Below are 57,671 nucleotides of genomic sequence, written 5' to 3'. Positions count from 1 at the left end.
GGAGAAAGCTTCGGGATACGAAAATCAAGGCTGGCACCCAATGAAACAGAGCTGCTTCAAGCCCTGTTTGCCGCAGCTGTTTCTCCGGATAGTACTTATTTATCGGGGATCAGCCACAAGGAAAAGAGCTGGTTTTATTATTTAACCGGCAAAGAAGACTCTCCGCCAGATGATTTTCCAGTCCGCTTTATCCATGCAGAGTTCAGTGAGAGGATTGAGGATAAGCCTGCTTTGTTAGAAGCAGTGGCAGGGTTTATGGAAGAAGCCCTGGTCATTTGGCTTTCTGATCAATCAGGAGTCATCATTGAGAAGGCTCCTTCGGGTTTGCTTGATATGGAATCCATTACAGCCCTCTCCTCCTCCCTATTAAGCGACTTCTTTATTGAACCTGCGTTTTTTATCGGGCAAATTCACGAGAGTAATTCCAGGCTCAGGGAAAAGTTCCAAGCCGAAAAAGACATGTTCAGGGAATTTCCAGGTAAGCTTCCTAAAGGGAAAGTGATTACCTTTTACGAAGCCTGTCCTCTTTTTATGACCGGACAGCGCTATCTTAGTTTACGGAATGCTATATCCGACCGGCTGCTGGATACATTGGATGAGGCAGAACTGGTTTCAACCTTAAAAGTATTCTTCACGTGCAATTTAAATGTGTCATCCGCCTCCAAAGCACTTTATATGCATCGGAACAGCCTGCAGTATCGAATCGATCGTTTCATTGAAAGAACCGGTATTGATATCAAATATTTCACGAATGCTTTAGCCGTTTATTTGCTGATCATTCACAGGGAGAATGCCCTCCCAGCGCCGGAATAGGCAAAGTGCACGAAAGCCCTTTCATTTTTTTGTGCAACTTGTCTATTTACGCATTCACCTCCTTTTCCTAGAATGAGAGCATAGATAAAACGCTTTCAAAACTTGCACAATAACAGGAGGAAGAGACATGGCAGAATTAGTATTGAATTCCATCCATAAAATTTACGACAATAAAGTAACCGCGGTTAGCGATTTTAACCTTCATATTCAAGATAAAGAATTTATCGTGTTCGTAGGTCCGTCAGGCTGCGGTAAATCTACGACACTTCGTATGATTGCAGGTCTTGAAGAAATCTCCAAAGGTGATTTTGTGATTGACGGCAAGCGCATGAATGATGTAGCACCGAAGGACCGCGATATCGCGATGGTTTTCCAAAACTACGCTCTTTACCCTCATATGAACGTATACGATAACATGGCATTCGGTTTAAAGCTTCGTAAATTCCCTAAGGATGAAATTGACCGCCGCGTAAAAGACGCAGCAAGAATCCTTGGTCTTGAACAGTACTTAGACCGTAAACCAAAAGCTCTTTCCGGCGGTCAGCGCCAGCGTGTTGCACTTGGCCGTGCAATCGTGCGCGACGCAAAGGTTTTCCTTATGGATGAGCCGCTTTCCAACCTTGATGCAAAGCTTCGTGTACAAATGCGCGCAGAAATTTCCAAGCTGCATCAGCGTCTTCAAACAACAACTATCTATGTAACGCATGACCAAACGGAAGCTATGACAATGGCAACGCGTCTTGTTGTTATGAAAGACGGTCTGATCCAGCAGGTTGGAGCTCCAAAAGAAGTGTACGAAAAGCCTGAAAACGTATTCGTTGGCGGGTTCATCGGATCTCCTGCAATGAACTTCCTGACAGGAAAACTTTCAGACGGCTTCTTTGAAATGAGCGGCGAAAAAGTAACCGTTCCTGAAGGTAAAATGAAATTCCTTCGCGAGCAAGGCTATGTCGGCAAAGAAATTATCATGGGAATTCGTCCTGAAGATATCCATGATGAGCCTGTATTCGTTGACGCTTCCATCGGATCTAAAATCGATGCAAAAATTGAAGTATCCGAGCTTATGGGTGCAGAAACCATGCTTTACTCTCAAGTAGCAGGACAGGAATTTATCGCACGTGTTGATTCCCGTACAGATATTGATCCGGGACAGGTTCTGCCACTTGCATTTGATATGAACAAAGTTCACTTCTTCGACAAAGATTCCGAATCCAGAATCCGTCCTGCAAGTGAAGCGAAGGCTGTATTGGTTTAATTTAAATCAAAAAGAAGCTGCCCCCACGGCAGCTTCTTTTTTTATTCAGACCGTGTTAAATGTGAAAACTTCACTTTTTAATTGGCTTTGTAAAAGCATGGTGTTGATTTTTAACACCTTTTGATTGGTTCGGAAAGCGAACGCCTGCTTGCTGCAATCAGCCGCCAAGATTAAAAGAGCTTTATTCTTAGATATTTATGATATGAGGGATACAGTAAGTGAAAGAAATTATTGGGTTAGCAGGGATTTTTCTAAAATGTTTGAGGCAGCCTCTGGAGAGTCTCACTCTTTTATAACCGCAATTTCCTCATGCAAGCAATTGCCACAGCTGTATTGGTGAACACACTCATGCTGTTCCAAGGAATGAAGAACCCCGTCATACAGCTTCATTGTATCAATATCCATATATGCACTATAATCATCCAGAAAATCTGTTGCCCTGCCATCGTCCGCCATGATTGTCCCGCAGTTTGGACAGAGAATCATTTTTTCCTCAAACCCGTTGCAAAGCGGGCACATGTCCATCTGAATCCAACTCCTTCACCATTCCTTCTGTTCGTATTTTTCACCCTTGTCAATTAAATATGTGCCTCTTTTTTTCACGTTGAATAAATTACCAATTTAAATCCGGATTAAAAATCCGAATTGGAAACATAATACGTATTGTAGCAAGCGCAATGGATCAAGCCGACAGAGGCAGGAGGTTCACTCGCTGATTCTCCGGCTGGTGCAAGCCCAGCTGATCCAACCAAAAAATTAATGTATAGGAGTTGACACACATGGCAAACAGCAACAGCTCAAACCAACTAGTAGTACCTGGTGCACAACAAGCTATCGATCAAATGAAATATGAGATCGCTACTGAGTTTGGAGTAAACCTAGGAGCAGAAACAACTGCACGCGCTAACGGTTCTGTAGGCGGAGAAATCACAAAACGTCTAGTACAAATGGCTCAACAGTCTTTTGGCGGAGCTCGTTAATTAAATAACTTGGATTCGAAGGGAGTTGCCTCGCGCATCTCCCTTCTTCTATTTTGGTGGAATAGCGGCAGACTATTCATGGCTGGAAATCCCGCATATCTCTTTTGTTTGGCGGTTCCCGCAGAGTCAAACCTCCATATAATGAAAAAAAGGGATGGAGGGAGCTTTGGAGAATGACTGCCGAGCTGGATTGGGGTTTAATTGGATTTATTCTTTTATTTTTTTTGCAGGAAACTGATTTGCCTTTTCGGCTATTTCTTTTTAAAAATCCGCAAAGTAAGGTATGATGAGGAAAAAGGGGGTGGCCATATGACCATCGCATTTTTGGGAAGTACGGGCCGGGTAGGCCTTGAACTTGCCTCCTTCCTCACTGAAGCCGGACAGCCCTTCAAAGCACTGGTCCGGTCTCCAGAAAAACTTCAGGCTATTGGGAACACTGAAATCATAGAAGGAAATGCTCGGAATGCAGAGGACGTGGAAAGAACCATTGCAGGATGCAAAACGATTATCAGCTGTCTGAATACAGATGGCAATGATACGTTATCCGTCAGCATGGAAATCATCCTGGACGCTGCAAGAAAACATGGCATTGAAAGAATGATTACCGTCGGAACCGCAGGGATCCTTCAGTCCAGAAATGATCCATCCCTGTACCGGTTTCAATCCAATGAATCGAAGCAGCGTTCAACGAGAGCCGCCGAAGAACATGCGAAGGTGTATGAAATGCTGAGGGAATCGGATTTAAACTGGACAATCGCATGCCCTACCTACTTACCGGATGGAAAGCTAACGGGAATCTACCGCTCTGAAGAAAATGTGCTTCCTGATGGCGGTACATCCATTTCCGTACAGGACACGGCTCATTTTGTGTTCCATGAATGGCAGAATCCGAAACATACCAAAAAACGTGTTGGGCTTGCTTATTAGAAAAGCGCCGCATCCTCCCGATGCAGCGCTTTTCTTATGCCTCATTCTTCCTTTTTTCCATCACATACTCGACATGATGCTCTCCCCATTCTCTCATCATCAAAATGAGCGGTTTCAGAGATTGGCCGAATTCAGTAAGAGAATACTCGACTTTTGGAGGAATTTCTTTATAGATTTCCCGGTGAACGATTCCATCTCTCTCCAGCTCTCTAAGCTGAAGGGTTAGCATGCGCTGTGTGATTTCCCCATTCAGACGTTTAAGTTCATTAAATCGTTTTTTGCCGTCGAGCAAATAGAAAAGTATAACCCCTTTCCATTTTCCTCCGATAATATCAAGCGTCGCTGCGACAGAACAAGAATACCCATATGCTTTAAAATCCGTCATTTTTCCCACTCCATCTTACAGTATAAAAATTGTTCCTATACCACATACATGTGCGTACTTACATTTATCATTCCAATTTATTATACTAAATCCAGCAGCAATTCAACAACAACAACAGGAGGATACATTGAAATGAACATTCAAGATAAAAAACAGGAAATCTTAAAGGCATTCCAGTTCCGGCATGCAGCTAAAACATTTCAGGTAGATAAGAAAATCCCTCAAGAGGATTTCCATTTCATCCTGGAAACCGCAAGACTGTCACCGTCTTCATTTGGGTATGAACCATGGAAAATACTTGTCGTTCAAAATAAAGAGATCCGAGAAAAACTAATGCCTTGTACGTGGGGTGGAAAAGGCCAGCTGCAGACTGCCAGCCATTTTATTCTGATCTTTTCAAGAAATGAGAAAGACATGCACCACGAATCTCCATATATCCAGCATATGATGGATGCAAACGGACTTCCCGAGGAATCCCAGAAAATCAGACGAAGTATTTTTAAAACGTTTCAGGAATCTGATTTTAAGCTCCTTGAATCGAGCCGCGCGATGTTTGACTGGTCATCCAAGCAATCGTATATTGCGCTCGCCAATATGATGACATCTGCAGCCCAAATCGGGATCGATTCCTGTCCGATTGAAGGATTTGATAAAGATAAAGTGGAACAAGTGCTCCGTGAGGAAGGAATTTTAACTGGCGATAACCTGGAATTGTCTGTCATGGCCGCTTTCGGTTACCGCGTCGATGAACCAAGAGCTAAAACGAGACAGTCTCTCGATACCCTTGTAAACTGGGTTTAATATCCATAGAAAAAAGCCCGCTGCTAAACGAGCGGGCTTTTTTTATCCTGCGAGGCTGCTGCCTGCATTTTGTTTTCCTTGCTGCAGCTTATACATTTGATAATATTTTCCTTCAAGCTTCATCAGCTCATCATGATTTCCTTTTTCCACGATTTGGCCGTGATCCAACACGAGAATTTGATCTGCATTTTTTATCGTTGAAAGCCTGTGCGCTATGATAAATGTCGTACGGCCTTTTTTCAGGACTTCCATAGCCTCCTGAATAATTGCTTCCGTTTCGGTATCAATGCTTGCAGTCGCTTCGTCCAAAATCAAAATTGCCGGATCAAACGCGAGAGCACGCGCGAATGAAATGAGCTGGCGCTGACCGGAAGATAAAGTACTGCCCTTTTCAATCACCGGCTCATCAAAACCTTTAGGCAGGTTCTTCAGCAGATTTTCCGCACCGACATCGGTTAGGGCCTTTTCAATTTGCTCTCGAGTGATTTCCTCATTTTCAAGATTTACGTTCGAAGAGATGGTCCCTGAAAACAGAAAAGGATCCTGGAGAACAATTCCCATATGCTTCCGAACTTCCTGTCTCGAAAGATCCTGAATGTTTACACCATCAATCGTAATTTTCCCCGTCCTGACATCATAGAAACGGAACAGCAGGTTCATAATTGAGCTTTTTCCGGAACCCGTGTGGCCAACTAGTGCGACGGTTTCCCCCTGCTTCGCTTCAAAATGGATATCCTTGAGTACATCATGATCCTCCGTATAGCCAAAGGAGACATGGTCAAATACTACATTTCCTTTATACCGCCTGTTATTGGCTTCTTCTACATCGATTCCTTTCTCATCAAGCAGACTGAAAACCCTGTTTGACGCGACACGTGCCTGTTCCAGCTGCGCAAACTGGTTGACGATTCCCGAAATCGGCTGGAACAAGCGGTTCAGGTAATCAACAAATGCATAAAGGACTCCAAGCGAAACCATGGAACCTGGATTCAGGGATGCTCCCCCAAAGTACCAAATAAGCGCAACAAAGGCCACATTTCGGATAAATCCAACCATGTTGTGAGAAAGAAGGGCATTGATGCTGAGGAGTTTGTTTTGATAATGGAAATGCTCTTCATTCAGCTTTTCAAACTCTTCTGTCGTCTCCTTTTGGCGGCGAAACGCCTGAATGATGGTCATGCCTTGAATCGATTCGTTCACCATTGCATTGATATCACTGACAAGAGTACGGATTTTCTCATTGTAATTTGATGAAAACTTCCGGTAAGCAATCGTCCATAAAACCAGAATCGGTAAAATGACCATGCAAATCAGTGCAAGTTTTGCTTCCAGCAGGAATAAAGCAATAAAAATACCGGTAATGTAGATAGCACTTGTAAAGAATGTTGCCAGAACCGCAACATACAGCTCTCTAATCGCTTCCGTATCATTGGTCACCCTTGCTACCACTTTCCCTGCAGGAAGGTTATCAAAATATTTGATTGGAAGCCGCTGGATGTGTTCGAAAATATCCTCTCTCATTCTTTGAATGATGCGGTTTGAGGTTACCTGCAGAAAGAATCGCTGGCCATAGTTAAAGAATGATGCAAGAACAAGGAGGCCCAAATAAAGACCCATCAGATAAATCAGACCGCTGACTTCTGGCTCGTAAAAGGCTAAAAGTTCATCCTTGCTCAGTTTACTTGCCGGATAAGAGGTCTCTCCATCACGGTTTTTTATTATTAGCTCTCCGTTTGCTGCTCTTCGTTCTCCGTCTTCCTTAACAGCCTCCGGAATAAAATAATAATTCAATTTGGTTTGCAGGACGTGAACCTGTTTCCCCTTTTGCTCCCCTTCTGTGAACCGGTCGCCCCGTTTATACGTTTTTCCTTTATAGGCTACTGTATCCTTTCCCCGGGACTCTGTCTCAAACCAGGGCTTTTCAATTCCGATAATATGATCATCAATCATTTTCTTGGCAATAATCGGACCTGTCAGCTCGGCACCAACGGCAACAGCCAGCATGAGCAGCGCAGCCAATAATGTTTTTTTGTACTTGAGGGCGTATTGAACTAAACGATTTCCTGTTTTCATGCGCCCACCCCGCCTTCATTTTGCGCCTCGACCTGCTGGCGCTCGTATTGAGTTTTATACCATCCATCTTCTTTCATAAGCTGCTGGTGCGTTCCTTCTTCAATGATTCTTCCATCTTCAAGAACGAGAATTCGGTCAGCATGTTCAACAGCCGAAAGACGGTGTGTTGTGATGAATGTCGTCTTTCCCTTCCGTTCACGGCGAATGTTTTCAATAATAGCCGTCTCGGTTTTCGCATCAACAGCAGATAAGGAATCATCCAATATCAAAATTTCAGGATTGGCGATCAAAGCCCGTGCGATTGAAATCCGCTGCTTTTGCCCGCCTGATAAAGCGACCCCTTTTTCCCCGACAAGGGTCTTCAGACCTTCAGGCAGCATCTCAATGTCTTTTCTGAAAAATGCTGAATCGATTGCGTGCTCCACATCTTCTTCGGTGCCGTCTTTCTTACCGAAAAGAATATTCTCACGCACGCTTCTTGAGAAAAGAATATGATCCTGAGGGACATATCCGATCCATTTCTGCAGCGATTCCATTGGAATTCGCTGAATAGGAACTCCGCTAATCAGAATTTCACCTTTTCCAAGCGGGTATTGTCTGAGAAGCTGCCGGATAATGGTTGTCTTCCCGCTGCCTGTTTTTCCGACAATCCCAATGGTTTCTCCTCTTCCGGCTTTGAAGGACATTCCTTTTAAATTAGTAACCGCTGACGAGGGATAAGTAAATGCTACGTTTCGAAATTCGATTGTATCCGGTGTATCCACTTGAATTGGATGCTCATGATTCTTCACATCAGCTTCATAAGCCAATGTTTCATTTACACGGTCCAGTGAAGCATTTCCCCGCTGCATGATATTGATCAGCTCGCCAATGGCAAACATCGGCCAGATCATCATACCGAGATAAACGTTGAAGGAAACCAATTCTCCAAGCGTCAGCTCCTGATTAAAAACAAGATATGCACCATAGCCAAGACCAATCATATAGCTCATTCCAACAAGAAGCTTTATAGTCGGATCAAAAAGAGCATCAATTTTTGCTACAGCCACGTTCTTCCGGTACACATCATCTGTCATTGAACTAAAGCGTTTTACATCTTCTTTTTCCTGAACGAAAGCCCTTAATACGCGGATTCCCTGAACGGACTCAAGTACTTTATCATTCAAATCTCCGAACGAATCCTGAGCCAGCATAAAGCGTTCATGAATTTTCTTTCCATAGATGTTCATCGCAATCGCCATAAGGGGGAGTGGAAGAACCGCTGCAATCGTAAGCTTCCAGCTGATTAATATGGCCATCGAAAAAAGAATGGTTAACATAAATAAACTGGAATCAACGAGCGTTAATATACCGAAGCCGGTCGTTAATGACACAGCCTTTAGATCATTGGTAGCACGGGCCATTAAGTCGCCCGTTCTGTTTTTCTCATAGAATCTTGGTGTCATTTTAATCAAGTGTCCCATAAACTTCGAACGGAGAATTTTCTCAATTAATTGCGCTCCGCCGAACAAATTGTACATCCAAAAGTACGTCATGGTATAAGTCACAGCACCGAGACCTAAAAATAAGAGGACGTATTTTACAAGAGACTCCGAGGAAAAACTCCCCGCTTTAATTTCATCAATAACTGTTCCTAACAGCTTTGGCGGAATAACCTCGAGGATATTGACCATCTGCAGCAGAACAATCGCAATGGTATAGCGAAGCCAATACTTTTTAAAAAACCACTTTAATTTGCTTAAAACCGAAAACATGTATTCATCTCCCTTGCTTTTGTTTTTAAAACTAGCCGCTATCTGGATCTCCTTTATTTAAAAGCAGTCTGGAAATAGTTTTACGGGTCATTGTGTTTCCTCCTAAATTCGTTTTATTTATCTTTAAAAGACCGTTTCCAGCCTAAAAAAGCAAAAAAAGGCACACCATGGAGGATATGCCTTTTCCAAATAAAAAGGCATGGAACCGCGTTTTACCGCGGACCATGCCCTAACTAATAACAGCTGAAGAGTTATCAAGCTGTATATACGTTAAAGGAGGACCGCGCCTGATTGACGAACAGAAACAAACTTAACCATATCAATTCCCTTCATGACGCGTCCCTCCTTTCCAATTATTGTTTAATGTCTTTGTAAAGATATCATTTGTGACAGCTTTTTGTCAATTGTAAATTTTCAGAACAAAAGCGGAGGCGGCTTGTTCAGGCCTGAAGGACGGTGGAACTCCCGACCGAGCGGCGCTTTTTGCCGCGACCGAGGGAGTGAAGCGTCCGAAGGCCTAGCCGCCGGAGCTAGACGGAGTACGCGCGCTACACTAATAAAAGGAAGTTCTGCTAAAGGCGCGACGTCCTGTCGCAACGCAGAACTGACCTGCCTCCTGCAGGCCTCCGACAAGCATAAGACGATCAGCCGGAGAAAGGCAGTTTTCCCTTTCGCAGGATGAGCGGCTTATGACCTCGAGGGGCTAGAGCCAGGAGCTGGACGGAGTACAAGCGCTAATCCTCTTCTGCTAACGGGTTTTGGAGGCTTGGTTAGGCCTGAGAGACGGTGGAACTCCCGACCGAGGGGCGCTGACTTAAGGAAGTTCTGCTAAAAGCGCGACGTCCTGTCGCAACGCAGAACTGACCTGCCTCCTGCAGGCCTCCGACTGAGGGAATGAAGGCGGTTTATGATGGGGTGAGTATTCCTGTGCAAACAAGGCCTTTTTACCCATTTTCACCTTTTTCTGTTTCATTTCTTAATCAAAGAGGTAATAGAAATACAACATTAAAAAAAGAAAAGAAATCATAAAACAGGAGGGACTAGAAATGGAAAAAGCTACATATTTTGTTGGTTCTTCATTGAACATGGAACAGGCAATTGAATTGAACCAGCTTGCGAAAACACTTAATACTGACATATATATCAATGCAGACGAAAGGTCTAAAGTCGATGTATCCAAACTCCCATCTCTTGTCGCATTTTTGCTGACAGCTTCACATAACAAACAGCTTCAAATTATCTGTGATCGGGATAAATATGCTCAAGTAAGCGAAAAACTTGCTGAGCTGTTTGAGAAAGAAAATACTGCACTTTTATCACCTCTTCATTAATTAGCATAATCAACTCAGCAATGGGTACATTAAATTATAAAGTGCAAAGGAGAATGAACATGCTGCGTACAATTTTGATGGTTATTGGAGCAATCGTTGTTATCGCTTGGATTATCAATATGCTGTAAGAACAAGAACCTGCCGAGCAGGTTTTTTTTATTTGGTTTTTGACCTTATTACCGGCAAAAAAATATAATAATGCCCTGCAGGTTGTCTGCAGGGCATTTCTATTATTAATTGTTTTTAAATTGCTCTTCCCACTTCTTCTTCTCTTCTTTAAATTTTTCTTTCATTTTCTTCTCTATTTCTTTATTTTTTTGATGACCGGGATTCTTTTCCTCGCCAGGTGCTCCTTTTTTATCTTTGTTTCCTTTTTCTTCTTTCTCATTAGGCACACTTGCCGGCGGCGGAACAGATACCGGTTTTTGATAAAGAGGCAAATTAAAGCTTTGTTTCTCTTCATTTTTTAAAGCTCGTTCCATAATCTTCTTATATAGCGGAGCGGCTGTTTTACTGCTCGTCGTATCCAATATGTTATCGGCGTCCGTTTTATCATAGCCGATCCACAGGGCTCCCGCTAAATTAGGGGTAAAGCCTGCAAACCATTGATCCTTCGTGCCATCTCCACCATTTGGATCCTGTGTAGAACCGGTTTTTCCTGCCAGCTCCCAGCCTTCTATTTTCGCGTTTTTCCCAGTTCCTTCGTTAACGGTTCCGAGCATTAGCTGAGTAATTTTATCAGCAACTTCAGGAGTGGTCGCTTTGGATTTGGCTCCTTCCCATTCACCTGCTGTTTTTCCTTCTGAATCTACAATCTTTGTTATCGCATGGGATTCGTTACGGACTCCTTTGTTCGGATAGGCGGAAAATGCTTCGGCCATCTGCAATGGAGATACTCCTTCATTCAGGCCGCCAAGAGCGAGACCATACTGCCTGTCCTTATCGGTAACAGGAATCCCGAACCGTTTTGCTGAATCAAGTCCTGCATCTATGCCCACCTCACTGAGTGTATAGACAGCTGGAACATTGTAGGACTTGATAAAGGCGTCATATAAGGATACGGTTCCTCTGTATTGTCCATCAATATTTTTCGGTGTATATCCGCCAAAGTCCATTTCCTCATCCTTAAGCGGAGAATCCAGTGTATAACCTTTTTCAAGCGCCGGCGTGTAAGCAGCAATCGGCTTCATAATCGAACCCGGCTGTCTTTTAAGCTGAGTAGCACGATTAAACTGACGGAATGAATGCTCTCCCCGGCCGCCGATTAAGGCCTGAATCCCTCCAGTTTTCGGATCAATCAGAACCGATCCTGCCTGAACTTGCTGATCCGTTTTGCTCTTCGGAAAAAGAGTGTCATCCTTAAAGATTTCTTCAAGGCCTGTCTGCATATCCTGGTTCAATTCCGTATGGATTTTGTAACCGCCCGCAAGGAGTTTTTCCTGGGAAATTCCATACCGCTGGCTTGCCTCTGCGATAATTTGATCCACGTAGGAAGGATATTTCCCTTTAAGTGGATCTGTCTTCTTTTCCTTTAAAACGAGCTCTTCACTGCGCGCCTTATCTGCATCGGCCTTAGAGAGAAACTTTTGATCCTCCATCAAGCCAATTACTACGTTGCGCCGCTCAATAGCTTTGTCATAGTTTTTAACTGGAGAATAATTTGTCGGGGCTTTTATTAAGCCCACCAAAATAGCTGATTCACTATTTGATAAATCTTTAGGTTCTTTTCCAAAATAGGTTTGTGCAGCACTTTTTAGTCCCCAAGCCCCTTCGCCGAAATAAACCTGATTGGCGTAGAGCTCCAGGATGTTTTCTTTCGAATACTTCTGCTCAATTTTCTTGGCTAGAAAGTATTCATCAAATTTTCTCGTAAAGGTTTGATCCTGCGTCAGGAACGTATTTTTAGCCAGCTGCTGGGTAATCGTGCTTCCGCCTTCCACGACGCCACCTGCAGCAATATTTTTAAAGGCCGCTCTGACAATTCCTAAATAATCAATGCCGCTGTGTTTATAATAGTCACGATCCTCGGTCGCAACGAGAGCGTGCTCAAAGCTTTTCGGCATTTCCTCGTAATCCATCCATTCAATCTTTGAGGATGTAAGTTTACTTGCCAGCTTGCCATTCTGGTCATATATTGCTGTTGGCTGGGTAACTGACTTTTCCAGCTTGCTCACATCCGCTTTGGCAATTAAAGCCTGATGGAGAATGAGACCTGCCAACACTACTGCCAGCACGGCAATGATCGATATTTTAAATATAAATTTTTTCGTCATAAAATCCCCGCCATCTAATGGAAATTGGGCATGCTGTCTTCCCTTTATACATTACCCTAACAAAAACATAACGATAAATCATACGATATGCAGGACCATTTCATAGGGGTAGATGTCATGAGGATTAATATTTACCAAAAAGGGTATTGAATGTAAAATACTTTAAACTTATAAAAAGGATGTGGGGAAGTTGAATACAATTCGTCACCTGCTCGTAGCTTTCAATGGAACAGCAGACAGCAAGGAAGCGCTCTCAACCGGAATCAGCCTAAGCAAGCAGCTTAATGCTCAATTGTCCGTTCTCCATGTATATGAAAATGAAAATAAGCCAGCCATCACAGCCTCATCCACTCAGCCGCTTTACGCCAACCGAATGAGCGGTGATGGCATGACGAACTATCCAATGCCTCCAGTAGTCGATGCACGGGATGAAGCCTACCATGAAGATCAATACATGAATGACGGGACGAACCGTGTAACAGCGGAAGCCCAAGCCATGCTTCAGCAAAATAATATTCCGGGTGAAGTCAAAGTTATGGACGGCAATCCATCCGACACGATCCTTTCTTTTGCAGAGGAAATTGGTGCAGACATGATTGTCGTAGGACAGCGCAACATTTCAGGCTTCAAAAAATTGATTACAAGCAGTGTAAGCGAAAAAGTAACAAAGGAATCGGTCATCCCGGTTTTGATTGCGAAGTAAATAGTAGTGAAAAGCTGCTCTTTTAGGGGGCAGCTTTTTCTATGTATTAAAATTAATCTCTCTATGGGGAGTCTTGGATAGGGAGGGCTCACCTCCGGTTAACGGACACTTCTCACTGAATATCGTCCACTCGCTCATTTATCGGACTTTCACTCTCACATATCGGTCACTCGCGGCTCGTTATCGGACGCTCACGTTCAGTTATCGGACACTTACCGCTGAATATCGCCCACTCGCTCATTTATCGGACATTCACTCTCAGATATCGGTCACTCGCGGCTCGTTATCGGACGCTCACGTTCAGATATCGGACTCTTCCCAGCAGTTATCGCCCACACGCTCATTTATCGGACTTTTACTCACAGATATCGGTCACTCACTGCTCGTTATCGGACTCTCGCGTTCAGATATCGGACTCTTCCCAGCAGTTATCGCCCACTCGTTCATTTATCGGACTTTCACTCACAGATATCGGTCACTCACTGCTCGTTATCGGACGCTCACGTTCAGTTATCGGACTCTTCCCATCAGTTATCGCCCACTCACTCATTTATCGGACTTTCACTCTCAGATATCGGTCACTCGCGGCTCGTTTTCGGACGCTCAGGTTCAGATATCGGTCACTTCTCACTGGATATCGCCCACTCACTCATTTATCGGACTTTCACTCTCACAAATCGGACGCTTGCTGCTCGTTATCGGACGCTCACGTTCAGTTATCGGACACTTACCGCTGAATATCGACCACTCGCTCATTTATCGGACTTTCATTCTCAGATATCGGTCACTCGCGGCTCGTTATCGGACGCTCACGTTCAGATATCGGACTCTTCCCATCAGTTATCGCCCACTCGCTCATTTATCGGACTTTTACTCACAGATATTGGTCACTCACTGCTCGTTATCGGACTCTCAGTTTCAGTTATCGGACACTTACCGCTGAATATCGACCACTCGCTCATTTATCGGACATTCACTCTCAGATATCGGTCACTCGCTGCTCGTCATCGGACGATCACGTTCAGATATCGGAGACTTCCCATTAGATATCGCCCACTCGCTCATTTATCGGACTTTCACTCTCACATATCGGTCACTCACTGCTCGTTATCGGACGCTAACGTTCAGATATCGGACACTTCCCATCGGATATCGCCCACTCGCTCATTTATCGGACCATCACCCCGGTTACCGTCCGCTCCCCTCTTACTTCAAACCTGGAACCATCCGTACCAAATTCTCATTTTTCATACTATTTCCCTATCCATTGACATATATTGATTGCTTGGTATAATACTTTTACACACAAAAGCGTAGAAGCGTTTAAGTGAAAAAGAAGGAGTGCAGCAATTATGGATTTTGATTTTATTCGATTTAGAACTTCATTATTAATTTTAGCCGCTATGCTGGGGACGATTTTCACGTGTCTCTTCTATATAAAAACAGAGCCGCACCTTCCTTTAATTCTTTGCCTGATTTTTCTTGCCCTATTTGGAAAAGCGAAGGGCCAAAAATGGAGCTCGCTTGAAAAAGGGATGGTCAGCGGGATTCAGTACGGGATTCAACCGATTATTATTTTGGCTTTAATCGGCATGCTGATCGCTGCCTGGATGTTCAGCGGAACAATTCCAACGGTCATACACTTTTCTCTGTCTGTGATTCAGCCTCAGTTCCTTCTAATTACGGGCCTGATCAGCTGTATGATTGTTTCCATGCTCGTCGGAAGCAGTTTTACCACGGTCAGTACGGTAGGAGTTGCTCTGATGGGAATTGCGGCAGCTGCCGGGATTCCATTAGAGTGGGCTGCCGGCGCCGTTATTTGCGGAGCCTGTTTCGGGGATAAGATGTCGCCTATGTCTGATACAACAAACTTTGCGGCTGGAGTGGCTGAAATTTCGATTATTGAGCATATCCGCCATATGATGAAAACGACTATACCGGCTATTTTGCTGACAGCCGTTATTTTCTTCATAATGGGACGGTCGATCACCATAGATCCTGCTGGAGCCGGTGAAATGAAAGAAATTATGAAGGCTATTTCCGGTGCAGTCAGCACAGGATGGTTTACCTTGCTTTCACCTGTTATCGTCGTTGCGCTGGCTATGCTCAAAAAACCAATCATTCCAACACTGATTATCGGACTGGCAACAGCCGGTTTTACAGGTATTTTAGCCGGCAATGGCGACTTCGCCCAGTTTATGAGCATCCTTCAAAATGGAACCAAATTCGAAGTGGCGAACGAACAGGCAGCATCGATTTTAAACCGCGGCGGACTTCAATCCATGATGTGGTCCATCTCACTCATCATGATTGCATTTGCTCTCGGCGGTTTAATGGAAAAACTCGGTGTGATCCAGTCCTTAATGAACGGTCTAATTAAAAAAGTGAAGTCCCGCGGACAGCTGATTGCTTCGACCGCCGCGTCCTCCATCAGTGTCAATTTTTCAACAGGAGAGCAGTACATGTCTATTCTGATTCCCGGTCAATCACTTAAACCGATGTACGGGAAACTGGGGATACCGAATAGGTACCTGTCAAGAACGCTGGAAGATGCAGGAACACTCGTGAACCCGCTTGTCCCTTGGGGTGTCAGCGGAGCGTTCTTTGCACAGTCACTAGGTGTTGATGTGGTTCACTACATTCCGTTTGCATTCTTTTTGTACCTGTCTCCTATTTTTTCAATTTTGTACGGGTTTCTTCCAAATAAAAAAGCCGATTCGATCAATTTGGCCGCTTAATCGAAAAAGAAGCATGCCGTTTGGCTGCTTCTTTTTAAATGGACAGTCTGTTACTCTGTTGTCTGGCTCCTTTATTTACTTTTCAAATTTCAAGACTTTCCATCCTTTTACATTACGCTATACAATAATTTGGATGGAAAAATAAAATCAGAGGTGCTATGTGATTAACCTGCAAGAAGTATTAAAACTTGATTTCGCTAACTTAGAAACGTTCACAACACGAAAAGAAACTGCATGGGGCTCGCTGTTTTTGAATGAAAATGAGCCGAACTATTATGATGCTAATCATGCACACATCAGCAAGGAGTGTCTGGACCCGGCGCTTTTGGCAGATGAAGTTATACGCTTTTATCAATCCAGGAACATCATCCCAAGATTTTATCTGTATCAGCTTGAAAACCAGCTATCTTTAATTACGGAACTGAAAGCAAAAGGGTTTCAATATGAAGAGTTGATCAGCCCTGTTCAATTATGGACGGGACATGTTACTGAAAAAGTGAAGGGACGGCATGTAACGATTGAAAAAGTAAATCAAGGCAATTTGAGCGAAGCCCTTCAAATTCAGGGCAGCATAAAGGAATTCGGCGGGAAGGAAGTCATTGAAAAGATATTCAAAAAACAATTCAGTCATCCCTCCTTTACCCATTATCTTCTTCGTTATGATGGAAAAGCGTGCGGGGCTGCCTGTATGTTTGAAGAAAAAAATCAGGCCCGTGTAGAAAGTGTCGCCACGCTTCAGTCATTCAGAGGAAAAGGATTGATTGGTGATTTACTATCCTTTATTCAAGAAGAAGCTGTGAGAAAACATATCGATAAACTTTGGGTACTTCCAATCAATGAAAGGGTTGAAAATGTTTATAGCCGCTATGGCTTTGAGACCATTGCCGCAATGAAAACGGGGCATGCATTCTTAGGAGGAAAGAATATAAAAGAGATTCAAAGTTAGGAGGATCAAAAAAAGGAGGCTGTTTAAAAAAGCCTCCTGAAAGGATATGTTTGAACACCACCCCCGGACGCTGTGTGAGCACTCCGGGGATTTCGTTTTTTAAATAGGTATACTCAAGGCTGATCGGAGTGGAAGGTGCGAGACTCTGTGCTGAGAGCAGCTGGACAGCCTCTTTTTTTAGTTTTAATAAACATCCTTTCTCGTAAAAAAGAAAAAGGAAACGACCAGTGCCGCAGCGGCCCAAATTGTCAGTACCGTCATCGAAAATCCAAGCGTCATACCGTTGATCGGCGGCGCCATGCCGCTAATATAATCGGTCAGCCTTAAGTTCACCATAAAAAGGTATTTGGCTGAATCCCATGCTGATACCATATTAGCAAGGATGGCTCCCGCTATAAGAAGGGAGAGCATGACACCCATGACGGAGGCGGTACTTTTCATCACGGAGGAAAGGGCAAAGGTGAGCGTGCCGACAACCACCGCAACAAACCAGACAAGACCGAAGTCCATGAGGAGGTACTGCCAAAGGCTCATCATTTGTACCTGACTCGTATCAAGCTGGCCGCCGTTTACCGTAAATCCGGTTAACACAGGTAAATTCCACCCGGTATAGCCTAAGGCGACTCCTGAAACGAGATACGTTAAGAATCCAACAGACAGGACAATAAACGAGATGGATAAAAGAAGCGTAATATATTTGCTTAAAAGGATTTTCCACCTTTTAACCGGCCTAGTCAGCAGCAGCTTGATTGTTCCGTTTGTATGCTCCGATGAAACGATGTCACTTGCAATGACCATCACCATCAGGGGCAAAAGCAAATCAATCGAATTTTCAGCGAATATTTTCATAAAGGTCGGAGCACCTGGGGCTGATGGATTGGTATCATGGTCCAGGTAATACTGCTGCTGATTGACCCGGATTTGCATAAATTCTTTCCACTCACCCGAAATGCCGCCTGAGCTCAGCCTGTTTTGCGTATTAATAATCTCCTGCTGCACCTGAGTCCGCCAGTCTTCAGTTCCCGCTTCTTTGACTGATTCTTCATGTTTCTTTACTTGGGCATATGTAAACAGCGCCGCCAGTACGGCAATGATGCCCATAATAATAAACAGCCTCTTTTTGCGGACAATCTTAATCATTTCGTTGTAGACCAGATTAATCAATGGTTTCACCTTCTGTCAGTTCAATGAAGAGGTCTTCCAGTGTTGGAAGCTTTATTTCGATTCCTTTTACACTTACACCTTCGTTGACGAGCTTTTGATTCCAAACGGCGATCTGACTTTCGTCATTTGCAGTTATAAGCGTTCCGTCCTTCTCTGCAAGAATCGCCGTTTCCTGTCCGAGCAGCTCCTTCGCTTTTGAAAGGGGCTCAGCATGCCAGATTACTCGCTCTTTTTCTGTCAGCAAGGCCGTAACGGTGTCAACACGGAGAACCTTTCCTTTCGACATAATGGCTACCCGGTCGCACATTAATTGGATTTCACTGAGCAGATGGGAAGAAACAAGAACGGTTAATCCCTCCTTCTCTGCAAGATACCGGATAAATTCGCGCATTTCCCGAATTCCCATCGGATCTAGACCGTTTGTCGGTTCATCTAAGATGAGAACTTTGGGACGGCTAAGGAGCGCCTGGGCAATCCCAAGTCTTTGCCTCATCCCGAGCGAATACGTACTGACCCGGTCATCAATGCGGTGCTCGAGCCGGACAAGATGGACAACTTCATCAATCCGCTCCTTTTTCAAACCCGGAATCATCCGTTTGAAATACTCAAGATTTTCCCGCCCGCTTAAATACGTATAAAGCTCCGGATTTTCAACGATGCAGCCGATATTCCGGATGGCTTTTGTATACTGCTTTTCCAAGTCATATCCGCATATGGTGATCTTGCCTGATGTCGGTTTAATCAACCCGACCAGCATACGGATAGTCGTCGTTTTACCAGCTCCGTTCGGACCTAAAAATCCGAATACTTCCCCTTTTTGAAGCTCAAAACTTAGCCCTTTAATAATTTCCTTTTTTTTGATCCTTTTCTTTAGACCCGTTACAGAGAGCGTCACATTTTCTGTCATTTTTTCTTCCCCTCCTCACTGAAGATGATGAGCGAGGACAGCCGCTCTCCTATTAGCTTATACCCCTCTTCATTAGGATGAAATTTATCACTGTACAGATAGTCATTCACGTTCTGTTCAAACAAATCAAAGGTTGGCACCAAAATGGTTTTCTTATATTTTGCCGCTTCATTAGCGGTATAAAAATTCCACTCTCGGACAATGCCGGAGGTTACTGAGCGATTGGAAAGATCATTAAACGGGTTATAAAGCCCAATGTAAAAGATCGTCGCATCAGGATTGATGGTACGGATTTGCTTAAAAATTCCCCCAAGTCTTTTGATGAAAGCCGTTCTTGTCTGTTCAACCGTCTTGGTCGAAAGGTCGTTCATCACCTGTCCGCCCGCAAAAAGATCATTTCCCCCGATGGTCATTACAATGGCATCGGCCTTACTGATTTGGCGCTGTATTTCTGCCTGCTTCAGCTGCTTGTCCAGCCCGGACGATGTCTGTCCGCTGATAGATAAATTAGAGAGCTGGAACTTCTGCTCTGACTTGCCTCGCAGATGATCCATTAAATACCCGACATATCCTTTCCCGCTTCCGTCGCCAATCCCTCTTGTAAGAGAATCGCCAAGCCCAACGACAAGATACTCACCATCCTGCTTGACCGGCTTTGGATCAGATGTTTTGGTGATCATTTTTGCAGGAGGATCAGGCTGCTGAAAAAATTGGCTGTTCACCGTGTATCCTAAACCGCCTATCCACAATATGCTTGCGGCTAATGAAATTCCCGCTATCAGTTTTACACTTTTCATTTCAATGGTTTGCACCTTTCAGTGAGATTCTTTTATTGTACCTTAAATCTTTGGAAAAGCTTACAACTGCACTTTCATCAATGTGCTGCTCATAATAAAACCCGGGAATGCGTATTGAACAGCATTCCCGGGTTTTAAATGGTATTACTGCTTATAAAACGCCGTCCTTTTTCCGGTCGGGAAGCAAATCCCGGAACGCTTTTTGAATCGACAGGGTGACCGGTCCCGGCTTTCCTTTGCTGTAGGATTTGCCGTCAATTTTTACAATCGGCATAACTTCGATCGTTGTAGAGGAGATAAAGGCTTCCTCATACTGATCGAGTTCGGATGCCTGAATTTCTCTTTCCACTGTATTTACCCCGGCATTTCTGCATGCTTCCAATATTTTAAGGCGTGTGATCCCGTTCAAAATGAAGTGATTGGAGGGATGCGTATAAACCGTTCCATCCTTAACTGCATAAAAATTTGTTGAGCTTCCTTCTGTGACAATACCGTCCCGCACAAAAATGGTTTCAAATTTTCCTGCGTCCGCAGCTTCCTGTTTCGCCATCACATTCCACAGAAGATTCAGGCTTTTAATGTCGCATCGTTTCCAGCGCATATCCTCCGCTGTGATGACCTCAACGCCGGTTTTTTGAAGCTCTTCCGGACGTTTCGATGGAATCGGATAGGCTACCAGCTGAGCTGGAATATCTGATCCGGGAAAAAGATGATTTCTTGGGCTGACCCCTCTTGTCACCTGCATATAGATTCCGCCGTCCCATACCTGATTCACTGACACCAATTCTCTTATTCTGTCTTTAAGCTCCGTCAAACTGTAAGGAAGAGAGATTTTGATTTCACCTGCACTTCTTTCGAGTCTCTGAAGGTGTTCATCCATTGTAAAAATTTCTCCCTCATACACGCGGATCACTTCGTATACACCGTCTCCAAACTGATACCCTCTGTCTTCAATATCTACTTTTGCCTGCCCTCTATCAATCAGTTTCGTATTCATCAGGATTTTCATTGTGCACCTCTAACGTTTAGGATTTGTTCTTATCATTACAAACGGTGGGCCGCGCTGTTGTCAAGCACATCCGAATAAATAAAAAAGAATATTTTTGACGGTAAATAGTTGAAATCTGCATTCTTGTCCTATAATATGTATCTATACTAAACACAAGATATAGAATACAAACAAAAAACAAACTACTATATATTGATTATATTCCACAGCAAACGGTGCTAAGATTAGCTTAAAAGGGAATCCGGTGAGATACCGGAACTGTCCCCGCAACTGTAAGTGTGACGAAATGGGCATACCACTGTACGGCTTCGTACGGGAAGGGCTCAAAGTAGGAGGAAGCACAAGTCAGGAGACCTGCCGATGCTGGATATGTTTCGCTTTTCCCGGGGATTGGGAAGATGAAACGGTGGAAATAAAAGATCCTCTTTTATTCTATCGTTTGATCCGCTCAATTGCCAAGAGCGGATTTTTTATTTTCCCTTGGAGGAGGATGGCTATGACAACCGATACGATGACGATGATTACCAATGAAAAAGGCATAAAAGGGCCGTTTGACGAACATGACTTTACTCAATGGATTCAGGAAGCCGGGACGGACTTCCCCCACCTTGATTTGCATCACTTTACAGAGAGATTAAAAGAATTGATTGCATCCAGAGATACATATACAGAAAAACAAATAAAAAACCTAAGCATATTAGAAGGCTTGGCCAATATATCCGAGCTTGAGCCGGATTGGACATACTTCTGTGCCCGTCTGTATTTGGATCAGCTCTATGCTGAAGCGGCCAAAAGCAGGGGCTATGAAAAAAGAGAGCAGTACGGATCATTTCTTGAATTAGTCGATAAGCTTCATAGCATCGGCATTTACGGAGATCTGATTCCGCAAGTCTATAGCCCAAAAGAAATCAGCGAGCTGGGCGAGATAATCGATCCGGACCGCGATCTGCTCTTCACCTATATTGGACTCCGGACACTTGCTGACCGCTACATTGCCCGCGACTACAGCAAAAATGTGATGGAGCTTCCTCAGGAACGGTTTATGATCATTGCAATGACCCTGATGGCAAAAGAGCCGGCGGAGCACAGGATCCACCTCGTAAAAGAAGCATACTGGGCGCTGAGCAATCTTTATATGACGGTTGCGACTCCTACTCTATCAAATGCAGGGAAATCCGTCGGTCAGCTGTCCAGCTGCTTTATCGATACAATTGACGACAGTTTGCAGGGGATTTTTGACAGCAACACAGACATTGCGAATCTTTCGAAAAGCGGCGGCGGCATCGGTGTCTATCTTGGGAAAATCCGCAGCCGCGGCAGTGATATCCGCGGATTCAAAGGCGTTTCCTCCGGTGTGCTTCCGTGGATGAAGCAGCTCAACAATACGGCGGTCAGCGTGGATCAGCTTGGCCAAAGAAAAGGCGCGATTGCGGTTTACCTGGATGTATGGCACAAGGACATTTTCTCATTCCTTGATTCAAAACTGAACAATGGAGATGAGCGTCTCCGCACCCATGACTTGTTCACGGGCGTCTGTCTGCCGGATCTTTTCATGGAACAGGTCGAGGAACGCGGTGACTGGTATTTATTCGACCCGCATGAGGTAAGAAAAACACTCGGCTACAGCCTGGAGGATTTTTTTGACGAGAAAAAAGGCAGCGGCAGCTTCCGGGAAAAATATTGGGAATGTGTCCGCCACTCTGATTTGGCGAAGGAAATCATTCCGGCGATCGATATTATGAAACGCATTATGATCAGCCAGCTGGAATCCGGAACACCGTTTATGTTCTACCGGGATGAAGTGAACCGGATGAATGCCAATGCACATGCTGGAATGGTATATTGTACCAATCTTTGTACAGAAATCACCCAAAACCAAAGCGCTACCACGATGGATGAACAATATACAGAGGATGGAAAAATCATTACGGTGAAAACACCCGGGGATTTTGTTGTCTGCAATCTCTCTTCCATCAGCCTTGCTAAAGCAGTTAGAGAGGATGTGCTTGAACGCCTTGTCCCGATCCAGGTTCGAATGCTTGATAACGTTATCGATTTAAACGAAATACCCGTTCTGCAGGCGAAGCTCACCAATTCGAAATACCGCGCAATCGGACTCGGAACCTTTGGCTGGCATCACCTTCTAGCTCTTGAAGGGATTAAGTGGGAAAGTGAGGAAGCGGTACAGTACGCCGATAAGCTATATGAGAAAATTTCCTTTTTGACCATTCAGGCGAGCTCGGAGCTGGCGAAGGAAAAAGGATCTTATCCGGCATTTGAAGGGTCCGGCTGGGAAACAGGCACTTATTTTGAGAACCGAGGCTACCGTTCTGAAGAATGGCAGGAACTGCAGCAGCAAATCGCTGAAAACGGCATGCGGAACGGCTATCTGATGGCCGTCGCACCAAATGCATCCACCTCCATCATTGCCGGCAGCACAGCAAGTATTGATCCGATTTTTCAAAAGGTTTATTCGGAAGAAAAGAAAGACTACAAGATTCCGGTGACGGCCCCTGATTTGAGCCCGGAAACGACCTGGTATTATAAATCCGCCTATTTCACGGATCAGCATTGGAGCATTGAACAGAATGCGGCGAGACAGCGCCATATCGATCAATCGATCTCATTTAACTTTTACGTTTTGAATACGATCAAAGCAAAAGAATTGCTTGCTCTTCACATGGGTGCCTGGAATGCAGGACTTAAAACAACGTATTATGTCCGCTCCACTTCCAGCCTGATTGAAGACTGCGATTCATGCGCGAGCTAGGAGGAAAAACAGATGACAGATATTGCCCTGTCGCAGCGGACCATTATGGATCCGGATGCGCCGAATCGTTCCACTGCCCTGATCAACGGCCGGAGCTCCAACATTTTGAACTGGGATGATGTCGCCTATCCGTGGGCGTATTCCAAATATAAAAAAATGCTATCGAACTTCTGGACACCGTTTGAAATCAATATGTCTCAGGATGTTAAGCAATTTAAAGACCTCGATGAGTATGAAAAGGACGCCTTCCTGAAAATCATTGGGCTTCTCGCCCTGCTCGACAGCATTCAAACCGATTATGCAGGAAAAGTCGCTGACTACATCACAGACTCCAGCATTAACGCGCTCATGATTATGCTTGCCCAGCAGGAGGTCATTCACAATCATTCCTACTCATATGTACTCTCCAGCATCGTTCCGAAAAACAAGCAGGAGGAAGTATTCGAGTATTGGCGGAGCGAGGAAATACTAAGAGAACGGAATGACTTTGTCACTAACGGCTATAAGGCTTTTGCAGAAAACGCAAATGTTGAAAACCTGCTTAAGTCGCTTGTTTATGACGTCATTCTCGAAGGCCTGTTTTTCTACTCAGGATTCGCCTTCTTTTATAACCTCGCCCGCAATCAGAAAATGGTCGCGACGAGCACGATGATTAACTACATCAACCGCGATGAACAAATTCACGTCGATTTATTCGTGAAAATTTTCAGAGAGGTGCTTGTACAATATCCGGAATATGATACACCGGATTTGAAAGTGTTCGTGGAAAGGACCATTGTAGAAGCCGCCGAGCTTGAAATCGAATGGGGCCGCCATATAATAGGTAATAAAATTGAAGGCATCAGCATGAAAGACGTCGAGGATTATATTAAGTTTTATGCCAACGTCCGCTCCAATCAGCTCGGCTATGACCGTCCGTTTGAAGGATATAGGACAAATCCGCTCAAGTGGATCAAAGCATACGAAGAAGTCGACCTCGGCAAATCCGATTTCTTTGAGCAGAAATCACGGCAGTATACGAAAGTAAATAATGTGGATAATGGATTTGATGATTTGTAAAATGTCTCAAAGGCTTGGTTTGTACTTAATTTGAGTGGATAAATGTGCAGCCGCGGGGTCAGTCACGCGATGCTTCACCGCAGAACGGGACAGAGACATCTCCTCTCAAACCTTGCCCATCAACGGTTTGCAGAGTTCGTGCCGGAGCTTTATTTCGGTAATAGAGTGCGGGACTGGCACCGGGTCAGTCACGCGATGCTTCACCGCAGAACGGGACAGAGACATCTCCTCTCAAACCCTTGCCCATCAACGGTTTGCAGAGCTCGTGCCGGAGCTTTATTTCGGTAATAGAGTGCGGGACTGGCACCTCAAAAGGAGCTGCTGCTGAAATATCTTTTTCAGCAGCAGCTCCTTATTTCATTCCGGTTCCCCTTCTTCCTCCCCGTCATTCTTTTGCTCCTTCAGCCATTTCAGCCATTCAGGCTGCAACTGATCCGGACTGTCGCTGAAGACCTCTGTAACATCCCTTTCCTCCTGATGGGAAAGGATATCATGAATATCATTTCCATTGCCAAGGATGTTGCCAAATCCCTGATTATGCTTTTTACTGCTTTTAAAATCTGTCGGAAAGTTATTGCCGAAGTTAACGGCAGACGCATCCTCTACGGCTCCAATATGAATGTCTCCGATGGTGAAGTTCGCAGAAAGCGGTTTTCCATCATCTTCCTGAAGTTCCTTCTGCGGTTTACCGATTTGATAGGGTATGTTCTTTCCATTGATTCGAATATATATCTCTTCTTTAGACTGATTTTCGGGTTTGACATGCCGGGCAGTATTTGCGGAGTAAGGAAACGTATTTCCTATATTCATCGTCCCGCTCAGCTGCTTCACATCTACATTGTCTAAATGGTAGGTTAATTCTTGAATGTTCATTGACTCAATGTGTTCAATATGAAAAGTTTGGTGCACGCGGCTCTGAGTATTTTTAACCGTTCTCTCTATCGCTTCCAATCTTTTCTCGATTCGCTGAAGAAGTTCTAACCAGGCCTTTTCATCCGATGCCATTCCGTTTCATCCCTTTTGCACGTTCCGCCCAGCTGCGTCATATTATAAAATGAGCCTGGCGGACTGACATTTTGTATTGAGGGAGGAAATATGAGAATTAACCTACATTCCCCTGAAATCAATTTTAAAGACTTGAATGTGCATGAAATTGCAGATAATGCAGGTATATTCATAGGAAGAAACCTGCAGATTAATTGGACTTCATCGCTAGACAGCCATCATTCCGGCTTCGGCACCATATCTGGCAATGACAATGAAATTTTTCATAATTCACACCTTGTTCTTCACGATCATTTGAAAAAATCACCAGAAAAGGTGTATCAGCAAGTCACCAAAGGAAAACGGGCCCTTTAGTTCTGTTTCTTATTAGAGTCTTCTGCTTTCTTCTCCTGCGTTTCATCCAACGTAACATTATTAAATATTTTATTGGAATTTCCGCTCACTCTTCCAAACCCTTCATAAACCCTCGATTTATTTTTCCATTTATACTGGAGGTTCTGGCCATAAAACAAACCAGAGCTATTTTGAATCAGCTTGACTGTCACTGATTGAAAATCTATCTTTGGCATTGAAAGAGCCCCTTTCTTATGCTTGTCCACGGACCATTGCTCTACTTATTAGATATATATAAGATGCAACGCTAAAGTATGACCTCAATCCAAAAGAAAACCATCCGGAAAAGATGGTCTTCGGATTAACTTTGATAGACAGGCTGATCATTCGATTCCTGGTTTTGAGTAAAATCGGAATCCATCACATCGTCATCATGCACAATATTCACGTTGTTGATTGAAACGTTATTTTCCCCAATGATTTTCCCGAATCCTGCATTGCTCTTCATACTGACGGTCCAATCATATTGGGAATTGGTTCCCGTAAAAACACCCGAATTCGAGGACAGTGCAGAGATATTTATATTGGTAAATTGAATGGTTAAATTTTTCATACTATTTCTTAAAATTGAGCGGTCGGCTGCGGATTAATATTTTCCGGCTGCGAAATCGCCATATCGAATAAATCCTGATCATTGATAATGTTCGTACACCCGATCGCGCAAGAATTCACGTAATTCCCGTTCCCTGAATTAAATTTCCCCTGGGCATTCCAGTCAGGCTGGCTATTCTGTCCAGAAGAAATAATGGAATTTGCCGCCATGCTTACTACGTTAATCTGATTAAAAACGACGGAAACTGGCACAATCCAATCCTCCGTTTCTCTCCTGCAATTTACCTTACTATATGTATGGATGCTGGGTAGTGTGAATGGACTTGCATTAAAAGAAAATGGAAAGTCAGATTTAATCGTCGACAAATTCTGATAACTTTAAAGTATAATAACTACTATAATCCTTTTTTTCTCTATAAGAAAACAGGCTGAATGGAATGTATTTTAAGAATTCAGCTAAAGAACTGAATAGGGAAGGTAGCCAAGATGAATATAATTAAGGATTTTTTGCTGCAGCTAACACTTATTTCCATACCTATTTTCATTTATTTTACTCTTGTCACGGAGAAGGTACAGAGCCATAAAAACAGAAAGGTCATCATGGCTGTTTTGTGGGGTATTTCAATACTGTTATGCATGTCCTTCCCAGTGAGTTTTGGTCAAAATGCCCGTTTGGATCTGAGGATTATCCCTCTGCTATTCGGAATATTATACGGCGGGTTTTGGCCAGGCGTCTTTCTGTCAGCCCTTATCATCCTGTATCGCCTTTATTTTGGAATTAGTATAGGATTTTATACGACTGTTATTGTCTTATCCATATCACTGCCTGTTCTACTATATTTTCAAAAGTCCTTTGCACGTTCGAATAAAGATGGACGAGTTAAAATGGCTGTAGGGCTATCTTTTTTCTATATTTCCACAGGGATTTCCATTTTCGGATTGTTAAAGGGATTTTCCATAGACTATCTCAAAGTACAGATGATTCATCTAATCTTTGTATTAGCCATCACATGGTTCTTTACGATGTTAAATGAATCTATTAGAGAAATACAGAAGCTGCGGTCAGACATGCAAAACTCAGAAAAATTCCGGGTGATAGGTGAGCTGGCTAGTGTATTTGCTCATGAAATCAGAAATCCGATGCAAGTAACCAGAGGCTTCCTTCAGCTGCTAAACGACCCTGAAATGCCAAACAAAAAAAAGGAATACCTTCAAATTTCTATTGAAGAATTAGATCGTGCAAATGAAATTATTGATGATTTTTTATCTTTCGGTAAACCAACTGTAAATCATAGCCAGAGAATCAACGCAGGTAATCAGCTGCAGAGGGCGGTCAGCATCATGCAAAGCTACTCCCTAAACTATAATGTTGAATTTAAAACGAATATTCAGGAGAACTGCTGGATTTATGCCAATCCTCAAAAATTGAACCAATCACTGATTAATATTTTCAAAAATGCGATAGAGTCTATGCCGGGTGGCGGGATTGTCTGGATTACATGTGCTTCTACTGAAGACGGGAATATTATGATTACCATTAAGGACCAGGGAATTGGTATGACAAAAAACCAGATGGAGCGGCTCGGATCTCCGTTTTATTCCTTAAAAGAAAGCGGAACAGGATTAGGAATGATGGTAAGTTTTCAAATAGTCCGTTCTTTTCAAGGGAAAATACAAGTTAACAGTGAAAAGGATAAGGGGACGGAATTTATTATTCTTATCCCCCGGGTAGCTTAATTGAAAAGGTTCTAAGCAAATTTCATGTCACTCATCAGCAAAATAACGATACTAAATTTTCCTCCCTTATCAATTTAGCGGTCCCTTTCAGGAACCCTTAGATATCTAAAGGCTGATCGGTTTTAAAATGTCTTCCATTTAAGTGATGTCTCCAACCAAATTCAGACAGAAGGTGCTTTAATGATTCGTGTATACGCTGCTTTAGGAGGCCTCAGTTTAATCTGGGGACTCTCCTTTGTTTTTATTAAACAATTGGTCGGACCTGCCGGCATGTGGGGAACAGTTTTTTTACGATGTGCAACGGGAGCATTATTGCTGCTCCCGATTTTGCTTGCAAAAAGAGATAGGATTCCGCGCAGCATTCCGTGGATTCCGCTTCTGACCATTGGCGTTCTTAACACTGGTCTTCCATGGGGATTAATCGCGCTCAGTGAAACGGTCATTTCGAGCAGCTCCGCATCCATTCTGAACGCCACCACTCCGTTATGGACGGGTCTGATCGGACTCCTGTTTTTCTCGGCTGTTTTAGCTGCAAGACAGTGGATCGGGCTGTTTATGGGACTGATCGGTATCCTGATTTTCATCGACTTTGACGTTGTAAAGCTTGCTCAGGAAAATTTCACGGGTGTAGGCACGATGCTGATTGCGACTTTGTGCTATGGAACCTCAGCCCAGCTGACGAGAAAATACCTGGGCAACAGCGGAGTGCTATTTACGACTGCCGTCTCACTGATCGTCGGTGCAATGGTTGGACTGATTGGCATGCTTTTCTCACAGCCCATTGAACTTTCGGCTCTCGCCAATGGACCAGTTATCCTTGCCATTATAGGCCTCGGGTGTTTTGGATCAGGAATTGCCCAGCTTCTTTTTTATTACATTACAAAAGAAGGCGGACCGGAAATTGCCGTTTCGGTCACCTTCCTTATTCCCGTTACCGCCCTGCTGTGGGGAGCCTTTCTGCTGCAGGAAAAAATCAGCTCTCATGCCATATGGGGACTATTGGTTATTTTAGCGGGGGTTTATCTGGCGACCCGGAAAAAGAAAGCGGCAGTTTCGATTAGTGAATCTGCGTAAGGAATGGAGAAAGAGTTCGTTGAAGATGTAATGGAGTTCTTATTTTTCGGCGCGTGGTTTATCAATAATGGCTGGCATTCTCGGCTTATCTATTATCGGTGTATTGATTAGCCGCTGGTATGCGGACAAAAAAATAAAATCCCATAAAAAATAGACCGGGGTCACTTCATTACCCCGGTCCTCTTCGATTATTTCCACCAGCCATCAAACATCGTAGCCGGCAGCTGGCGCTTATGCTCTGTAATCATATAGCGCTTTTCAATCTTTTCAGCCACTTCACTTGATACTTCCTTGCCTTCCAGGTAATCATCCAGCTCATCATACGTAATTCCAAGCTCGGTTTCATCTGCCTGCTGAGGCTTATCATCGAGAAGATCGGCAGTTGGAGCTTTCATGTACAGGCTTTCCGGACAGCCAAGCTCTTTAAGAAGAGCTTTTCCCTGTCTTTTTGTTAAGCCGGTAAGTGGCAGGATATCCGCTCCGCCGTCTCCGTATTTTGTAAAGAATCCTGTTACCGCTTCAGCGGCGTGGTCTGTTCCCGTTACAAGCAAACCGTGCTGTCCGCCAAATGCATATTGCGCGGTCATCCGGATTCGTGCTTTTACATTTCCTTTATGGTAATCCGCGAGCTTCACCTCATCGGATTCGTTGTATGTTTCCGTAAACCCGTCCACCGCAGCTGCGATATTGTAAGTTACAATTTTGTCCGGCTTCATAAATTCAAAGACAAGCTTGGCATCGTGCTCGTCATGCTGAACTTTATACGGCAGCCGTACGGCAAGGAACGAGGCATCATAGCCTTCCTCGCGAAGCTCTTCTACTGCCATTTGATTCAGTTTGCCTGCAAGCGTTGAGTCCTGCCCAAGACTGATCCCAAGAACAAATCCTTTTGTGTTCGTCTTTTTCACGTATTCCTTCAAAAAGTCGACGCGTTTTCGGATTTCCTGTGCCGAGTCAATTTGAGGCTGTACATTTAACTCTTTCATAATCTGCTTTTGCATGCTCACGTTATAGTCCTCCTTAAAATTGCTATTGATATAACCCATGATTTTTCACGTAATCATAGCACGCATCGGGAAGCAGGTAGCGCGGCTCCCCGCCCTTTGCAAGCTCTTCCCGGATATATGTGCTGCTGATTTCCATTGCAAGTCCCTTATCAATTAAATGAAACCTCGTTCCATCATCATAATTGCGAAGCAGGGGCGAACGGGAAATCGTCTTTAACATATCTATACCATTTCGGGCCATGACGATAAACTTATTATTCGCAATCAGTTCGTCAGAATACTTCCATTTCCCCTCCGCAATGTCTTCCAGGAGGTCGGCACCCATGATGAATGACACTTCATCACCGGGGAAAAGGGAATGAAAATGCTGCATCGTATGATACGTGTAAACATTCCAGCTATCCTGATTCATTTCATAGTCATCCAGGATGAATTTTTCATTGTTTTTCAGGGCCATCTCAAGCATAGCAATCCGGTGTTCATCGGTGGTGTTCAGACTCTTATCCTTTCTTTTGCTGGAGCAGGGAAGAAAAATGACCCGGTCCAGCTTGCAGCGATGTGCTACTGTGCTTGCTGTCCATAAATGAACGTTTGTGACCGGGTCGAACGAGCTGCCGTAAATCCCGATTTTCGCCATGCACTTTTCACCCTTTTCTTATTTTTTCAACCTTCTCCTTAACCTCGCGGATATTTCTCATTTTGTTTTCCCAGCATTTTTCACTGAGATCGACCGGATAATCCTCAGGATTCAGCTTTCTTCTGTACTCATCCCAAAGCTCCTCAAGATTACTTTTCACCTTGCTTTGAATATCCTTAATTGATGGAAGATCATAGATAAGTTTTCCGTCTTTGAATATATCTTTATGGAGATCACGCGCTTCAAAATCCGTCACGAATTTACTGATGTACGTATGAACCGGATGGAACATTTTCAGTCGCTCTTCTTCGTTCGGGTTTTCTTCTTCAAGCGCAATATAATCGCCTTCTGATTTATGGTTATTCGTATTGATAATTCTGTAGAGGCGTTTCATGCCTGGCGTTGTGACTTTTTCAGGATTCCCGCTGATTTTAATGGTATCCTCCATAACGCCATCTTTGCCTTCAATGCTGACAAGCTTGTATACGGCACCCAATGCCGGCTGATCATAGGCTGTGATAAGCTTCGTGCCGATTCCCCATGTATCAATCCGGGCTCCCTGCGACTTTAAATTCATAATCGTGTCTTCATCCAAATCATTGGATGCGATAATATGAGTTTCTGTAAATCCTGCATCGTCCAGCATCTTTCTCGCTTTTTTAGACAGGTACGCCATATCCCCGCTATCGAGGCGAATTCCGACAAAATTAATTTTATCACCAAGCTCCTGTGCCACTCTAATCGCATTGGGAACACCGGACTTCAGCGTATCGTATGTATCAACTAAGAAGACGCAGTCCTTGTGGCGGCGGGCGTATTTATGGAAAGCTGTATATTCGTCACGGTATGCCTGAACAAGCGCATGGGCATGGGTTCCGGCCGCAGGAATTCCGAATAGCTTCGCCGCCCGAACGTTGGAGGTTGCTTCGAGTCCGCCGATAAAGGCAGCCCGCGTTCCCCAGAGAGCAGCGTCCAATTCGTGCGCCCGTCTTGAACCAAATTCCATCACCGTCTGATCACCGACAGCCTGCTTTATCCTGCACGCCTTCGTTGCAATCAGCGTCTGGAAGTTTACGATATTCAGCAAAGCTGTTTCAACGATCTGTGCTTCGGCAAGGGGAGCTTCAACCCGAATCATCGGCTCGCCTCCGAAAACAAGCTCTCCTTCTTCCATTGAACGGACGGAACCGGTGAATCGCATATCTTTCAGGTAAGCCAGAAAATCTCCCTGGTACCCAAGTTCCCTTAAAAACTCCAAGTCACTTTCTGAGAAACGAAATCCATTTAAATACTGAATAACCCTCTCAAGTCCTGCAAAGACTGCATATCCATTGCCAAACGGCAGTTTTCTGAAAAATAATTCAAAAACAGCCTTGTTATTATGAACACCGTCTTCCCAGTAAGTTTCCGCCATATTTATTTGATAAAGGTCCGTATGAAGGGCCAGGCTGTCATCTTTATATTTGTCGTGCATCTGGTAGATCTCCTCTCCATCCAACTACTGGATTTCCGCATTTAAGCTGCCTTTGAAATGCCTCAGCGCCCATTTATGGCCATCCTCGTCAAAACTAGCTGCTGCCTTCTCGTGAACCGTAAGCTTAAATCCTTTATTATAGGCATCTACTGCCGTGTGGAGAACACAAATGTCTGTGCACACTCCAATCAGGTGAAGCTCGGTAATTCCTCTCTCTCTGAGAAGGATTTCCAAATTTGTTCCTGCAAATGCGCTGTACCTTGTTTTATCCATCCAAAAAACATGGCCGAGATGCTGATTTTGTTCATATAGATCCTGAAGCGCTCCGTAAAGCTCTCTTCCTAAGGTTCCCTCAATATTATGAGGAGGGTAAAGAGCTGTCTCCGGATGAAATGGATCATTCATTTTATGAAAGTCCACTGCGAAAACAACCGCATCTCCAGACTCAATAAAATCTTTCGTTACCCTCACGATTTCTGATTCAATTACCTGACCCGGCTTGCCGCATGTCAGTGCTCCGTTATCCGCAACAAAATCATTTGTGTAATCAATCACAATCAATCCCCTGGTCATGCCCATACCCCCTGTTTACTTAGTAGCGTGCCGTATAGATTGGCTTTATGATATCCATTTCTACAAAACGGTACAGCTTAGCAGGCTTTTTTGAGGTTCTGGCTGTTGTCTTCCCCTCTGCTTCCTGTATAAAAGGAAGTGTCTTTATTTTCCTGGCAAATGACTGCTCGCTTTTAATGGCGGGGTCATCGGTTACCGTTAGAAGCACCGCCTGCAGCTCCGAATAGGTAAATTCCTCAGGCAAAAAATTCTTGGCTGCTGTCGTCTGGAGCAGATCTGATCGGATCTCGCGAATGGCATCGGAAATTAACTGCTCATGATCAAATGCAAGCTGAATGGACTTCAAATCCTCCAAGCGGAAAAGCTGAACATCCTCCGCATCATCACTCGCCTTTCGTCCTTTCAGCACATCCTCCGGAACTATCGCATAATGGGCATTGGATAAAATCCATCCGCGCGGATCCCTTCCCGGCCGGTCATATACACCGTAATGCTTCATATGAATGCCTCTTACCCCGGTTTCCTCTAAAAGCTCCCGATGTGCGGCTTCAAGCGCGGTTTCATCCGGCTGAACAAATCCTCCCGGAAGCGCCCATTTGCCCCCTTCAATATTCGGGGTGCCCTCTGCAGTGATTTCTGTCCTCTGGATCAGCATTAGCATCATGCTTACAATGGGCGGCTTATGCTCCCGCTTTTCTGAATGAATCGTAAATACGGCGATGTCTGACGTGTATCCATCAGGTGTCCGATACTTGCCGGAATCATATTTTTTTAAGGCTTGTTGATTTATATCACTCACTTATTCACCAGCTTTTTAATTAACATTTTGTTAATTGTATTATATGAAGTTTGGGAAGTCAACTAAGATGGAAGCTGGATATTCAGATTTTTTCTTTCCGTCTCTTATATTTTCATTACAATTAAAAAGCAGCCACCGGCTGCTTTTCACTCTTCTACTTATTTTCCCCAAGCGATGCGACCAGTCCATTCAGGTTTGCGGTGAGCTCTCCCAGGGATTCCATGATGGTACCAAGATATTGAACCGCTTCTGATTGGCTTTCCATGCTGGTGATCATTTCACCGCTCGCCTTTTTGCTTAAGTGCAGGGCAGATGACATGCTGGAAATGGAATCGCTTACTTCGGTAATGGTCTGAAGGAAGCGGGATACTTCCTCTGCCACCCGGTCTGTGCCGGCAGCAACTTCATTGGAAGCGGCGTTGATTTGTTCAAAGGCTGCGGCAGTCGTTTCGACTTTGAGCAAACCTTCCTGGACAACCGCGGTGCCGGTTTTCATTTCTTCCGTAACTTGATGAATATCGTTTTGGATGGCTTCAATAAGATAACTGATTTTTTCGGTGGAATCGTTTGACTTCCCTGCAAGCTTCCGGACCTCATCCGCCACCACAGCAAATCCTTTTCCTGCTTCTCCTGCCCGGGCAGCTTCAATCGCAGCATTCAATGCCAGCAGATTGGTCTGATCCGCGATGGAAGCTATTTCTGAAACTATGCCCCCAATCTGCTTGGATTGACCTTGAAGAGCCTGGATGGAGCGGGCCAGCGTACCAAACGTTTCATAAATGTTTTCCATTTGACGCTCTGTATCTTCAAGCGATCCTTTCCCTGCATTCACTAGTTTATTAGCGTTAAAGGACAATTCCCGTATTCCGGCAGCCGCACTTGAGATTTTCACTGCGCCATTTTGCATATCGAGCATTTTTTCTTCACTCTGCTTTGCCTCTGCCACTTGGTTTACCGTACCCGCTGCTACTTCTGAGGCGGAATCTTGAATTTGCCGGGTTACTAAGCCAGTTAATTCACCATGCTCATTCAGCCTGTCCACATTATCACCAATGCGGTGAGCGGTAGAAGCCAGTTCCTTTGTGAGGCGCTCCAAGGATTGCATTTGCCATTCATTTTTCTGCAAGAGCTCACTGGTGTATTTATTTTTCGAGTAGATTTGCCATGAAATCCCCCCTGATGTGAGAACGAGATAGAACGCATGGATGAAAAACATAAACCATGTATAATCGTGATCACCAAAAAACAAATCTGTAAAGGCAAACATAGCAATCAGGTGAGGAATGGCAAAAAGAACAGTCATTACCGAAATCAATCTTATACTGTCATAATAGGCAGCCAGCGCTACGACCAGAAAGATCGAAAAATGGTACACAACCATCCCTTCTCCGGAAACGATCATAGCGATGCTGGAAAAATTTAGCGTCAGTACTATAAAGAGCGGGATGAGCCGATGGCTTGTATCTTGGTTATAAAAGAAAACAGCGACACTCAATAAAAGAACCGGCAGGATGATCGCAGCGATCAGAATCAGTGAATGGCTGCCTGAATGCTCCATATGCATGTGCATTGGAAAAAGGCGATGGATAACTTGTATACCGCAGGCTACGGCAATGCACACTGCGGAGACCCACAGCATAAGCCTGTTCTTCGATGCGTTCAATGATATTCCTCCTAAGCAAGTAGCAAATTCCTAACATCTATTACTGAATATATCGGAACAAAGACCTATATCTGAAATCACAATGTGCTGGAATTCCGTTTATTTTTCGACAAAACGAGGACAGCCCCCCTAATGGAGCTGTCCCTTTATTATTTTAATAATCTTTTTACTAATTTAAGACCGTTCTTTGCTGAAGGATATCGGAAGGAAAAGTCAAATCTTGTCGTCTGCTTCAGCACGCTCTTAGCATGGGAAAAGGTTTCAAAGCTGTATTTCCCATGATAGCTTCCCATCCCGCTTTCACCGACTCCTCCAAATGGGAGATAGGGAGTCGCGATGTGCATAAGGGTATCGTTGATGCATCCTCCGCCAAAAGAAATACGGTTTGTCACTTCTGCTTCTGTCTCTTTGCTTTCTGTAAATAGATAGAGAGCGAGCGGCTTTGGACGGGAATTCACGAATTCGATCGCTTCATCCAGAGTGTCATATTCCATCACTGGAAAAATCGGTCCGAAAATTTCTTCCGTCATTACAGGTGAATTGGGATCCACTTGATCGAGCAGTGTTGGCGCAATCCGGTGAGTCCCATCATCTCGTGTTCCTCCAAAAAGGATTCTTCCATCATTAAGATAACGAGTGAGTCTGCTGTAATGGCGATCATTCACAATTTTTGAATACCGGCTGCTTTCCAAAGGGTTATCTCCATAAAACTCATTTATTGCTTCCTTCATTGCGTCAATCAATTCTTGTTTTACTTTCTTTTGAACAAGCAGATAATCCGGAGCAATACACGTTTGACCGGCGTTCGTAAATTTACCGAATACAATCCGTTTAGCTGCAAGTTTGATATTCACTTGCTCATCTACAATCGTTGGACTTTTTCCGCCTAATTCAAGTGTGACGGGGGTAAGGTGCTTAGCTGCTGCTTCCATCACAACTTTTCCGACTGGGACGCTTCCTGTGAAAAAGATGTAATCAAATGGCAGTTCCAGGAGGGCTTGGCTCGCTGCTACCCCCCCTTCAACTGTTGCAATATAAGCGGAAGTGTATTGTTCCTGAAGAATCTTCTTGATCAGTGACGAAACGTTCGGCGTCAGCTCTGAAGGCTTAATGACCGCTGTGTTTCCAGCTGCGATTGCTCCGACTAGAGGAGATAAGGCAAGCTGAAAAGGGTAGTTCCACGGTGCAATAATAAGCACTGCACCATAAGGCTCATGAATGACATACCCTCTAGACCCAGTATGTGTCAGTGCCGTACTCACCTTTCTTGGCTTAGCCCAATTTCTTAATCTCTTCATCGTAAAATTAATCTCTTCATATAGAATACCGATTTCTGTTGAGTAAGCTTCAAGCTCTGATTTATTTAAGTCCAGAGCGAGGGCCTTAACAATATCCTGCTCGTGTTTCTTTACTCCATCTTTAAGCTTCTTTAACTGCTCCAAGCGGAATGAAATATTTTTTGTTTGTTGAGTGGCAAAATACGTTTGCTGCTCTTTGAGGATTTGCTTTATTTCATCAGGCTTTGTGTCAATCATGATGTCCCATCTCCTTTGATGATAGATAACCTTCTTTTTTAAACCATAACAATGTTCGCTCAAGTGTCTCATCGAGTGTATTCGAGGGCGAATAGCCAAGCTCCCTCTCAGCCTTGCCCCCATCAAGAAATTGCCCTAATCCCATAATCGCAACCGCCGTTTTTGAAAGCTTCGGGCTCGGCCCGCCGAACATTGACTGTTTTACAGATACTAAAGAAGCGATGATTTTGGCAGCGTTAAGAGGGAGAATTCTTTTAGGTGGAACCACACCGGCGAGAGAAGCAATTTTAGGAACGAGTTCACTCATGGAAATATTCGTCCCGGTGATTAAATAGCGCTCTCCAATTCTGCCTTTCTCAGCAGCCAGCACCAGTCCCCTTCCTGCATCCCCTGCATAAACAACATTCCGGTTTCCTTCTAAATAAGCAGGAAGGGATTCATTTGCAACTTCAACTATAATCTGCCCAGTTGAAGGACCATAGTCATATTCACCAAGGCACATTGCAGGGATTCCAATTACAATCGGCAATATAGAGGAGGCTCTTTCTCTCGCTATTTTATCCATCTCATATTTCACCTGCAGATAGGCATTTTTTTGTGCAGGCGGGTTCGTGTAAATAAGCGTCTCTGTCCCCAGGGCTCCATCAGAATTTTTAGGGAGAGCGATGGACCCTCCGGTATAAACAATCTTATTCAGCTGTGAATTAGCTTCACATGCCGATAAAAAAGTATTCATTTGGAGCCGGGCTAGCCTCACATCTTCTTTAAGCGGAAGCGGCTTAACCGGATAATAGGCTGCACAATGAATAATGGCATCCAAGCCTGAAAAAGCTTTCTCCATTGCTGCTTGATCATACAAATCTGCTTCTGCTGATTCAAAAGCCAGATCTTTTAGAACGGAAAGATTTGAATTTTTTCTATGAATCACTCTCAACTCATGTCCCCGCTCCAATACAGCCACAGCTGTGTGGTGACCGATCATGCCTGTAGCTCCAAGTACTCCTATTTTCATTTGCCTGCTTCCTTTCTGTTCTGTTGTTCAAACGTTTAAATATATAAACATTTTATACAGAGTAAGATCATTTATTTAAAGATCGCACTCTTCTTCTATTTTGGATATCAGCTGTTTCAACAGGTCTACAGACTGATCGAGAGATAATGAATAATAACGCTGAGTCCCTTTTTGTTCAATCGCTACAAGCTGGTTATCCCTAAGAACCTTTAAGTGGTGGGAGATAGCAGGACGGGAAAGATGGGATTGCTCAGCAATTTGATTTACGGTTAAGGTATCATGCTTTGCCAGCAGCAAAATGATATCCTGTCTGGCTGCATCGCCAAGTGCCTGAAAAATGGGCGTGCACGATCGAAAAATCTCTAAAACGGGTTCTGACATGATCATCAGCCTTTCCTAATGCAATTACCCTTATTATACACCATTATGAATTGCCCGCCATTTTCCGTTAATTTTTGCCCTGCACGCTCCTCACAATAGATGTGATCATTTTTCTCGGCATGAAACGGACCGATCCAGCCAGAATTTTATTTTGAAGACCCGGAACGATGACTGTTTTCCCTTTCATCCACCCATCAAATCCTGCTTGTGCAGCTTGATCTGCCCGCATGACACCATTATTGAAAAGCTTGGATTTGCCGAGGTCAGCTCTTTCCGAAAAACCGGTATCGGTCGGACCCGGGCAGAGTGCAGACACACGGATATTTGTATCCTTGAGCTCATTTTCAAGAGCTTCTGTGAACGAAAGGACGTATGCTTTGGTTGCATAATAAACAGCCATTAGCGGACCAGGCTGGAAGGCTGCGGTTGAAGCGATGTTTAGGATGCCTCCCTCATTGCGCTCTGTCATATCCGGCAGAAACAGTTTGGTCAGATGTGTCAGGGACCGGATATTTAAGTCAATCATATTCAATTCAGCATCGAGATCTGTTTCTAGAAATTCTCCAAACAAACCAAACCCAGCGTTATTGATCAGATAGGATACCTTTAGTTTTTTTATTTTCAATTCTTCTGCCATTTTCGTTATTTCCTCAGGTTTTGATAAGTCTGCCTGATGGATTACAACTGAAATACCGTGCTTACTCTCAAGCTCGGCCTTCAGCTCCAGCAGTTTCTTCTCATTTCTGGCTGCTAGAATCAGTGAATAGCCCTTCCCTGCTGCAATTTTAGCGAGTTCCATTCCAATTCCGCCTGAAGCACCTGTTATGAGAACATAACCCGTTGATTTCATAAACGATTCCTCCTAATGATTGTTTGTTTAAAAACTTAAACATTTAAACTTATAAACTCAATATATCTGCTTTCCAGTCAGCCGTCAATAAAATTACGAAATATCTGCTCATCCATATTTTGGACTTCATACATGAAGCGCATTCATTCCGCTTCATTACATAATAGTCGATAAATTGTTACTTTCCTGTAACAAAACAGCTTCCAATTTTCGTTACACTACTATAAGAATACATAGCTACACGTCATGGGAGAGGGTCATGTGGAAAAAAGACAGCCGACGCCGAAGTATTTATGGATGAAAGCAAGTGTACTCGCAGTAATGGGCCTGGTTCTCGTGTCGCTTTGGATGGAAACAGATTTGCACAAACCGGTTAAAGCAAAGGTGAATAGCCAGGAAATAGGAACGCTAAAGCATGGGGGAAAGGAAGAATTCATGAAGGCGGATCCGCCGGAATCAATGATTCCAAAACCCCTGGAGCAAAAGAAGGAAGTCAAGGAAAAAACGGTATTTTTAACGTTTGACGACGGTCCATCATATGCCACCGATGACATTCTGGATGTTCTAGGCAAATATGAGGTACCGGCCACATTCTTCATGCTTGAGCCCAATATGGTTAAGCATGCGGAAGAGGTTAAACGCATTGTCCAAACAGGGAATGCTGCAGGACTTCACGGTGTCTCGCACAAGCCGAAGGTCTTTTATGCCAATCCTGAATCCGTCGTAGGGGAAATGAGCAAATCAAGGGATACACTCAAAAAATTAACAGGGATCACAACGAGCCTTGTCCGCACCCCTTATGGCAGCGTACCAAACCTTACACAGCCAGAACAGCAGGCTCTTCATGCTGCGGGCTTCCAATATTGGGACTGGAATGTCGACAGCTTTGACTGGAAGTTCAAAAAACCTGACTACGTAACAGATGTTCTGAATCAGGTAGAAGAACACCATCACGATTTTCCAGACCAGCCAATCGTAATCTTAATGCATGATCGACTTCCTTCACCGGAAGCTCTTAGTCAGCTGCTTCCTGAGCTGAAAAAACGCGGTTACTCATTTGATGTCATTTCAGAGGATATGGAACCTGTTCATTTGAAATGAATGCTGGTTTCGCATTTTGGATTTTTTAGTAATCAGCCAGAAGGAAAAAATGCCCGGGATGTGGAATCCCGGGCATTTTTGGGTTATAGATGATACGGAAGATTGTGTCATCAATCTCAGGAGTCTCCTTCAATCAGCCAGAATCTTCGTGTTTCATTTTCTCCTCAGCCTGTTCAAGAGTTTCCCCTATAGAAGCGTGGATTACAAGGTCAAACACATGGTCCATTCGAGTCGGTTCACGATTGATAAGCACCATTTTTTTATTACCGCGATACCGGAAGTCCTTCGGAATCTGATTGACTGGATAGACTTCAAGCGAGGTTCCCATTACAAGAAGGAGCTCGGAACGGTCAACCGTGTGATAGATCTCTTCCATGTGTTGAACCGTGTCTCCAAAAAGAACAACGTCAGGCTTCAGGATAAAATCACAGCGTCTTCCATTGCCTATCAGTGCGCTGCACCTTGGCACTTCTTCTTCATGAATATAATCCAATCCATAGCTGGTTTTGCATTTCGGGCATTCTGCGGACTGTATAGAGCCATGCATGTTATATACATGACGGCTCCCAGCTTTTTGGTGAAGACCATCTACATTTTGGGTAAAAATATGAACTTCCTTCCCCATACTCTCTAATTCTCTTAAAAACGAATGACCTTTATTCGGCTGGTGCCCAGTACTTAGTTTCGTTTGAAAAATATCTTTGAAATATCTCCAGAAGGATTTAGGATTCCGTTCAAAATAGGAACGGCTCATTACCTCCGTCCGTGAAAGATCTTCTGTCCACAATCCTTGAGATGAACGAAAATCAGGTATTCCTGATTCTGTACTGACACCTGCACCTGTCATCACCGATATGACGTTTGCTTCAGACAGCCAAGTGGCTAATTGGTTAATGGTATGGTTCAAAATGAAAACCTGCCTCTTATACTGTGTCATTTCCTAAACTTAGTTACTACCGTAAATGAGAATTCCTCCCGGATTATGAGTATTGCTTTTCCTTCGTTTGCTCTTCCCCGTTTCCGGCTTGCTCAACATAAATCGTCTGGCTTGGAAAAGCAAAACGCACGCCTTCCTCTTCCAATATACTCATAATTCTCAAGTTAATGTCCTGCTTTATTTTCAAGTGCTCTCCATATTGGGTTGTTTTTGTAAAGCAGTTTATCAAAATGTCCAGGCTGCTTGCACTGAAGCTGTCAAAGCTGACTTGGATGGACTCATCATCGATTCCGTCATGTTCCTGAAGCATGTGATCGATTCTCTTTACACTTAAGCTCATTTGCTTTTGGTTCGTATGATAGGTAACCCCTACTTTAAAGTTGATTTGTCTTTTCCCCATTTTGGTCCAGTTTGTAATTGGTTCATTCGCCAAAGTGGAATTGGGCACAGTTACAAGCGCCTGCGGGAATGTCCTGATTTTCGTGCTGCGGAAGGTGATGTCTTCTACGACACCTTCCACACTCGGAGCTTTTATCCAGTCCCCGATTGTAAAGGGCTTTTCCGTAATGATCACGATTCCTCCAAGGAAATTGCCGATTGTATCCTTGGCCGCAAGCGCAAAGGCAAGACCGCCGAGACCGAGACCTGCAACGAAACCATTCACATCGTAATCAAATTCCTGAGCCACAATGCTAAAGCTCAATGCTACAATGACGAAACGCAATAGCTTAGAGAGGAACGGCACTAAAATATCATCAATACCAAGATCAAACCTTGAATTTACTTTATTGAAAAACAAGGAAGATGAACCAGTCAAATTGTACAGTCCCCATGCAAGAACGATGACAATGGCAGATCGGTACACCTCATGAACAATTTGCATGCTGTCATTAAAAAATGGCGAGTAGATAATAGCCAAGTAAATACCGACGGACACAAACAGCCATCTAAATGGCTTTTCAAACGATAGCAGAACATGTGTAAAAAATTCGGTTGGTGTTCTCCTGCTTATTCTCATAATCAGATGAAAGATATATTTCGTAAAAAGCTTTCTAAGAACTAAAAACAAAACAAGGATGCCTAAACTAATTCCAAGCTTCGTCAAATTTTCGTATGTAAACCAAGATAACAGCACTGCTTTTTCTCTCCTTTAGATTGATTAAAAAAGAATTATACTATATATTCGTTCCAAAAACGGGAATAATGTCCCCTTTTTCATTTATATACCTTTATGAAAAAATGTTAAACGGCAATAAGGGGGGTTTTCCATTCCAAGGCTTTGAGGCACGGGCCAAGAACTGGTTGCACCTGTAAAAAGATCTCCCGAAGAATGAAAAAAGCTGCCAGATTCGGGGCTGGCAGCTTAAAGCATGAACGGGATTCTAAGTAAAGTTTTGTGAAAAGGCAGTTCGGCTTTGATTCATGGAATTGGGATTATTTCTTTTCCTTTGAGCTATTCTGGTCAACGAGGGTGGCTTTATACATTTCTTCATTAGTCTCAACTTTGATACGCTCCTCCACTCTAATTCTTCCCTTTCCCATTGTCTCGCCTCCTTTTACACATCATAAATTTATCAGAATATTTAGTAAATATATCGGATTGCCTAATTTCAGTCAAAATTTTTACATTTTTCGATGTACCTCCGTTTGTCCCACTTGAGAGAACATGCAGAAAACAATAGAAACACAGCGAATTCCCTCTATTTTTAGCGCTCCATTTTCTTTTAAAAAGGGGCCTTTGTTTCTAGGAAAATAGACAAGCGAAGGAAAAAGTTATTTGAAAACCTTCTTAAAGCTGTAGCTGGCTTTATCAAAACCCATTTTCTCCTCATAAAAGCGATGAGCCCCTTTTCTATGAAGTGCGGAAGAAAGGGCTATTCCATCATAGCCACCTTTTTGCGCTTCCTCTTCCACATGGGAAAGCAGTTTTTCGCCATATCCCAGAGAGCGGTGAGCTTCATCCGTTACAAGATCAGAAACCCAGATAAACCTCCCGTAATACAGGGTGATCATTGGCTGATATCCAATATAGGCAATAGGCTGACTATCCTTAAGGAGCACTTTAATCCGGTAGTTTTCCTGTTCAGCTGCAAGCGCCGCAAGCTCAAGGAAATCACCTTCAGTCAAGTGTGGTCTTAGCTGCGAAATCACCGGAAATCCTTTCTTCCAGTCCTTCTCACCAACTAGTTCTATAATTTTTTCCATTTGTCATTCCTCCTTGTGTTAGGATAAAAATAACAAATTACTGGCATGGTGCGGAGAGCCAGTTTTATATTTTTTCAAGGTGCCAGTTCAGGAGGCTAAAATGGAAACAATTTTTTTCAAGAAAGGGATTCCCCTCTTTGTCCAGCTTTACGAACAAATAAAACAGAAAATTACAGACGGCAGTCTTCCAGCTGAGTCGAAGCTCCCATCGAAGAGGAAGCTTTCCGTTCAGATGAATATAAGTGTAAACACGGTAGAAGCGGCTTACGGCCAGCTTGAAGCAGAAGGATATATTGAAGCAAGACCGCGAAGAGGATGGTACGTCCTTCGATTTGAAGACATGCTTTCAGAAACTCCACTCCCTTGTAAAGTTGGTTTAGAAGAAACGGAAAACCAAGACCTAATCGACTTTAGCCAAACCATTGACACTTTTAAATTCCCTTACGCGCCCTGGAAAAAGTGTTCGATAGAGGCTCTTTATAAAGATGAACTTTTCCATACAGGCCATCCTTTTGGTGAGAAAGAACTGAGGGAGGAAATCGCCGCTTACCTAAAAAGGGCCAGAGGGGTCCGCTGTCATTTGAACCAGGTGATCATCGGTGCGGGAACCCAAATTTTATTGGAAAAGGCTGCCGGAATATTGGGAGCTGAGTTCTTCGCCATTGAAGATCCCGGCTATCATCGGACAAGGGATTCATTGAAAGATTACAGCGTGGAGCCCATTCCGCTGGATGAATCAGGAATAGATATCGAAAGGCTAAAATCTTCACATGCTTCAGTTGTATACGTCACACCCTCCCACCAATTCCCATATGGAACAGTTATGCCTGTTAAAAGGCGTCTGGAGCTGCTGGAATGGGCGGCAGAGGAGAATAACCGGTGGATCATAGAAGATGATTATGATGGGGAATTCCGTTATGAAGGACGTCCGATTCCGTCCCTGCAAAGTCTAAGCCAAAACGATGATGTTCTTTACTTTGGAACCTTTTCTAAATCGTTCATGCCCTCACTCAGAATCAGTTATATGATTTTACCGGAAAAACTAATGCATTCCGCCCGGCCCAAGCTTTTGGAATTTAAACAAACCGTGTCCCGAACGCATCAGCATGCACTTTCCCTTTTCATGGCCCGCGGCTTTTGGGAGCAGCACTTAAATCGAATGAGAACCCATTATCGTAAAAAACACAAACTGCTGCTGGAGCAAATGAAGACGGTCTTTCAAAACCGGATCCGAATCATCGGCGAGAAATCTGGAATGCATATTCTAATTGAAATAGACACCGTAATGAGTGAGGAGGAGCTAATCAAAAAGGCCCTGCAAAAAGGGATAAAAGTGTATCCGTCCTCCATCTATTTTGTAAAAGCTATCCCGGAAAAACCGCTCCTTTTTATTGGATTTGGCGGTGTGACAGAAGTGGAAATCATAAAGGGAATCGGGTTATTGAAAGACGCTTGGTTTTAGAGGGTGAGAGGAAAGGCTTCCATCATTTTGTTTGAATGATTAAAATTGAAACACCCGGATGCTGTGAAAGCATACCGGGCGCTGTACTATATAGATACTTTGAACAATCAGGATTAGGCCGATTGGAGCGAAAGTGCGCGCTCCTGCTAAGAGCAGCGGAACAGTGAGACCCCGGAGGAGCCGTCAACGCCCGACATGCTGAACCTTGAGCATCCATTAACGAAATCCTGGCTACAGTTTAAACAGAGGGCGCATCTTTGAAAACGGACAGATCCTTGTCTATTCACTATTGGACAGTAAACTTTTCCACTAATTCACTTAGTGAGTGGGCCATTTCCTGCAATTCACGGTTTTTCTCTTTTAACTGACCGACTGTCGTGCTCTGTTGGTGAGAGGAGGCAGAGATTTCTTCGATCGTTGCCACTCTTTCTTCAGAGATTGCTGCTATTTCATGGACAGATTGGGATGATTCAGTGGAGGCTTTAGTGATATCATCCACACTCTCTACCATGGAATCTACCTGGTTCGTCAAGGTGTTTACAGCTTCGAATATCTGACCGAAGAGCTCCCCGCTTACCGTGATCAGCTGAACACCTTTTTGAATTTCCTGATTGTCCTCATTATTGGATGTGACCATTTGAATACAATGGTCTGTGATTTCTCTCAGAATTGAATCAATGGTTTTAACCGTGCCTTCTGTTTGTCCTGCAAGCTTTTGAACTTCGTGAGCCACTACCGAGAATCCTTTTCCGGCATCCCCTGCCCTCGCCGCTTCAATGGATGCGTTCAACGAAAGGAGATTGGTTTGATCTGCGACATCTTTGATTAATTTAATATCCTGGTTGATTTGATAGACTTTTTCCTTTAATAGCCCAAGTCTCTCCTGGCTTATGTCGCTATTTTCCTGAATACGGTTTATTTGTTTAGCGATATCTGCTATTTGTGAAGATCCCTTCTCCGCAATTTCACCTGTATGCTTTGTAAAATGGCCAATCGCATTCGTTTCGTTACTCACGGACTGAATTTTATCTGACATCAGCGAGATGCCTTGCGATATTTTCTCGATGTGCAGCGCCTGTACCTCTGCAGCTTTTGCTTCTTCACCGGTTCCGGCCGCTATTTGAGATGCAGCATCCACAAGCTCATCAAAAGACTGAACCAATTCCAGACTGTTTTCATTAATTTGGCTGGAGTTCGTCTTTACACTCCTGATTATGGTTACCAGGCTTTTTCTCATCTCTTCAAAGTTTTGAGCGAGCCTGCCGATCTCATCCTGTCTTTTCACCGATATACTCTCAGTCAGGTCTCCGTTGCTGATTTTGTTCATTGAAGCGAGCAGGAGCTGAATCGGCTTAATCAATCGGCGTCCAAAGAAGAACGCCAAAATTCCCCCTAAAGTGATTGATGCAGCTAAGAAGATAAGTTGAAAAAAGTTGATGGCTGTTTGCAGTTTTTCAATAAAATTTGTACTCATGTCCACCCCGATAATGGCGTTGGAGTTTTCAAGAGGAATGAAATATGATTTATGGCTCCCCCATTTATCCTCGTAAATATCAGTAAGGACGGTTTTTCCTGATGTAAATGCTTCTTCTTGTGAAGGTGTAAATGGCGATTCAACCATTGCGTCGCCGCTGCCGTTTAAGCCAACGATGTAATCTTTATTATTCTGCTTCGTCAGCACGTATACATATTCGATCCCTTCTTTACCTTCAATGAAGGTGTCAAGAAATCTCACTAATTCCCCGTTTTGTGCCGGATTTTCAATCGCTTTATTGACAGCCGTCTCATTAATGGAGCCAGCGAGGCTTTCACCGTTGATCTCTAATATTTGGTCAAACTGAGGAAGAACGTGTTCATTAATAATATAATCTGTTAAATATTTCACAAATCCGAACACAAGCACTCCCATGATGATAAACGGAATAATAAAGTTTAAAAATAATTGCACTTGCAAGGATTTTTTAGGATTCAGGTTTACCCGCTTCATATGACGTTCTCCTCAACTTGTTTCATTTCGATGTATACAGATAAATCCAGGTTCAGCAGGTATTCAAGCTCGTTCATAGATTTGGATTTAAAGAAGATGACAGCGAAAGTACGATCTCCGTCTGCATGGAGTTCTCTGTATTCCAAAATTTCATTGAATTCTTCTTTAAGCTTTTCATGTCGTATGGTTTGAATTAGTGGTTTGCTTATATCATTCGGGATTTCCGCGCAAAAGAATCCATATATGTTTTGATCATCGCTTCTTAAAATTTCGTTCCATTGAGGTTCCTGATTAAGAAAATAGCATTCCGCACCATTAATTCCAAACGCGTGGGTGCTTATATCTGTGGTTCCCGCACCTGCAAACCGCAAAGGATTCAGTTCAATGGGCAGGATCCCTTTTGAACTGCGCCGTACTTCCAGATGAAAAGGATAGTTTAAAAGGTTCAAATGTTTATTTAAATTCTGCAGGTATGATGATAGTTCATCTTTTACTTCCTGAATGACGTTTGCTGATGTGAAGTAAATACGATCGGATGTATCTTTTTCATTAGCAAAAATCCGCTGAAGGATATTAAGGATAATCGGGTTTCCTTCCTCATCAAAATAACAGTCGATTGCATACTCTTCCCCATCAATCCACTCTTCAATAAGAATTTCTTCTCCATCGATGACCGTATCAGAATATGTATTTTTCGATAACAGCATATCAGCATAAAGGCTGTTTACCGCTGTATCCCAATCATTTTCTTCCTTGACAAAATAAACCCCTATGCTTCCATAGCCCTTGTTAGGCTTAATCACGACCGGGAACGGTATGGTTTTCACATCTACGTCTGTTAATTCCTTCAATGTAACTAAATGGAAATAATAATTTTCATTTACTGAAGATAGAAGTTCTCTGAATTTCGCTTTATTTTTTACAAGCTTTGAGGAGACAGTGTGGGGATGTTTTGGATTGTACTTTTCCAGAACCGGCAAACAGCTTTCTGAATTGGTTAATAGCTTTGAATGATTTTCCAAATAAAATTCACGCTGATCGGCACTGTAATAGATTGGAATTTCCAGGCGCAATGCGGTTTCGATTAATAGCGGGGACACTATACTATTTTCTAGTATGAGCATTCATACACCTCCAAGATTGATAGTTATTACATCGGAGAAGATGACTGATAGTTTAATAGCTTTTTCGAAAATAAGTGTGATGCAGCAAATTAAAACGTTTACAAAATATATTCAGATAAAATATTTATTATTTAAATATATCTTCTGAAGCAGCTTAGAAGCTCTCCACTAATTGATTTTCAAAGCTCCTTTTGCTTATTGAAATTGGATTTGTTTAGGCTGATTTTCGATGCAGAATGACCTGTAATTGTTCAAAATATCTATTTAAAAAAACAAATCCACGGAATGCTTAAACAGCTCCGCGGATTTCAAATTCAATCATATGATCCTCTCACGTCTTTTTAGGAAGCCCTTTTCAAATATAAATCATCTGAGGCTTCCCGTGGCTTAAGAAATCGTGATGGGAAATCGTCCAGGCGTAAGCTCCTGCAAAGTGGAAAAGAACGATGTCTCCTACCCGAATATTGGTGCAGAATTCGCCCCTTACTAAAACATCATTCGGTGTGCAGAGCTCCCCTGCAATCCAAACTTCCTTCTCACGAAGTTCAGGACGGCTGAGCGGATACTCCCATTCCTCAACCGCTATCACTTCAAAAGGATGGCTCATTTTCCAAGCAGCCGGAAGGCGAAGATGGTGGGATCCTCCTCTGACCGTTACATAAGCTTGGCCATGGTTTTCCTTAACATCCATCACCTCTGCGGCATAATATCCGAAAGGTGCTGCCAGGTACCTGCCCAATTCAAACACCAGCTCCCAATTGGATGGCGCGTGAGTCATCAGTTCATGTATGCCTTGCGAAAACGCTGCCCAATGGAATGGCTCATCCTGTTTTTCATAGTGAATCCCGATTCCGCCGCCAAAATTGACATAGTTTAAATCTAAATGATACTGCGCCTCCCACTCCTTCGCTTTCATCAAGCATTGGCTGACAAAAGCCAAATGGGCGCTGGCATCCAGATTGTTGGAGACAGAATGAAAGTGAAAGCCGGTAATTTCAACAAACGGAAGCTGTTTTATCATTTCCATGATCTCAGGAAGTCTAGTTTCGTCAATTCCAAACTGAGTGGGCTTGCCAGCCATTGTCAGCCGCGCTTTCCCAATTGCAGCCTCCAAATTAATTCTGAGAGCAATGCGTACTTTTTTTCCGAGCAGCTGGGCAATAAGATGAATCCGTTCAACCTCCCAAAGACTTTCCGCGTGAATCATCCGAATATCCCGGGCAATCGCAGCTTTCAGAAATTCATCCGTTTTCGCCGGTCCGCTTATCACCTTTTGATGGTCTGGAAATGCTGTAAGCTTGTCCAGCTCCCCAAGTGACGCCGCTTCAAATCCTTTTACATGGCGTTGAATCGCATGAATCAGGACCGGATCAGGATTTGCCTTCATCGCATAGTAAAGGCTGACCTGCTCAGGGAGGGATGCTGCCAGACTAAGCGCATGCTCCTCAAGCCCTTTAATATCATATATATAGGCGCAGAAAGGGTGCCGCGCTGATTTCATTTTTAAAATTTCCGTTTTAATCTGTTCAGCAGATGACATTATAATCCTCCAACTTCGTTATGCATCTTTTCAAGCGGTCGGCTGAAAATCACACCGATGATCATCGTCAGAGCACAGCATGATAACCCCATGAGAATGCCACTCCAATAAACATTCCACTCTGCAAGAAGGGTAAACATCATCGTACCAAGCGAAATAAATCCTCTGTCCATCAGCGCAATGCTTAAAATTTTCCCGCGATAATGGGATGGTACGTAGTGCTGCAGGGATATTCGATTCAGTGTTCGGTATACTTGTCCGAAAAGCCCCATCATGAAGACAATTGCAAATAGCAGATAGGTGCTTTCCGCCGCCATAATCATGCCGATGATAAATAATCCGAACAGAACCGAAGACCCAATCATCGTCCAGTGGCCTGAACGAATCCAGCCGGCGGTTAAAATCCACGTCCCGATAATCGCACCAAACGATGACAGCGAGAGCAGCAGGCCAAATCCTTCGGGCCCAATATTCATCAGAGAGTCTGCAAAAATCGGCAGCATAGAGGAATACGGGAAGCCAAAGGTCATCGGGATAACTGACAGCAGGAGCAGCCCTTGAATGCATGTATCTTTTTTCACATATGTAATGGCATCTTTCAAACTGGAGCCCTTCGGCTTGTCCTTTTTCACAGACACCGCACTCCCAGGCGGAACAAACAGCATGACCATCCATGAAATGACAAGCAGCCCAAGTATGAGAGTAAATAGAGGCTCTGGAGCCATGGATCCAAGCAGAACACCGGCAGCGGCCGGCCCGATTAATCTCGCTAAGTGAATCATGGAACTGTAATGGGCTACAGCGCTCGTGAGCTGTTCTTTTCCAGTTAAATCTGCCACATATGCATTTCGGATCGGTGCTTCAATGGACTGAATGGCTGAACGGATAAATACTATGGATAAAATGAGGGGCATTGGCCCTCCCCATTCTGAAATAAGCCAGACAGTGGATCCGAACATGAGCAGCTGGCTTATGAGCAGCAGCCGTTTTTTGGGAAACCGGTCGGCAAGAATGCCCCCGGTCAGGCTAAAAAGAAAAATCGGAATAAGCCGGCATACGTTAACAAGACCCAAGTATAAAGGGGAATGTGTCATTTGCAAAACGGCCCAATTTAAAACGGTGAAATCCGCCCACTCCCACAATCTGCTTGCAAATCCTGATACATAAAAAAGCCGGTAACCTTTTGAACGGAACGCAGAGGCAGCGGGAAATGTTTTCACTTTTTCTCACACGCCTCTGCAAGCGGATTCGGCGCTTCCACATATACATACCCTTCATGATCGGGGAACAGCCTCATGGAAGAAAGCGCCTTGTGCTTAACAACTGGGCTGAAAAGAAACGCCCGGTCTTCCGCTGCATCCATTCCGCCAATGGATTCAAGGGTCCGGTCCGCTTCCTCGCCAAGCCATTTCCATGCAAGGGCTTCCTCTGAACCGGTGAAGCTTGCCAATATGCGGATTACCTCACCAAAATGGCTTTGAAACACCGTATAGTGCATCTTGCTGCGCATTTCCTCCAATGATTCTGTAACGGTCACAGAGCCCGGAAGCAGCTCCAGGCTGAGCTTCTGCTTGATTAGACGCTCCTTATATATTCGCGCCCCTCCCCAGTCTCTGAACAGATATTTAACAGGTTTTCCGCCGCTGAAGGACACGATTGAATTCTGCATATGCCCTTCCAGCCCGATTCCGTATCGCGTCATAAGTGTCAAGGTCCCTGGCAGTACAACAGAGAAGTAAGTTTTTAAAAACGGCTCAAAAGCCTCTTTTGAATTCAGCCCTTCCCTGCGGCAGTATTCTTCATAGATTTCCTCAAGAACCAGCTTTTCAGAAAATGGAGACGGACTGTTATACGATGAGGCAACTACAGGAATTTCATCGCCATGGACAAATGGATCCAAACCGCTTCTCAGCATCGCTGTCATGTTCCGGCTCTTTAATGGATTTTCATCCTTAAAAGCCACACCATATGTTTCAGGAATGGGGATAAAGGTATCCTTCAATTGACCTTCTCTGTTTAAAATGTCATCAAATAACGCAGAGACTGCAGGACCGTTGCATGCGGTTTGAGCTGAAACAGAGCGCTTTGTTGACGTCATCTGTGAGTGCACAGGAAGCTTAATAAACAAATCACTCCCTTTTGGAATGACGGTTCTAAAAGAGGTCGTAGGATAAGCCTCCCATATAAGATCAAGCTCCTGAATCATACCGGAATCCATCTCGTTTCCGAACAATTCAGGCAGCATATGTTTCATTTGCCATGGATGGACCGGAATGACAACCCATTCATCGAGCAGCAATCCTCTCCTGCGGCACTCTTTTTCCACTGTTGCTTCCAAACCGGGCAGCTTGGAGAACAAAAACTCATTCGGTTCTCGATTTGATTGCACCTTCCACATAAACGCTTCTTTTTTTCCCAGGACAAATCGGATGCTAACCCTTCCTCCCAGCTCGGGTGAATAGTCAAATACATCCTTTGCCTGCATGCCCAGTTTTGTCTTTGTTCCTGGATGAAGGTGATGGCCCTCTATGCAAAGCTGTTCAAAAAACAAAGCTGGCTTCGATAATTTTTCAGCATAGCTGTAGAAGCTTTCCTGTCTGGGAAGCTTGCCTTTCATCTCCTCAAATACAGCATAAGTCAAAGCCAGATTCGCACTTCCATTCATCAGCTCCTCTGCATAGGTTTCCCAGCTTCCTCCAAACTCCCAAAAACGGGGATGCCTGTTTTTGAGCAATTCAAGCAGCTCTGAACACGATTTAATCTTAATCAATCCATCCTTTAAAAGAAAAAGGCCGCTAACCATAATACGATTAAAGGCATGCCGGCCAGTGCATGCTGCAATAAGGCTCGCCCGGTCATTCAGCTGGATGGAGAGAAAAGTGGAAGGCTTTCCAGAAGCATCCTGGCCAGATATCTTCTGTTCCCATTCTACCGCTTCGCTTCTCATATTCAGGATGTCCTCCCTTAAAAGAGACTCCATCCATTTATGCAAGATTGCTTCCTCTGCACTTGGCAGCTGTTCCAGATAGGAATTCTTTAAATGAGGAAGCTGCTGCTCCAAATAGTTCAGCGTCTCCCGTGCAAATGGATTTTCGCCCGCTTTTGAGTCAATTCTGTAATTCAGCACGTTTGCTTCCTCCTTCTTTTACGGCAGCAAAGGGGTTGGGCACCTTCGTGTACGTATTATCAATCGTATGCTTAAGCCTCATTCCCACAAGGCTTTTAAGAGACAATTCTCTTTCCATCATCGCCTGCCTGTCTGCCGGAGCGTCGGGATCATCATAGAGTGAATTCCAAACAAGATCCATCTCTTCAGAGGCAATTTCCCAAAATTTTTCTTCTTTTATATTCAGTTCCTTAACGAGTGTTATGATCAGCTCGCCAAGGTGATTTTGAATGATTGCATGTGAAACGGTATCCTGAAGGGCTTCGGCATTTAGTGCTTCCACATGGGTTTCCATCTGAAAGACGAATTCAAGTCCTGTTTTTTGAAGCCGCTTGTTATAAAGTTTAATTCCGCCGTAGTCTCTGACAATTAATTTGACCGGCGCCCCATGCTTCAATACCGGGATGCTGTTTTGCAAGTGTGCTTCCAAAGCGATACCGTAACGGGTCATCACTGGAAGAACGGATTGGAAGAGCAGCCTTGAATAATCCCTGATCCAGTCCTCTGCGGCTACCTCAAGACTCCCTGAATCTTTGCTATTTTTGTATAAACGAACTGCTTCAGTAAGAAGAGATCCATTTCCGAATGGTGAATCAGAGATTAAAGCTACGCCGGGGATGGCTAGCTCTCCATTTGCGGAATCCGTATAGACTTCAGGATTTTCCCTAATCATCGCAGCCAGGTTTTTTTCCCGTTCATCTGAGGAACCTTGATCCTTGAAATGAATGCCGCCCTCTTCTTTAACTAAAATCAGAGTTTCAGGAAAATCAGGACGATTTGCTAACTCCTGAAACAGCTGTGTAAATTTAGGTCCATGGCTCGCTGACGCAGGCGATACGGTTCGAACGGCACTTGTTGCCTGAACTCTGATTGCTGTTTTCAGGTGATACGGATTCTTGCGTCCCTGTGCTGCCGGTAAAAGGGTGCGCAATGAAGCAAGGGCAAATGCCGGCTCCTTTATCCCCTCAATCAGCACAACAAGACGGTCTTGTAGTTCCCCATAATAAAGCTCAGGTATAACATGCTCAGCCTGCCATGGATGAAGCGGAAGCAATTCATATTCTTCAGGATCCAGAGACTGGCTATCCAGTTCGTTTCTGAATGCTTCTTCAAGCGCGTCATTCTGCTGGAACAGAAGAGTTTTAATCTCAGTCCCCTTCAAAAGGCTGGCTGCGGTCCTGCTTTTATGAACCGCTGCGTACACAATCTCAGGCATACCGCCGCATTCAGGAGAGTAAACAGCGGCCTCTTCTAAACTCATCCCCATTTTTGTTTTTGTACAGGGGTGGAGAGTATGACCATGAATGGCAAGCTGTTCAAAAAATGCCAACGGACTAAACGTCTCATTTTCAACGGCAAGCTGATGAATCCAGCTGATTGGGTTATCATATTGCTCCATATACGGAAGCCAGCTTTTCTGTCTTTTGGAAAACTCCTTCAAACTAAGCTGGTAATTTTCTGTACTATTCTGCAGTTCCCTGCTAAATACTGCTGCCTCCTCTGATTCCGGAAAAAGACCATATAATTGCAGCAGATGAATCAGCTGTTCAGGAGTTTCAATCCGGGTCGTTCCCGAGGACAGAATATAGGAAACATCGGAAATTTCAATCCTGTTTAAATAAAACTTTCTCTTTACCCCTATGCGGATAGATGAATCCTTAGAAAGTTCAATATTTATAGCACCCTCTTCTTCTTTATAGGGTATAAGCTTTTCCCGAAGCAGACATTGCATCAACCGATCGAGAATCCCTTTCTGAGCATTATGTATGTGGTTCATTCGTGATAGCCCTCTTTCTTTCGATAATGAGAATCAATCTCATTAATCATAATGAAAATGATTCTCTTAATCAATCGTTCGATAGTCGGATTCCTTCTTAATGTATGAGAGAAAAGACTCCGGCATTTAGAAAAGTGAAAACGCCTTGAGGGAATGAAGTTCTGCTGTATGCGCAACGTCCTGCGTGCCTCCCATACCTCAAGGGGCTGTGCCCTGGAAATGGACAAAATTTATACTTTCTTATCGTAAAAAAAACTGCCTAAGCAATAGGCAGCCCGTTCGTTTATGAACATTCATACATCGTCCACATCCCAATATCCTTAAATCCAATGCGTTTATAGATTTTGCCGGCTTCCGGGTTATCGTAAAACAAGCAGAGCTCGCGTCCCTCACTCAGTACGTGACCGCATAGCTCAAGCATGCACTGAGTGGCATAGCCTTTCCGCTTATGGTCATTGAGCGTACAGACACCGACCACCATCGCTGAGAGGCTGTTTTCAGCTGCAGTAGAGGCGGCGCTGACCATCCTTCCTTCTTCCTCCACATAATACGTTCTTGAAGCGCCCTTTTCCATGTTTCGGCGCTTGCTTTCCACACTCTCTCCCGCTGAAGTAAATTCTTCAATCTGTTTATGCAGCTCCAGAATCCGTTCTGTATCTTCAATCCCTGCCTTTTTTACGGTTACTCCAGGACGATGACTGAACGTCTCCTCAAGCTTCACGCATTTTGCATAATACAGCACACGTTTCTCAGCGCGCCGTTCAAGGAACGGCTCCAGTTTGACCGTTACCTCCTCAAGACCTGAAAGAATACCCCATTCCGGGTCCGCCTTCATAATTCCGGCAAAGCCGCCGGCATCAAAATCCCCATGGGAAAAAGGGATATAATTCGCTTCATATTTTAATAGAATCCCCTGAAGCTCGCCATCCTCATTAAAATCGCCCCAAACCTTCTGAAAAGGCTCATTGTACCCGAATGCTTCGATGTCCCCTATTATAAACAAGTTTTCAGCAGGCTTGCCGGAAACGTAGGAATAGCATTGTTCATGGTCTTTTTCTGTTAGTTGCCTAATCATTATGAAGCCCCCCTTATAGCTCTCTCTTGCACCTCAAAGAATAATAGTTTTCAGTCTCTGTCTGTGAATAGGAAGGCACGCAATCCTAAACGATAAATCCCTTAGCTTTGTAGAACGGTATTCCTTTCTGGTTCTGTTCATCCACGGATACCCACTGTTCCTGTGCCCCATATGTTTGAATTTGTTCCTCTGTAATGGCATTAAGAAGCAGCGTGCCAATCCCCTGTCTTCTTTTGGCGGGATCCAGATAAAGAACGAAAAGCTCAGAAGTGTGTTCGGCAGTCATCCCTCCACCGCCGGCTCCTGCTACTCCATTCTCACCAATTGCCGCATACCAGCCGTTCCAATGACGGTCAGTTTCTTGTATTTCCTTTGCCACCCGCTCTGCATTATAAAATTCGGAAATGGTACGTTCTATATACTTTTTGGAATGCGTTTCATTATATGTGTTCCTGTACCCTTCAGAACAAACACGAATGATTCCCTGAATGTGCTCAAGTCCTGCTTTAACAACGGTTATCATTGCTTTTCAACACATCCCCTTGCTGATATTAGCATTTATTATATAGAATGTTCAGAACCTTTTCACTACTAATTTGTAATTACTGTCATATATTTTATCAAGCTTAACTTTAAGGGGGATCAAGGAGATGCAGTATCAATATTACGAAGAATATCAGCGCCAAATGAACCAGAATGCATTGCTTGCTAAAGAAATAGCCAAGGCAATTGATGGAGAATACAGCGCGATAAATTGCTATGAAGTACTGGCAAAGCAAGCACCGACGCAGGAACAGAGGGAAAAAATTCTTGAAATTCAAAAGGATGAAAGAAGGCATTATGAGGAGTTTTCGCAGATTTATCTGTCGCTGACAGGACGCCAGCATAAGCCGAAGCAAATTGAAGAATGTCCCTCAACCTATGAGAAAGGGCTTAATGCCGCTTTCAAGGATGAACAGGAAACCGTTGATTTCTATCTGGATATCTCAGATAAAGCCACGAATGCGTACATAAAGCGCATTTTCAAAAGAGCGGCTGCGGACGAGCAAAACCATGCTGTCTGGTTTTTATATTATTTAACAAAGATTTGAATCGCCGCCTAATGGCGGTTTTTTTATCTAATCAATAGGATCACATTTGCGCCCATGACGGAGAACTTCGTAAATTGCCATTCCATCACTTGGATGATCGTCTGAGTATCGGACAGGCAGTAAAGCAAAAATAACATAGTAGCTTGAAAAGTAAGCAAACTGATAGAAAAATAAATGAGGCTCCAATACATTATGCACAATAAGCAGGTTCACAAGCAGAATGGAAAGAAGATTAAAAAGCGCTCCCCCTCCATACACCATGGCATGAGTAGCACGATTATCATACCTAAGACCTTCATACTGGCAAAAAGAATCCAAAAAATAAAGACGTTTTACCGTCAGATTTTTAAACGTAAAAAGCGGCTTTCCTCTACCAATTGTGAATGTTCCTTTTCCGCCAAAGGCAAGCGCCATAACAGTATGGCCTAATTGATGAACAAATGATGCGATCGGCAAAACAATGCAAAGTGACCATAGCAATGTAAGGACGTCCCGAAGCTCGAACATAAAGAAGCGCCTCCCTATTCATTGATGATATGTCTAATGTCCGTACTGCCTGTTTTCCCGAAATATCCTTGGTCAAACCTAATGATTATCCATGTCATTATTGAAACTTTTCATGTATGATAGTGGAGAACCATCCTATTCCAAAACAAGGAGGAAATGACTCATGCGCTTCGACGAACAGCCAGTGACAGTAGATGAAAATGTAAACGTTTTTGCGGCAATACCTGAGGACGGTACCGTTATTGGAACAGCCACACAGGAAGAGCTTCAGATGGCCCAGGAATTGGAGTGCAGGCACCTAGCCCACATGCGTCTAATGGAT

General features: G+C 43.8%; 54 protein-coding genes and 1 riboswitch (2 of these 55 cut by a window edge). Of the genes, 18 read left to right on the top strand and 36 right to left on the bottom strand.

The features are described 5' to 3' along the window. Positions 1 to 813 carry the 3' portion of a helix-turn-helix domain-containing protein gene (locus WCV65_RS05835; RefSeq protein ID WP_338780789.1) on the top strand. 93 nt of this gene lie to the left of the window's left edge, so 813 of the gene's 906 nt are visible here — the last part of the coding sequence; the start codon falls outside the window, past its left edge; its stop codon occupies positions 811 to 813. A gap of 127 nt (positions 814 to 940) precedes the next feature. Beyond that, on the top strand, positions 941 to 2,068 hold the full coding sequence (gene ugpC / locus WCV65_RS05830) for a sn-glycerol-3-phosphate ABC transporter ATP-binding protein UgpC (protein WP_338780787.1): 1,128 nt from the start codon (positions 941 to 943) through the stop codon (positions 2,066 to 2,068). 282 nt (positions 2,069 to 2,350) lie between these two features. Here ugpC and WCV65_RS05825 read toward each other — a convergent pair whose 3' ends face one another. Then, positions 2,351 to 2,593: a hypothetical protein gene (locus WCV65_RS05825; protein ID WP_035406585.1), complete on the bottom strand. Its 243-nt coding sequence runs from the start codon at positions 2,591 to 2,593 to the stop codon at positions 2,351 to 2,353. 254 nt (positions 2,594 to 2,847) lie between these two features. On the opposite strand from WCV65_RS05825, the gene WCV65_RS05820 reads away from it, so the two are divergent. Continuing rightward, positions 2,848 to 3,048: an alpha/beta-type small acid-soluble spore protein gene (locus tag WCV65_RS05820; protein WP_035406588.1), complete on the top strand. Its 201-nt coding sequence runs from the start codon at positions 2,848 to 2,850 to the stop codon at positions 3,046 to 3,048. A 309-nt stretch (positions 3,049 to 3,357) separates the two neighbouring features. Further along, positions 3,358 to 3,975, top strand: coding sequence for an NAD(P)H-binding protein (locus tag WCV65_RS05815; protein ID WP_338780783.1), 618 nt, complete (start codon positions 3,358 to 3,360; stop codon positions 3,973 to 3,975). Positions 3,976 to 4,009: 34 nt separating this feature from the next. Here the strand turns inward: WCV65_RS05815 and WCV65_RS05810 are convergent, their stop codons facing one another. Next, entirely contained in the window at positions 4,010 to 4,360 is a 351-nt protein-coding gene (locus WCV65_RS05810; protein ID WP_123914698.1) for a helix-turn-helix domain-containing protein, read from the bottom strand. A gap of 132 nt (positions 4,361 to 4,492) precedes the next feature. Here WCV65_RS05810 and WCV65_RS05805 point away from each other — a divergent pair, with 132 nt between their 5' ends. Further along, the gene (locus WCV65_RS05805; RefSeq protein ID WP_338780779.1) at positions 4,493 to 5,161 is read left to right on the top strand and encodes an NAD(P)H-dependent oxidoreductase; all 669 of its coding nucleotides are present in this window, start codon (positions 4,493 to 4,495) and stop codon (positions 5,159 to 5,161) included. Positions 5,162 to 5,203: 42 nt separating this feature from the next. Here the strand turns inward: WCV65_RS05805 and WCV65_RS05800 are convergent, their stop codons facing one another. Both WCV65_RS05800 and WCV65_RS05795 read right to left on the bottom strand, forming a co-directional pair. After that, complete coding sequence (locus tag WCV65_RS05800) at positions 5,204 to 7,234, bottom strand: ABC transporter ATP-binding protein (protein WP_338780777.1); 2,031 nt, start codon at positions 7,232 to 7,234, stop codon at positions 5,204 to 5,206. After that, entirely contained in the window at positions 7,231 to 8,988 is a 1,758-nt protein-coding gene (locus WCV65_RS05795) for an ABC transporter transmembrane domain-containing protein (RefSeq protein WP_338780775.1), read from the bottom strand. Before WCV65_RS05795 ends, WCV65_RS05800 begins: the two co-directional genes overlap by 4 nt. A gap of 1,046 nt (positions 8,989 to 10,034) precedes the next feature. Here WCV65_RS05795 and WCV65_RS05790 point away from each other — a divergent pair. Then, on the top strand, positions 10,035 to 10,319 hold the full coding sequence (locus WCV65_RS05790; protein WP_035406604.1) for a hypothetical protein: 285 nt from the start codon (positions 10,035 to 10,037) through the stop codon (positions 10,317 to 10,319). 233 nt (positions 10,320 to 10,552) lie between these two features. On the opposite strand, the gene WCV65_RS05785 is transcribed toward WCV65_RS05790, so the two are convergent. Continuing rightward, on the bottom strand, positions 10,553 to 12,592 hold the full coding sequence (locus tag WCV65_RS05785) for a PBP1A family penicillin-binding protein (protein ID WP_338780771.1): 2,040 nt from the start codon (positions 12,590 to 12,592) through the stop codon (positions 10,553 to 10,555). A gap of 190 nt (positions 12,593 to 12,782) precedes the next feature. Here WCV65_RS05785 and WCV65_RS05780 point away from each other — a divergent pair, with 190 nt between their 5' ends. From WCV65_RS05780 to WCV65_RS05770, 3 genes are all read left to right on the top strand, one after another. Next, on the top strand, positions 12,783 to 13,295 hold the full coding sequence (locus WCV65_RS05780) for a universal stress protein (protein ID WP_338780770.1): 513 nt from the start codon (positions 12,783 to 12,785) through the stop codon (positions 13,293 to 13,295). A gap of 1,352 nt (positions 13,296 to 14,647) precedes the next feature. Then, the gene (nhaC, locus tag WCV65_RS05775) at positions 14,648 to 16,033 is read left to right on the top strand and encodes a Na+/H+ antiporter NhaC (RefSeq protein WP_338780768.1); all 1,386 of its coding nucleotides are present in this window, start codon (positions 14,648 to 14,650) and stop codon (positions 16,031 to 16,033) included. Between the two features lie 160 nt (positions 16,034 to 16,193). Continuing rightward, positions 16,194 to 16,979 (top strand): GNAT family N-acetyltransferase, encoded by a 786-nt coding sequence (locus tag WCV65_RS05770; RefSeq protein ID WP_338780766.1) that lies wholly within the window; start codon positions 16,194 to 16,196, stop codon positions 16,977 to 16,979. 183 nt (positions 16,980 to 17,162) lie between these two features. Here the strand turns inward: WCV65_RS05770 and WCV65_RS05765 are convergent, their stop codons facing one another. The 4 genes from WCV65_RS05765 to dat all read right to left on the bottom strand — a co-directional run bounded on the left by WCV65_RS05765 (position 17,163) and on the right by dat (position 20,856). Continuing rightward, a complete protein-coding gene (locus WCV65_RS05765) occupies positions 17,163 to 18,143 on the bottom strand; it encodes an ABC transporter permease (RefSeq protein WP_338780764.1) in 981 nt (326 codons plus the stop codon). Beyond that, positions 18,136 to 19,050 (bottom strand): ABC transporter ATP-binding protein, encoded by a 915-nt coding sequence (locus tag WCV65_RS05760; RefSeq protein WP_338780762.1) that lies wholly within the window; start codon positions 19,048 to 19,050, stop codon positions 18,136 to 18,138. The genes WCV65_RS05765 and WCV65_RS05760 overlap by 8 nt, the downstream gene beginning before the upstream one ends. Then, entirely contained in the window at positions 19,047 to 19,847 is an 801-nt protein-coding gene (locus WCV65_RS05755) for an SGNH/GDSL hydrolase family protein (RefSeq protein ID WP_338780760.1), read from the bottom strand. Before WCV65_RS05755 ends, WCV65_RS05760 begins: the two co-directional genes overlap by 4 nt. 151 nt (positions 19,848 to 19,998) lie before the next feature. After that, complete coding sequence (dat, locus tag WCV65_RS05750; protein WP_338780757.1) at positions 19,999 to 20,856, bottom strand: D-amino-acid transaminase; 858 nt, start codon at positions 20,854 to 20,856, stop codon at positions 19,999 to 20,001. A 196-nt stretch (positions 20,857 to 21,052) separates the two neighbouring features. After that, a riboswitch (cobalamin riboswitch) is annotated at positions 21,053 to 21,233 on the top strand. A 113-nt stretch (positions 21,234 to 21,346) separates the two neighbouring features. On the opposite strand from dat, the gene WCV65_RS05745 reads away from it, so the two are divergent. Further along, positions 21,347 to 23,626, top strand: a complete 2,280-nt coding sequence (locus WCV65_RS05745) for a ribonucleoside-diphosphate reductase subunit alpha (protein ID WP_338782178.1) — start codon at positions 21,347 to 21,349, stop codon at positions 23,624 to 23,626. A gap of 12 nt (positions 23,627 to 23,638) precedes the next feature. Then, a complete protein-coding gene (locus WCV65_RS05740) occupies positions 23,639 to 24,685 on the top strand; it encodes a ribonucleotide-diphosphate reductase subunit beta (protein ID WP_338780755.1) in 1,047 nt (348 codons plus the stop codon). 357 nt (positions 24,686 to 25,042) lie between these two features. Here the strand turns inward: WCV65_RS05740 and WCV65_RS05735 are convergent, their stop codons facing one another. Beyond that, entirely contained in the window at positions 25,043 to 25,690 is a 648-nt protein-coding gene (locus tag WCV65_RS05735) for a hypothetical protein (RefSeq protein WP_338780753.1), read from the bottom strand. A gap of 90 nt (positions 25,691 to 25,780) precedes the next feature. Between WCV65_RS05735 and WCV65_RS05730 the strand changes: the two genes are divergently transcribed. Then, a complete protein-coding gene (locus WCV65_RS05730; RefSeq protein WP_338780751.1) occupies positions 25,781 to 26,044 on the top strand; it encodes a hypothetical protein in 264 nt (87 codons plus the stop codon). Here WCV65_RS05730 and WCV65_RS05725 read toward each other — a convergent pair. From WCV65_RS05725 to WCV65_RS05715, 3 genes are all read right to left on the bottom strand, one after another. Continuing rightward, a complete protein-coding gene (locus WCV65_RS05725; RefSeq protein ID WP_338780749.1) occupies positions 26,041 to 26,259 on the bottom strand; it encodes a hypothetical protein in 219 nt (72 codons plus the stop codon). The two genes, WCV65_RS05730 and WCV65_RS05725, sit on opposite strands and share 4 nt — an antisense overlap. 125 nt (positions 26,260 to 26,384) lie before the next feature. Further along, complete coding sequence (locus WCV65_RS05720; protein WP_338780747.1) at positions 26,385 to 26,636, bottom strand: hypothetical protein; 252 nt, start codon at positions 26,634 to 26,636, stop codon at positions 26,385 to 26,387. Between the two features lie 8 nt (positions 26,637 to 26,644). Continuing rightward, the gene (locus WCV65_RS05715) at positions 26,645 to 26,887 is read right to left on the bottom strand and encodes a hypothetical protein (RefSeq protein WP_338780745.1); all 243 of its coding nucleotides are present in this window, start codon (positions 26,885 to 26,887) and stop codon (positions 26,645 to 26,647) included. Between the two features lie 234 nt (positions 26,888 to 27,121). On the opposite strand from WCV65_RS05715, the gene WCV65_RS05710 reads away from it, so the two are divergent. Beyond that, positions 27,122 to 28,372: an ATP-binding protein gene (locus tag WCV65_RS05710; protein ID WP_338780743.1), complete on the top strand. Its 1,251-nt coding sequence runs from the start codon at positions 27,122 to 27,124 to the stop codon at positions 28,370 to 28,372. A 180-nt stretch (positions 28,373 to 28,552) separates the two neighbouring features. Then, positions 28,553 to 29,446 (top strand): DMT family transporter, encoded by an 894-nt coding sequence (locus WCV65_RS05705; protein WP_338780741.1) that lies wholly within the window; start codon positions 28,553 to 28,555, stop codon positions 29,444 to 29,446. 188 nt (positions 29,447 to 29,634) lie between these two features. Here WCV65_RS05705 and nadE read toward each other — a convergent pair whose 3' ends face one another. The 10 genes from nadE to WCV65_RS05655 all read right to left on the bottom strand — a co-directional run bounded on the left by nadE (position 29,635) and on the right by WCV65_RS05655 (position 39,377). Next, entirely contained in the window at positions 29,635 to 30,453 is an 819-nt protein-coding gene (gene nadE / locus WCV65_RS05700) for an ammonia-dependent NAD(+) synthetase (RefSeq protein WP_338780739.1), read from the bottom strand. Between the two features lie 22 nt (positions 30,454 to 30,475). Then, positions 30,476 to 31,090, bottom strand: a complete 615-nt coding sequence (nadD, locus tag WCV65_RS05695) for a nicotinate (nicotinamide) nucleotide adenylyltransferase (protein WP_035405651.1) — start codon at positions 31,088 to 31,090, stop codon at positions 30,476 to 30,478. A 7-nt stretch (positions 31,091 to 31,097) separates the two neighbouring features. Next, positions 31,098 to 32,564: a nicotinate phosphoribosyltransferase gene (locus WCV65_RS05690; protein ID WP_338780738.1), complete on the bottom strand. Its 1,467-nt coding sequence runs from the start codon at positions 32,562 to 32,564 to the stop codon at positions 31,098 to 31,100. A gap of 24 nt (positions 32,565 to 32,588) precedes the next feature. Continuing rightward, positions 32,589 to 33,137, bottom strand: coding sequence for an isochorismatase family cysteine hydrolase (locus tag WCV65_RS05685; RefSeq protein WP_338780737.1), 549 nt, complete (start codon positions 33,135 to 33,137; stop codon positions 32,589 to 32,591). A 19-nt stretch (positions 33,138 to 33,156) separates the two neighbouring features. Continuing rightward, positions 33,157 to 33,927, bottom strand: coding sequence for an NUDIX domain-containing protein (locus WCV65_RS05680; RefSeq protein WP_338782176.1), 771 nt, complete (start codon positions 33,925 to 33,927; stop codon positions 33,157 to 33,159). 163 nt (positions 33,928 to 34,090) lie between these two features. After that, complete coding sequence (locus WCV65_RS05675) at positions 34,091 to 35,599, bottom strand: methyl-accepting chemotaxis protein (RefSeq protein WP_338780735.1); 1,509 nt, start codon at positions 35,597 to 35,599, stop codon at positions 34,091 to 34,093. A gap of 149 nt (positions 35,600 to 35,748) precedes the next feature. Further along, positions 35,749 to 37,134, bottom strand: a complete 1,386-nt coding sequence (locus WCV65_RS05670; protein ID WP_338780733.1) for an aldehyde dehydrogenase — start codon at positions 37,132 to 37,134, stop codon at positions 35,749 to 35,751. Then, on the bottom strand, positions 37,127 to 38,146 hold the full coding sequence (locus tag WCV65_RS05665; protein WP_338780731.1) for an NAD-dependent epimerase/dehydratase family protein: 1,020 nt from the start codon (positions 38,144 to 38,146) through the stop codon (positions 37,127 to 37,129). The genes WCV65_RS05670 and WCV65_RS05665 overlap by 8 nt, the downstream gene beginning before the upstream one ends. A gap of 75 nt (positions 38,147 to 38,221) precedes the next feature. Then, positions 38,222 to 38,527, bottom strand: a complete 306-nt coding sequence (locus tag WCV65_RS05660) for a metalloregulator ArsR/SmtB family transcription factor (RefSeq protein ID WP_035405638.1) — start codon at positions 38,525 to 38,527, stop codon at positions 38,222 to 38,224. Positions 38,528 to 38,594: 67 nt separating this feature from the next. After that, positions 38,595 to 39,377, bottom strand: a complete 783-nt coding sequence (locus WCV65_RS05655; RefSeq protein ID WP_338780729.1) for an SDR family oxidoreductase — start codon at positions 39,375 to 39,377, stop codon at positions 38,595 to 38,597. A 261-nt stretch (positions 39,378 to 39,638) separates the two neighbouring features. Between WCV65_RS05655 and WCV65_RS05650 the strand changes: the two genes are divergently transcribed. Next, complete coding sequence (locus WCV65_RS05650) at positions 39,639 to 40,478, top strand: polysaccharide deacetylase family protein (RefSeq protein ID WP_051860575.1); 840 nt, start codon at positions 39,639 to 39,641, stop codon at positions 40,476 to 40,478. A gap of 133 nt (positions 40,479 to 40,611) precedes the next feature. Here the strand turns inward: WCV65_RS05650 and WCV65_RS05645 are convergent, their stop codons facing one another. From WCV65_RS05645 to WCV65_RS05630, 4 genes are all read right to left on the bottom strand, one after another. Continuing rightward, positions 40,612 to 41,385, bottom strand: coding sequence for an NAD-dependent protein deacylase (locus WCV65_RS05645; RefSeq protein WP_338780726.1), 774 nt, complete (start codon positions 41,383 to 41,385; stop codon positions 40,612 to 40,614). Between the two features lie 73 nt (positions 41,386 to 41,458). Continuing rightward, positions 41,459 to 42,550, bottom strand: coding sequence for a mechanosensitive ion channel family protein (locus tag WCV65_RS05640; RefSeq protein WP_035405633.1), 1,092 nt, complete (start codon positions 42,548 to 42,550; stop codon positions 41,459 to 41,461). Between the two features lie 299 nt (positions 42,551 to 42,849). Next, entirely contained in the window at positions 42,850 to 42,957 is a 108-nt protein-coding gene (locus tag WCV65_RS05635) for a YhdX family protein (protein ID WP_197491597.1), read from the bottom strand. A 231-nt stretch (positions 42,958 to 43,188) separates the two neighbouring features. Further along, positions 43,189 to 43,620, bottom strand: coding sequence for a GNAT family N-acetyltransferase (locus WCV65_RS05630; protein ID WP_338780723.1), 432 nt, complete (start codon positions 43,618 to 43,620; stop codon positions 43,189 to 43,191). A gap of 100 nt (positions 43,621 to 43,720) precedes the next feature. On the opposite strand from WCV65_RS05630, the gene WCV65_RS05625 reads away from it, so the two are divergent. Continuing rightward, positions 43,721 to 45,082 (top strand): PLP-dependent aminotransferase family protein, encoded by a 1,362-nt coding sequence (locus tag WCV65_RS05625; RefSeq protein WP_338780720.1) that lies wholly within the window; start codon positions 43,721 to 43,723, stop codon positions 45,080 to 45,082. 286 nt (positions 45,083 to 45,368) lie between these two features. Here the strand turns inward: WCV65_RS05625 and WCV65_RS05620 are convergent, their stop codons facing one another. The 8 genes from WCV65_RS05620 to WCV65_RS05585 all read right to left on the bottom strand — a co-directional run bounded on the left by WCV65_RS05620 (position 45,369) and on the right by WCV65_RS05585 (position 56,274). Beyond that, a complete protein-coding gene (locus WCV65_RS05620; RefSeq protein ID WP_338780718.1) occupies positions 45,369 to 47,069 on the bottom strand; it encodes a methyl-accepting chemotaxis protein in 1,701 nt (566 codons plus the stop codon). Next, entirely contained in the window at positions 47,066 to 48,193 is a 1,128-nt protein-coding gene (locus WCV65_RS05615) for an ATP-grasp domain-containing protein (protein ID WP_338780716.1), read from the bottom strand. The genes WCV65_RS05620 and WCV65_RS05615 overlap by 4 nt, the downstream gene beginning before the upstream one ends. A gap of 355 nt (positions 48,194 to 48,548) precedes the next feature. Then, positions 48,549 to 49,733, bottom strand: a complete 1,185-nt coding sequence (locus WCV65_RS05610) for a type III PLP-dependent enzyme (RefSeq protein WP_338780714.1) — start codon at positions 49,731 to 49,733, stop codon at positions 48,549 to 48,551. Next, positions 49,733 to 50,953 (bottom strand): MFS transporter, encoded by a 1,221-nt coding sequence (locus WCV65_RS05605; RefSeq protein WP_338780712.1) that lies wholly within the window; start codon positions 50,951 to 50,953, stop codon positions 49,733 to 49,735. Before WCV65_RS05605 ends, WCV65_RS05610 begins: the two co-directional genes overlap by 1 nt. Then, a complete protein-coding gene (locus WCV65_RS05600; protein ID WP_035405618.1) occupies positions 50,950 to 52,860 on the bottom strand; it encodes an IucA/IucC family protein in 1,911 nt (636 codons plus the stop codon). The genes WCV65_RS05605 and WCV65_RS05600 overlap by 4 nt, the downstream gene beginning before the upstream one ends. Continuing rightward, entirely contained in the window at positions 52,841 to 54,676 is a 1,836-nt protein-coding gene (locus WCV65_RS05595; protein WP_338780709.1) for an IucA/IucC family protein, read from the bottom strand. Before WCV65_RS05595 ends, WCV65_RS05600 begins: the two co-directional genes overlap by 20 nt. Before the next feature lie 283 nt (positions 54,677 to 54,959). Next, on the bottom strand, positions 54,960 to 55,751 hold the full coding sequence (locus tag WCV65_RS05590; RefSeq protein ID WP_338780706.1) for a GNAT family N-acetyltransferase: 792 nt from the start codon (positions 55,749 to 55,751) through the stop codon (positions 54,960 to 54,962). A gap of 85 nt (positions 55,752 to 55,836) precedes the next feature. After that, positions 55,837 to 56,274: a GNAT family N-acetyltransferase gene (locus tag WCV65_RS05585; protein WP_338780704.1), complete on the bottom strand. Its 438-nt coding sequence runs from the start codon at positions 56,272 to 56,274 to the stop codon at positions 55,837 to 55,839. A gap of 127 nt (positions 56,275 to 56,401) precedes the next feature. Here WCV65_RS05585 and WCV65_RS05580 point away from each other — a divergent pair, with 127 nt between their 5' ends. Then, on the top strand, positions 56,402 to 56,842 hold the full coding sequence (locus WCV65_RS05580) for a ferritin-like domain-containing protein (RefSeq protein WP_082883796.1): 441 nt from the start codon (positions 56,402 to 56,404) through the stop codon (positions 56,840 to 56,842). 27 nt (positions 56,843 to 56,869) lie between these two features. Here WCV65_RS05580 and WCV65_RS05575 read toward each other — a convergent pair whose 3' ends face one another. Continuing rightward, entirely contained in the window at positions 56,870 to 57,349 is a 480-nt protein-coding gene (locus WCV65_RS05575; RefSeq protein WP_035405610.1) for a hypothetical protein, read from the bottom strand. A 163-nt stretch (positions 57,350 to 57,512) separates the two neighbouring features. Between WCV65_RS05575 and WCV65_RS05570 the strand changes: the two genes are divergently transcribed. Further along, positions 57,513 to 57,671: the start of a hypothetical protein gene (locus WCV65_RS05570; protein ID WP_035405608.1), read on the top strand. The gene runs 195 nt beyond the window's last position; the window shows 159 of its 354 coding nt (coding positions 1-159); its start codon is at positions 57,513 to 57,515; its stop codon lies off the right edge, out of view.

Origin of the sequence: Metabacillus sp. FJAT-52054 (genome assembly GCF_037201815.1) — a bacterium.
In the GTDB taxonomy this organism is placed as follows: Bacteria; Bacillota; Bacilli; order Bacillales; family Bacillaceae; genus Metabacillus_B; species Metabacillus_B sediminis.
Note: the sequence above shows the minus strand (reverse complement) of the source record. Positions and strands in the feature narration are given on the sequence as shown.

What these genes read in the sequence shown, in the direction of transcription:
- ugpC (WP_338780787.1), top strand. Translation starts at nt 941, where the DNA reads ATGGCAGAATTAGTATTGAATTCCATCCATAAAATTTACGACAATAAA.
- WCV65_RS05825 (WP_035406585.1), bottom strand. Translation starts at nt 2,593, where the DNA reads ATGGACATGTGCCCGCTTTGCAACGGGTTTGAGGAAAAAATGATTCTC.
- WCV65_RS05820 (WP_035406588.1), top strand. Translation starts at nt 2,848, where the DNA reads ATGGCAAACAGCAACAGCTCAAACCAACTAGTAGTACCTGGTGCACAA.
- WCV65_RS05815 (WP_338780783.1), top strand. Translation starts at nt 3,358, where the DNA reads ATGACCATCGCATTTTTGGGAAGTACGGGCCGGGTAGGCCTTGAACTT.
- WCV65_RS05810 (WP_123914698.1), bottom strand. Translation starts at nt 4,360, where the DNA reads ATGACGGATTTTAAAGCATATGGGTATTCTTGTTCTGTCGCAGCGACG.
- WCV65_RS05805 (WP_338780779.1), top strand. Translation starts at nt 4,493, where the DNA reads ATGAACATTCAAGATAAAAAACAGGAAATCTTAAAGGCATTCCAGTTC.
- WCV65_RS05800 (WP_338780777.1), bottom strand. Translation starts at nt 7,234, where the DNA reads ATGAAAACAGGAAATCGTTTAGTTCAATACGCCCTCAAGTACAAAAAA.
- WCV65_RS05795 (WP_338780775.1), bottom strand. Translation starts at nt 8,988, where the DNA reads ATGTTTTCGGTTTTAAGCAAATTAAAGTGGTTTTTTAAAAAGTATTGG.
- WCV65_RS05790 (WP_035406604.1), top strand. Translation starts at nt 10,035, where the DNA reads ATGGAAAAAGCTACATATTTTGTTGGTTCTTCATTGAACATGGAACAG.
- WCV65_RS05785 (WP_338780771.1), bottom strand. Translation starts at nt 12,592, where the DNA reads ATGACGAAAAAATTTATATTTAAAATATCGATCATTGCCGTGCTGGCA.
- nhaC (WP_338780768.1), top strand. Translation starts at nt 14,648, where the DNA reads ATGGATTTTGATTTTATTCGATTTAGAACTTCATTATTAATTTTAGCC.
- WCV65_RS05760 (WP_338780762.1), bottom strand. Translation starts at nt 19,050, where the DNA reads ATGACAGAAAATGTGACGCTCTCTGTAACGGGTCTAAAGAAAAGGATC.
- WCV65_RS05755 (WP_338780760.1), bottom strand. Translation starts at nt 19,847, where the DNA reads ATGAAAAGTGTAAAACTGATAGCGGGAATTTCATTAGCCGCAAGCATA.
- dat (WP_338780757.1), bottom strand. Translation starts at nt 20,856, where the DNA reads ATGAAAATCCTGATGAATACGAAACTGATTGATAGAGGGCAGGCAAAA.
- WCV65_RS05745 (WP_338782178.1), top strand. Translation starts at nt 21,347, where the DNA reads ATGGCTATGACAACCGATACGATGACGATGATTACCAATGAAAAAGGC.
- WCV65_RS05740 (WP_338780755.1), top strand. Translation starts at nt 23,639, where the DNA reads ATGACAGATATTGCCCTGTCGCAGCGGACCATTATGGATCCGGATGCG.
- WCV65_RS05735 (WP_338780753.1), bottom strand. Translation starts at nt 25,690, where the DNA reads ATGGCATCGGATGAAAAGGCCTGGTTAGAACTTCTTCAGCGAATCGAG.
- WCV65_RS05730 (WP_338780751.1), top strand. Translation starts at nt 25,781, where the DNA reads ATGAGAATTAACCTACATTCCCCTGAAATCAATTTTAAAGACTTGAAT.
- WCV65_RS05725 (WP_338780749.1), bottom strand. Translation starts at nt 26,259, where the DNA reads ATGCCAAAGATAGATTTTCAATCAGTGACAGTCAAGCTGATTCAAAAT.
- WCV65_RS05720 (WP_338780747.1), bottom strand. Translation starts at nt 26,636, where the DNA reads ATGAAAAATTTAACCATTCAATTTACCAATATAAATATCTCTGCACTG.
- WCV65_RS05710 (WP_338780743.1), top strand. Translation starts at nt 27,122, where the DNA reads ATGAATATAATTAAGGATTTTTTGCTGCAGCTAACACTTATTTCCATA.
- WCV65_RS05705 (WP_338780741.1), top strand. Translation starts at nt 28,553, where the DNA reads ATGATTCGTGTATACGCTGCTTTAGGAGGCCTCAGTTTAATCTGGGGA.
- nadD (WP_035405651.1), bottom strand. Translation starts at nt 31,090, where the DNA reads ATGGCGAAAATCGGGATTTACGGCAGCTCGTTCGACCCGGTCACAAAC.
- WCV65_RS05690 (WP_338780738.1), bottom strand. Translation starts at nt 32,564, where the DNA reads ATGCACGACAAATATAAAGATGACAGCCTGGCCCTTCATACGGACCTT.
- WCV65_RS05685 (WP_338780737.1), bottom strand. Translation starts at nt 33,137, where the DNA reads ATGACCAGGGGATTGATTGTGATTGATTACACAAATGATTTTGTTGCG.
- WCV65_RS05670 (WP_338780733.1), bottom strand. Translation starts at nt 37,134, where the DNA reads ATGATTGACACAAAGCCTGATGAAATAAAGCAAATCCTCAAAGAGCAG.
- WCV65_RS05665 (WP_338780731.1), bottom strand. Translation starts at nt 38,146, where the DNA reads ATGAAAATAGGAGTACTTGGAGCTACAGGCATGATCGGTCACCACACA.
- WCV65_RS05660 (WP_035405638.1), bottom strand. Translation starts at nt 38,527, where the DNA reads ATGTCAGAACCCGTTTTAGAGATTTTTCGATCGTGCACGCCCATTTTT.
- WCV65_RS05655 (WP_338780729.1), bottom strand. Translation starts at nt 39,377, where the DNA reads ATGAAATCAACGGGTTATGTTCTCATAACAGGTGCTTCAGGCGGAATT.
- WCV65_RS05635 (WP_197491597.1), bottom strand. Translation starts at nt 42,957, where the DNA reads ATGGGAAAGGGAAGAATTAGAGTGGAGGAGCGTATCAAAGTTGAGACT.
- WCV65_RS05630 (WP_338780723.1), bottom strand. Translation starts at nt 43,620, where the DNA reads ATGGAAAAAATTATAGAACTAGTTGGTGAGAAGGACTGGAAGAAAGGA.
- WCV65_RS05625 (WP_338780720.1), top strand. Translation starts at nt 43,721, where the DNA reads ATGGAAACAATTTTTTTCAAGAAAGGGATTCCCCTCTTTGTCCAGCTT.
- WCV65_RS05620 (WP_338780718.1), bottom strand. Translation starts at nt 47,069, where the DNA reads ATGAAGCGGGTAAACCTGAATCCTAAAAAATCCTTGCAAGTGCAATTA.
- WCV65_RS05615 (WP_338780716.1), bottom strand. Translation starts at nt 48,193, where the DNA reads ATGCTCATACTAGAAAATAGTATAGTGTCCCCGCTATTAATCGAAACC.
- WCV65_RS05610 (WP_338780714.1), bottom strand. Translation starts at nt 49,733, where the DNA reads ATGTCATCTGCTGAACAGATTAAAACGGAAATTTTAAAAATGAAATCA.
- WCV65_RS05595 (WP_338780709.1), bottom strand. Translation starts at nt 54,676, where the DNA reads ATGAACCACATACATAATGCTCAGAAAGGGATTCTCGATCGGTTGATG.
- WCV65_RS05590 (WP_338780706.1), bottom strand. Translation starts at nt 55,751, where the DNA reads ATGATTAGGCAACTAACAGAAAAAGACCATGAACAATGCTATTCCTAC.
- WCV65_RS05585 (WP_338780704.1), bottom strand. Translation starts at nt 56,274, where the DNA reads ATGATAACCGTTGTTAAAGCAGGACTTGAGCACATTCAGGGAATCATT.
- WCV65_RS05580 (WP_082883796.1), top strand. Translation starts at nt 56,402, where the DNA reads ATGCAGTATCAATATTACGAAGAATATCAGCGCCAAATGAACCAGAAT.
- WCV65_RS05575 (WP_035405610.1), bottom strand. Translation starts at nt 57,349, where the DNA reads ATGTTCGAGCTTCGGGACGTCCTTACATTGCTATGGTCACTTTGCATT.